The organism is Pseudomonas sp. CFBP 5748 (assembly GCF_053850495.1).
The window spans coordinates 285106-342776 of sequence record NZ_JBSPTN010000002.1; the positions used below are offsets into that span (position 1 = coordinate 285106).

Annotated in this window: 51 protein-coding genes (2 of these 51 only partly in view); 29 read left to right on the top strand and 22 right to left on the bottom strand. The window is 61.9% G+C overall.

Translation table 11 applies throughout. The features are described from left to right. The 3 genes in view from ACWNZ1_RS05875 to ACWNZ1_RS05885 are tightly spaced (each overlapping or abutting the next) and all read right to left on the bottom strand, a layout consistent with a single transcriptional unit that may run on beyond the window. Positions 1–838: the 5' portion of a rhomboid family intramembrane serine protease gene (locus tag ACWNZ1_RS05875; protein ID WP_135845075.1), read on the bottom strand. Its footprint begins 35 nt before the window's first position; only the first 838 of its 873 coding nucleotides appear in the window; its start codon is at positions 836–838; the stop codon falls past the left edge of the window. Beyond that, entirely contained in the window at positions 835–1809 is a 975-nt protein-coding gene (locus ACWNZ1_RS05880) for a metallophosphoesterase (protein ID WP_406550166.1), read from the bottom strand. The genes ACWNZ1_RS05875 and ACWNZ1_RS05880 overlap by 4 nt, the downstream gene beginning before the upstream one ends. Then, a complete protein-coding gene (locus ACWNZ1_RS05885) occupies positions 1806–2696 on the bottom strand; it encodes an NAD(+) kinase (RefSeq protein WP_003202709.1) in 891 nt (296 codons plus the stop codon). The genes ACWNZ1_RS05880 and ACWNZ1_RS05885 overlap by 4 nt, the downstream gene beginning before the upstream one ends. A gap of 105 nt (positions 2697–2801) precedes the next feature. Between ACWNZ1_RS05885 and ACWNZ1_RS05890 the strand changes: the two genes are divergently transcribed. Then, positions 2802–3767 (top strand): DUF1853 family protein, encoded by a 966-nt coding sequence (locus ACWNZ1_RS05890; protein ID WP_256452708.1) that lies wholly within the window; start codon positions 2802–2804, stop codon positions 3765–3767. A gap of 103 nt (positions 3768–3870) precedes the next feature. Here ACWNZ1_RS05890 and ACWNZ1_RS05895 read toward each other — a convergent pair whose 3' ends face one another. The 3 genes from ACWNZ1_RS05895 to ACWNZ1_RS05905 form a co-directional block, all read right to left on the bottom strand. Continuing rightward, complete coding sequence (locus tag ACWNZ1_RS05895) at positions 3871–5154, bottom strand: arsenic transporter (RefSeq protein WP_265073029.1); 1284 nt, start codon at positions 5152–5154, stop codon at positions 3871–3873. Positions 5155–5191: 37 nt separating this feature from the next. Next, positions 5192–5542 carry a metalloregulator ArsR/SmtB family transcription factor gene (locus ACWNZ1_RS05900; RefSeq protein ID WP_135845071.1) on the bottom strand — a complete coding sequence of 117 codons (351 nt, stop codon included), beginning with the start codon at positions 5540–5542 and terminating at the stop codon, positions 5192–5194. A gap of 213 nt (positions 5543–5755) precedes the next feature. After that, positions 5756–6316 carry an NADPH-dependent FMN reductase gene (locus ACWNZ1_RS05905; protein ID WP_265073028.1) on the bottom strand — a complete coding sequence of 187 codons (561 nt, stop codon included), beginning with the start codon at positions 6314–6316 and terminating at the stop codon, positions 5756–5758. Positions 6317–6501: 185 nt separating this feature from the next. On the opposite strand from ACWNZ1_RS05905, the gene ACWNZ1_RS05910 reads away from it, so the two are divergent. Beyond that, complete coding sequence (locus tag ACWNZ1_RS05910; protein WP_265073027.1) at positions 6502–6765, top strand: hypothetical protein; 264 nt, start codon at positions 6502–6504, stop codon at positions 6763–6765. 86 nt (positions 6766–6851) lie between these two features. Further along, entirely contained in the window at positions 6852–7745 is an 894-nt protein-coding gene (locus ACWNZ1_RS05915) for a LysR family transcriptional regulator (protein ID WP_135845068.1), read from the top strand. Here ACWNZ1_RS05915 and ACWNZ1_RS05920 read toward each other — a convergent pair. The 4 genes from ACWNZ1_RS05920 to ACWNZ1_RS05935 form a co-directional block, all read right to left on the bottom strand. Next, positions 7711–8325 (bottom strand): GNAT family N-acetyltransferase, encoded by a 615-nt coding sequence (locus tag ACWNZ1_RS05920; protein WP_135845067.1) that lies wholly within the window; start codon positions 8323–8325, stop codon positions 7711–7713. The genes ACWNZ1_RS05915 and ACWNZ1_RS05920 overlap by 35 nt on opposite strands. 197 nt (positions 8326–8522) lie before the next feature. Then, a complete protein-coding gene (gene dnaQ / locus ACWNZ1_RS05925) occupies positions 8523–9284 on the bottom strand; it encodes a DNA polymerase III subunit epsilon (RefSeq protein WP_135845066.1) in 762 nt (253 codons plus the stop codon). Positions 9285–9581: 297 nt separating this feature from the next. Then, the gene (rnhA, locus tag ACWNZ1_RS05930) at positions 9582–10034 is read right to left on the bottom strand and encodes a ribonuclease HI (RefSeq protein WP_047528325.1); all 453 of its coding nucleotides are present in this window, start codon (positions 10032–10034) and stop codon (positions 9582–9584) included. An 89-nt stretch (positions 10035–10123) separates the two neighbouring features. Further along, complete coding sequence (locus ACWNZ1_RS05935) at positions 10124–10882, bottom strand: methyltransferase domain-containing protein (protein ID WP_135845065.1); 759 nt, start codon at positions 10880–10882, stop codon at positions 10124–10126. A 65-nt stretch (positions 10883–10947) separates the two neighbouring features. On the opposite strand from ACWNZ1_RS05935, the gene gloB reads away from it, so the two are divergent. The 8 genes from gloB (at position 10948) to fabI (ending at position 21737) form a co-directional block, all read left to right on the top strand. After that, positions 10948–11715 carry a hydroxyacylglutathione hydrolase gene (gloB, locus tag ACWNZ1_RS05940; RefSeq protein WP_135845064.1) on the top strand — a complete coding sequence of 256 codons (768 nt, stop codon included), beginning with the start codon at positions 10948–10950 and terminating at the stop codon, positions 11713–11715. Between the two features lie 99 nt (positions 11716–11814). Beyond that, positions 11815–13263, top strand: a complete 1449-nt coding sequence (locus tag ACWNZ1_RS05945) for a transglycosylase SLT domain-containing protein (protein WP_135845063.1) — start codon at positions 11815–11817, stop codon at positions 13261–13263. Positions 13264–13526: 263 nt separating this feature from the next. Further along, positions 13527–15359: an extracellular solute-binding protein gene (locus tag ACWNZ1_RS05950; protein ID WP_135845062.1), complete on the top strand. Its 1833-nt coding sequence runs from the start codon at positions 13527–13529 to the stop codon at positions 15357–15359. Then, positions 15356–17212, top strand: coding sequence for an extracellular solute-binding protein (locus ACWNZ1_RS05955; protein ID WP_135845061.1), 1857 nt, complete (start codon positions 15356–15358; stop codon positions 17210–17212). The genes ACWNZ1_RS05950 and ACWNZ1_RS05955 overlap by 4 nt, the downstream gene beginning before the upstream one ends. A 4-nt stretch (positions 17213–17216) precedes the next feature. Continuing rightward, entirely contained in the window at positions 17217–18290 is a 1074-nt protein-coding gene (locus ACWNZ1_RS05960) for a microcin C ABC transporter permease YejB (RefSeq protein ID WP_135845060.1), read from the top strand. Between the two features lies 1 nt (position 18291). Then, a complete protein-coding gene (locus ACWNZ1_RS05965; RefSeq protein ID WP_135845059.1) occupies positions 18292–19311 on the top strand; it encodes an ABC transporter permease in 1020 nt (339 codons plus the stop codon). Position 19312: 1 nt separating this feature from the next. Further along, positions 19313–20923, top strand: a complete 1611-nt coding sequence (locus ACWNZ1_RS05970; protein WP_256452704.1) for an ABC transporter ATP-binding protein — start codon at positions 19313–19315, stop codon at positions 20921–20923. 19 nt (positions 20924–20942) lie between these two features. Further along, a complete protein-coding gene (gene fabI / locus ACWNZ1_RS05975; RefSeq protein WP_456027476.1) occupies positions 20943–21737 on the top strand; it encodes an enoyl-ACP reductase FabI in 795 nt (264 codons plus the stop codon). Positions 21738–21900: 163 nt separating this feature from the next. On the opposite strand, the gene ACWNZ1_RS05980 is transcribed toward fabI, so the two are convergent. After that, entirely contained in the window at positions 21901–22863 is a 963-nt protein-coding gene (locus ACWNZ1_RS05980) for a sensor domain-containing diguanylate cyclase (RefSeq protein ID WP_135845056.1), read from the bottom strand. Positions 22864–23000: 137 nt separating this feature from the next. On the opposite strand from ACWNZ1_RS05980, the gene ACWNZ1_RS05985 reads away from it, so the two are divergent. Continuing rightward, the gene (locus tag ACWNZ1_RS05985) at positions 23001–23825 is read left to right on the top strand and encodes a helix-turn-helix transcriptional regulator (RefSeq protein ID WP_135845055.1); all 825 of its coding nucleotides are present in this window, start codon (positions 23001–23003) and stop codon (positions 23823–23825) included. Between the two features lie 31 nt (positions 23826–23856). Here ACWNZ1_RS05985 and ACWNZ1_RS05990 read toward each other — a convergent pair whose 3' ends face one another. Beyond that, positions 23857–24444: a LysE family translocator gene (locus tag ACWNZ1_RS05990; protein WP_135845054.1), complete on the bottom strand. Its 588-nt coding sequence runs from the start codon at positions 24442–24444 to the stop codon at positions 23857–23859. A 197-nt stretch (positions 24445–24641) separates the two neighbouring features. Between ACWNZ1_RS05990 and ACWNZ1_RS05995 the strand changes: the two genes are divergently transcribed. Continuing rightward, positions 24642–26096: a TrkH family potassium uptake protein gene (locus tag ACWNZ1_RS05995; protein ID WP_135845053.1), complete on the top strand. Its 1455-nt coding sequence runs from the start codon at positions 24642–24644 to the stop codon at positions 26094–26096. Positions 26097–26173: 77 nt separating this feature from the next. On the opposite strand, the gene ACWNZ1_RS06000 is transcribed toward ACWNZ1_RS05995, so the two are convergent. After that, the gene (locus tag ACWNZ1_RS06000; protein ID WP_178084249.1) at positions 26174–26638 is read right to left on the bottom strand and encodes a hypothetical protein; all 465 of its coding nucleotides are present in this window, start codon (positions 26636–26638) and stop codon (positions 26174–26176) included. A 145-nt stretch (positions 26639–26783) separates the two neighbouring features. Here ACWNZ1_RS06000 and ACWNZ1_RS06005 point away from each other — a divergent pair, with 145 nt between their 5' ends. Together ACWNZ1_RS06005 and ACWNZ1_RS06010 are read left to right on the top strand one after the other, a co-directional pair. After that, a complete protein-coding gene (locus ACWNZ1_RS06005; protein WP_256452703.1) occupies positions 26784–27866 on the top strand; it encodes a bifunctional transcriptional activator/DNA repair enzyme AdaA in 1083 nt (360 codons plus the stop codon). Between the two features lie 22 nt (positions 27867–27888). Beyond that, positions 27889–28506 carry a DNA-3-methyladenine glycosylase family protein gene (locus tag ACWNZ1_RS06010; RefSeq protein ID WP_280944883.1) on the top strand — a complete coding sequence of 206 codons (618 nt, stop codon included), beginning with the start codon at positions 27889–27891 and terminating at the stop codon, positions 28504–28506. A 127-nt stretch (positions 28507–28633) separates the two neighbouring features. Here the strand turns inward: ACWNZ1_RS06010 and miaE are convergent, their stop codons facing one another. Continuing rightward, complete coding sequence (gene miaE, locus ACWNZ1_RS06015; RefSeq protein WP_135845049.1) at positions 28634–29239, bottom strand: tRNA-(ms[2]io[6]A)-hydroxylase; 606 nt, start codon at positions 29237–29239, stop codon at positions 28634–28636. Positions 29240–29399: 160 nt separating this feature from the next. Here miaE and ACWNZ1_RS06020 point away from each other — a divergent pair, with 160 nt between their 5' ends. Further along, positions 29400–30263, top strand: coding sequence for a universal stress protein (locus tag ACWNZ1_RS06020; protein ID WP_256452701.1), 864 nt, complete (start codon positions 29400–29402; stop codon positions 30261–30263). A 79-nt stretch (positions 30264–30342) separates the two neighbouring features. Here the strand turns inward: ACWNZ1_RS06020 and ACWNZ1_RS06025 are convergent, their stop codons facing one another. After that, positions 30343–30813 carry a DUF1289 domain-containing protein gene (locus ACWNZ1_RS06025; RefSeq protein ID WP_456027477.1) on the bottom strand — a complete coding sequence of 157 codons (471 nt, stop codon included), beginning with the start codon at positions 30811–30813 and terminating at the stop codon, positions 30343–30345. Between the two features lie 408 nt (positions 30814–31221). On the opposite strand from ACWNZ1_RS06025, the gene acnB reads away from it, so the two are divergent. Next, positions 31222–33822 (top strand): bifunctional aconitate hydratase 2/2-methylisocitrate dehydratase, encoded by a 2601-nt coding sequence (gene acnB / locus ACWNZ1_RS06030; RefSeq protein ID WP_256454393.1) that lies wholly within the window; start codon positions 31222–31224, stop codon positions 33820–33822. A gap of 123 nt (positions 33823–33945) precedes the next feature. Here acnB and ACWNZ1_RS06035 read toward each other — a convergent pair whose 3' ends face one another. Then, positions 33946–35226 carry a serine/threonine transporter gene (locus tag ACWNZ1_RS06035; protein WP_135845046.1) on the bottom strand — a complete coding sequence of 427 codons (1281 nt, stop codon included), beginning with the start codon at positions 35224–35226 and terminating at the stop codon, positions 33946–33948. A 382-nt stretch (positions 35227–35608) separates the two neighbouring features. Here ACWNZ1_RS06035 and ACWNZ1_RS06040 point away from each other — a divergent pair, with 382 nt between their 5' ends. Continuing rightward, positions 35609–36556 (top strand): 2-hydroxyacid dehydrogenase, encoded by a 948-nt coding sequence (locus tag ACWNZ1_RS06040; RefSeq protein ID WP_135845045.1) that lies wholly within the window; start codon positions 35609–35611, stop codon positions 36554–36556. A 2-nt stretch (positions 36557–36558) separates the two neighbouring features. Here ACWNZ1_RS06040 and tssA read toward each other — a convergent pair whose 3' ends face one another. From tssA to ACWNZ1_RS06065, 5 genes are read right to left on the bottom strand one after another with little or no spacing between them, the layout of a single operon-like run. After that, on the bottom strand, positions 36559–37641 hold the full coding sequence (gene tssA, locus ACWNZ1_RS06045; protein WP_135845044.1) for a type VI secretion system protein TssA: 1083 nt from the start codon (positions 37639–37641) through the stop codon (positions 36559–36561). Then, the gene (locus ACWNZ1_RS06050) at positions 37638–41462 is read right to left on the bottom strand and encodes a type VI secretion system protein (protein WP_456027478.1); all 3825 of its coding nucleotides are present in this window, start codon (positions 41460–41462) and stop codon (positions 37638–37640) included. The genes tssA and ACWNZ1_RS06050 overlap by 4 nt, the downstream gene beginning before the upstream one ends. Continuing rightward, positions 41459–42220: a DotU family type IV/VI secretion system protein gene (locus tag ACWNZ1_RS06055; protein ID WP_135845042.1), complete on the bottom strand. Its 762-nt coding sequence runs from the start codon at positions 42218–42220 to the stop codon at positions 41459–41461. The genes ACWNZ1_RS06050 and ACWNZ1_RS06055 overlap by 4 nt, the downstream gene beginning before the upstream one ends. 18 nt (positions 42221–42238) lie before the next feature. Continuing rightward, complete coding sequence (gene tssK, locus ACWNZ1_RS06060) at positions 42239–43570, bottom strand: type VI secretion system baseplate subunit TssK (protein WP_256452698.1); 1332 nt, start codon at positions 43568–43570, stop codon at positions 42239–42241. 51 nt (positions 43571–43621) lie between these two features. After that, on the bottom strand, positions 43622–44086 hold the full coding sequence (locus tag ACWNZ1_RS06065; protein ID WP_135845040.1) for a type VI secretion protein: 465 nt from the start codon (positions 44084–44086) through the stop codon (positions 43622–43624). A gap of 224 nt (positions 44087–44310) precedes the next feature. Here ACWNZ1_RS06065 and tssB point away from each other — a divergent pair, with 224 nt between their 5' ends. The 10 genes from tssB (at position 44311) to ACWNZ1_RS06115 (ending at position 56036) form a co-directional block, all read left to right on the top strand. Then, the gene (tssB, locus tag ACWNZ1_RS06070) at positions 44311–44871 is read left to right on the top strand and encodes a type VI secretion system contractile sheath small subunit (protein ID WP_135845038.1); all 561 of its coding nucleotides are present in this window, start codon (positions 44311–44313) and stop codon (positions 44869–44871) included. A 30-nt stretch (positions 44872–44901) separates the two neighbouring features. Then, the gene (gene tssC, locus ACWNZ1_RS06075) at positions 44902–46383 is read left to right on the top strand and encodes a type VI secretion system contractile sheath large subunit (protein ID WP_135845037.1); all 1482 of its coding nucleotides are present in this window, start codon (positions 44902–44904) and stop codon (positions 46381–46383) included. A gap of 165 nt (positions 46384–46548) precedes the next feature. Next, entirely contained in the window at positions 46549–47046 is a 498-nt protein-coding gene (locus tag ACWNZ1_RS06080; RefSeq protein ID WP_109756006.1) for an Hcp family type VI secretion system effector, read from the top strand. A 12-nt stretch (positions 47047–47058) separates the two neighbouring features. Further along, positions 47059–47502, top strand: a complete 444-nt coding sequence (gene tssE, locus ACWNZ1_RS06085) for a type VI secretion system baseplate subunit TssE (protein ID WP_135845036.1) — start codon at positions 47059–47061, stop codon at positions 47500–47502. Further along, complete coding sequence (gene tssF / locus ACWNZ1_RS06090) at positions 47486–49276, top strand: type VI secretion system baseplate subunit TssF (RefSeq protein WP_256452696.1); 1791 nt, start codon at positions 47486–47488, stop codon at positions 49274–49276. Before tssE ends, tssF begins: the two co-directional genes overlap by 17 nt. Further along, positions 49240–50265, top strand: a complete 1026-nt coding sequence (gene tssG / locus ACWNZ1_RS06095; RefSeq protein ID WP_256452695.1) for a type VI secretion system baseplate subunit TssG — start codon at positions 49240–49242, stop codon at positions 50263–50265. The genes tssF and tssG overlap by 37 nt, the downstream gene beginning before the upstream one ends. Continuing rightward, the gene (tssH, locus tag ACWNZ1_RS06100) at positions 50266–52809 is read left to right on the top strand and encodes a type VI secretion system ATPase TssH (RefSeq protein ID WP_256452694.1); all 2544 of its coding nucleotides are present in this window, start codon (positions 50266–50268) and stop codon (positions 52807–52809) included. A gap of 56 nt (positions 52810–52865) precedes the next feature. Then, complete coding sequence (locus ACWNZ1_RS06105; RefSeq protein WP_256452693.1) at positions 52866–53435, top strand: hypothetical protein; 570 nt, start codon at positions 52866–52868, stop codon at positions 53433–53435. Positions 53436–53470: 35 nt separating this feature from the next. Further along, positions 53471–55480, top strand: a complete 2010-nt coding sequence (gene tssI / locus ACWNZ1_RS06110; RefSeq protein ID WP_256452692.1) for a type VI secretion system tip protein TssI/VgrG — start codon at positions 53471–53473, stop codon at positions 55478–55480. A gap of 13 nt (positions 55481–55493) precedes the next feature. Next, positions 55494–56036, top strand: a complete 543-nt coding sequence (locus ACWNZ1_RS06115; RefSeq protein ID WP_456027479.1) for a toxin-antitoxin system YwqK family antitoxin — start codon at positions 55494–55496, stop codon at positions 56034–56036. A 143-nt stretch (positions 56037–56179) separates the two neighbouring features. Here ACWNZ1_RS06115 and ACWNZ1_RS06120 read toward each other — a convergent pair whose 3' ends face one another. Next, positions 56180–56575 carry a DUF4280 domain-containing protein gene (locus ACWNZ1_RS06120; RefSeq protein ID WP_109755997.1) on the bottom strand — a complete coding sequence of 132 codons (396 nt, stop codon included), beginning with the start codon at positions 56573–56575 and terminating at the stop codon, positions 56180–56182. Positions 56576–56761: 186 nt separating this feature from the next. Here ACWNZ1_RS06120 and ACWNZ1_RS06125 point away from each other — a divergent pair, with 186 nt between their 5' ends. Next, a protein-coding gene (locus tag ACWNZ1_RS06125; RefSeq protein ID WP_135845029.1) for a phosphotransferase family protein crosses the window boundary here: on the top strand, positions 56762–57671 show its 5' portion. It continues 158 nt past the right edge of the window; the window shows 910 of its 1068 coding nt (coding positions 1–910); its start codon is at positions 56762–56764; its stop codon lies off the right edge, out of view.

Consider the following 57671-nt stretch of genomic DNA (forward strand, 5'->3'; position numbering starts at 1 on the left):
CCAACAAACCCGTGAAGCAACCGACGAGCAGCCCGCCGACGTGGGCCGCGTTGGCGATTTCGCCGAAACCGATCAGCGAGACCAGCCCGGACAGACACAGCAGCAGCCACACCAGCATCATCACCAACACCCCACGGGGCAAGTGATAGGCCGGGTTCGGAGCGAGCAGTTGATAGATCCAGCAATGCCCCAGCAGGCCGTACAGCACGCCGGACAAACCGCCAAACAGGGTTGCACCGCTGAAGATGTACTGGGCGAAATTGGACACGAGGCTGAACAGCAGCGTAAGCCCCAGCAGGTTGATGCCACCCTGGCGCGCTTCGATTCGTCGTCCCAGCTCCCAGTACCACATGCCATTCATGGCGATGTGCAGGAAGCCGAAGTGGATCAGCATCGGTGTCACCAGGCGCCACCACTGCCCCGCCGCCATACTGTCAGCCAGCGGTGTGAACTGAATGTACTGGCCGACGACGCGAAACTCCAGGAAGGTCAGCCAACGCAGGACCTCCAGGTTTTCCCCCAGCAGAGTCACAGCGCTGACGATCAGGCTCAACAGCAACACCAGCGCGGTCATCGGACTACGGGTCAGTTGCTGGACAAAGCCAGGCCGTCGCGGCGTGCTGCCAGCGGCCGGCAGTTCCAATTGTTGCTCCGGGTCGCCGGCCGGGAAGCGCACGTACAAGGCGCGCACGTCCTCACTGAGTTCATCCGACACCCAGAGCACTTGCTCGCCCGCCTCCTCGCTGACCCGATGAGGCACCTGCATGCGCTGTAGCAACTTGACGAAGCCGCTCAAGTCCACCGCCAGGGGCAGGCGTAATACCGCGACGGCACTCATTGCATCACCTCCGGCCGCTCGACATCGACCCAGACGAACTTGTGCGGGTCCAGATGGGTTTCCTGGTCGAGTCGATAAGCCACCAGCTTGCCGTAGAGCACCGCGCTGTAGTCCAGGCACGCGAGGTTCTGGCGGATTGGCGCGGGCTTGCCGCTGCGCCAATAGTGACCGACGAACAGCAGCGGCTCATGCTCGCCATACCGCAGCAGGTTGTTCTTTTCATCCGGCGTCAGCGGCGTGCGCGCCACCGGTTCAGGCAAGGCGTCGGGTTGGAACACGATGTCGCCGTAGGTCTGCGGGTTGTCTTCCCAGAATTTGGTCCGGAAGAACGAGCGGGTCAGGCCATCGCCGCCGGTGAGGGTCAGGCCATGGGGCAGGCGCATGTCGGTGCCACGCAGCAAACGATCGAACACGGTGCAGGCAAAGCTGCCCGGCTGCGCCGAGGCCTGGAGGAAATGCTCGTCGATGCAACCGTCCGGAAACAGGCCGCGCAGCGGTTCGATCAGACCGGCGTCCCAGCAGGCATGCACCACCCGGAAACGGCCGGCGTCGACAAACAACGGCAGTTCATAGAACCACTTGAGAAAGTCCTGCCAGTCCGCGGGATGCTGCTCGAACTGGGTCAGGGTTTCGTTGAGCAGGCGGGCATGGCGCGGCGTGTGTTCGCGCACGTAGCGCTGGCCACTGCCCGGCAGTGCCGGCGTGCTCCAGCCCAAGGCATTGAACTCGTGGTTGCCCATGATGCACAGCGCCTGGCCGGCCACCACCATGTCGTGGACGATATGCAGCGCCTCGCGGATGCGCGGGCCCCGGTCGATGATGTCCCCCAGGAACACGGCCATGCGCGACGGATGCCGCCAGACTCCGCCCTGCTTGTGGTAACCGAGTCGGTCCAGCAGGTGTTCCAGGGTCAGGGCGCATCCGTGCACATCGCCGATCAGGTCGTAACTGCGCGCAGGATCGAGCATCAGTCGCCTCCACCCCCCAACCGGCTACCCCAGCCGAGCTTGGTCCGGCAGACTTCGTAGTAGTTGTGATCCAGCGGATGGATCAGGCGCAGCTTCTGCGCTTTCTTGCTGACGGTGATGGTGTCACCCGGCGCGCAGGTGAAATGGTTCTGACCGTCACAGGACACTTGCGGGTAGATCTGCATATCCTTGGACACGACGATTTTCAGCTCACTGTTGCCATCGACCACAATCGGTCGCCCAGACAAGGTATGGGGGTACATGGGCACAATCACAATAGCGTCGAGCTTGGGATGCATGATCGGACCACCCGCGGACAGCGCATAGGCCGTGGAGCCGGTCGGGGTGGCGACGATCAGGCCGTCAGCCTTCTGGCTGCAGACGAACTGGCCGTCGATGTACAGCTCGAATTCGATCATGCGCGTGGATTTGCCGGGGTGCAGCACCACGTCATTGAGGGCATCGCCCTGGCCGATGGCCTCGGCGTGACGGCGTACCTCGGCTTGCAGCAGGAAGCGGTTTTCCACCAGGTAGTGGCCGTCCAGCACCTCGGCGACTTTGGTTTCCAGCTCGTCAGGGCGGATATCGGTCAGGAAGCCCAGGCTGCCCCGATTGATCCCCAACACCGGAATATTGTGCCGCGCCAGGGCCCGGGCGGCCCCCAGCAGGCTGCCGTCGCCGCCGACCACGATCACCATGTCACAGACTTCGCCGAGCATCTTGCGCGACGAGGTCTGCAGGCCATGGCCCGGCAGCACTTCGGCGATGGTATCTTCGAGGATCACATGCAGGTGCCGCTCCAGGAGGAAACGTTTGAGACGGCGAACGGTGTCCAGCACCTGTGAACTGCCCAGGCGACCGATGATGCCGATATTGCGAAATTGCTCCATGAGGCTCCTGCGAAGGTCTGCGACGGGCGAAAAACACGATTATGGGCGAAAGCGCTCCATAGACAAAATTCTTTAAGCCTTCACCGCAGCGGCTATGCTCGCAACATGATCCTGTTTCCCGAATTGCTGGACCTGCCCCGCCGCCTGCGCCATCCCGAAGTGCGCGATCTGGCGTGGGCGCTGCTTGCCCCGCCGATGCTCATCGATCCGCCCTGGCCGCAGCGCCATCCCCTGACCGGCAGTGACTGGGTGCAGGATCCCCATCGACTGGAACACTGGCTGCGGCAACTGGACCGCGACAGCTACCCACTGCTGCATTGCCTGTCCCAAGGGCGCACGCGGCGCCTGGGCCTGTACTACGAAAGGCTCTGGCAATTCGCCGTGCAACAGGCGCCAGGCATCGAGCTGATTGCGGCGAACCTGCCGATCCGGCACGAAGGTCATACGCTGGGGGAATTGGACTTGCTGCTGCGCGATGGCGCCGGCATCCACCATCTGGAATTGGCGATCAAATTGTACCTCGGCCCCCAGAACGGTAATGGCCAGGACACCGCGCAGTGGCTCGGCCCGGGCTGCCATGACCGGCTCGACCGTAAACTGGCGCATTTGCGCGAGCATCAGCTACCGATTTCGGCACGCCCGGAAAGCCGCCAGGCCCTGGCGGCACTGGGCATCGAACCATCCGGTCTCGAGGTGTTTCGCTCCGAGCTCTGGCTCGGTGGGTATTTACTTTACCCCTGGCCGGGCCAGGCCGAACCGCCGACCGGTGCGCACCCCCGGCATCTACGGGGAAGCTGGCTGCATCAGCGAGATTGGTCCGCCTTCGTCGCCCAGCGACCGCCTGGGCGCTGGCAACCCCTGCCCCGCGCCGCCTGGCTGGCCCCGGCCCACTATCCGGCGGAGCAGACCTGGTGCGCCGAACAACTGGACGCCTGGCGAATGGCCCTCGACCCAATGGCACCGGCGCAGTTGATGGTGCGCCTGACTGAAAATGCCGACGGAGAATGGGAAGAAGCGGAGCGGCTATTCCTGGTGGCCGATCTTTGGCCGGATGTGCCGGGCAATGAGTGAGTTTTGTGGTGCCTGGACAACCGTCTTCGCGAGCAAGCCCGCCCCCACAGGAAAATGCATTCTCCTGTGGGAGCGGGCTTGCTCGCGAAGGGGCCACTACGGTTTAAAGTGACAACCGCAAAGCCAACGCCGCCAACGTCACCAGCAACACCGGCACGGTCAGCACGATCCCGACCTTGAAGTAATACCCCCAGCCGATCTGGATATTCTTGCGCGCCAGCACATGCAGCCACAGCAAAGTCGCCAGGCTGCCGATCGGGGTGATTTTCGGCCCCAGGTCGCTGCCGATGACGTTGGCGTAGATCATTGCCTCCTTCACCACCCCGGTGGCCTGGCTGGCATCGATGGACAAGGCGCCGATCAGCACTGTCGGCAGGTTGTTCATGATCGACGAAAGCAGCGCCGTCAACAGCCCGGTCCCCATCGCCGCACCCCATACGCCGTATTCGGCGAAACCATCGAGCCATTGGGCCAGGTAGCCAGTCAGCCCGGCATTGCGCAAGCCATAGACCACCAGATACATGCCCAGGGAGAAGATCACGATCTGCCACGGCGCTTCCTTCATCACCTTGCGGGTGGAGATCTTGTGGCCACGGGCCGCGACGGCCAGCAGCAACGCGGCACAGACCGCCGAAATCGCGCTGATGGGAATCCCCAGCGGCTCCAGGGCAAAACAGCCCAGCAGCAGGATCACCAACACTGCCCAGCCGGTGTAGAAGGTTGCCGTGTCATGGATCGCGCTCGCCGGATCGTCCAGTTGATCCGGGTCATAATCGCGCGGGATGTCGCGGCGAAAGAACCACAGCAGTATCCCCAGGCTGGCCGCCACGCTGACCAGGTTCACCGGCACCATGACCGCCGCGTAGCGGTTGAAACCGATGCCGAAGAAATCCGCCGAGACAATGTTCACCAGGTTCGACACCACCAGCGGCAGGCTCGCGCTGTCGGCGATGAAACCGGCGCCCATCACGAATGCCAGGGTCGCCGCCGGGGAAAAACGCAACGCCAGCAACATCGAAATCACGATAGGCGTCAGGATCAGCGCCGCCCCGTCATTGGCAAACAGTGCCGACACCAGCGCGCCCAGCAGCACCATGAAGGCAAACAGCTTGCGCCCGTTGCCCCGGCCCCAGCGGGCCACATGCAGGGCCGCCCAGGCGAAGAACCCAGCCTCGTCCAGCAGCAGGCTGATGATGATCAGCGCGACAAAGGTACCGGTGGCGTTCCAGATGATCTGCCACACCAGGGCAATATCACCGACCTGCACCACCCCGCTCAGCAAAGCCAGCAACGCACCGAACGTCGCGCTCCAGCCGACGCCGAGCCCCTTGGGCTGCCAGATCACCAGAGTAATGGTCAGCAGGAAAATCAACGACGCGATGAGCATGTGCTACAGCCTTGAAAGAGGAATTAAAAAGAAACAATCAGCCGCAACGCACCACCGGACGGTCGGTCATCGCGCTTAAACGCTGCACATCCGCCGTCAGCCAAACCGTGTTGGCCGCCAACGCCTGCGCAAGCAAGGTACTGACCCAGGACGGCAACTGCGGATGCAGGCGGTAGTAAACCCACTGGCCCTGGCGCCGGTCGCTGAGCAGGCCAGCGTTGCGCAGTTGGGCCAAGTGTCGGGAGATCTTCGGCTGGCTCAGGCCCAAGGCTGTGGTGAGTTCACAGACACATAACTCGCCTTCCCGAGCCACCAGCAACGCAATGCGCGTACGGGTGTCGTCGGCCAACGCCTTGAAGACTTCGACAGGATTGTGAGGATCGGACATGACAACGACGGGTCTGGATGAGCGGAGGGTGAATATATGGAAATTCGAATATTCAGTAAAGCGGGGATTTGATTTGGAACTGCAAATGCATCTGTGGCGAGGGAGCTTGCTCCCGCTCGGTTGCGAAGCGACCGCCCGAAGGGCCTGCTTCGCAGTCCAGCGGGAGCAAGCTCCCTCGCCACAAGTGCTTTGTTTGCTTGAAGTACCGGGCCATCAGGCCTTCTTGTGTTGCTCGACCCACTTGCCATAGGCGTCGATGAATTTCTGCAGGAACGGTCTTACGGACTCCGACAGATTACCCGCCTCGTCAAACGCCGTCCCGGCGCCGCTCAGGTAGGCTTCCGGCTGTTGCATGCAAGGCACATCGAGGAACACCAGGGACTGGCGCAAGTGATGGTTGGCACCAAAACCACCGATGGCGCCCGGCGAGGCACTGATTACCGCGCCCGGCCTGCCACTCAGGCAACTCTGGCCGTAAGGGCGCGAGCCGACGTCGATGGCATTCTTCAGCGGTGCCGGCACCGAACGGTTGTATTCGGGCGTGACGAACAACAATGCGTCGGCCGCACCCACCTGCTGACGGAAAGTGCTGTAGGCTGCCGGTGGTGGCGTCACGTCAATGTCTTCGTTGTAGAGCGGCAAGTCGCCGATTTCAACGATGTTCAATTTCAGATTGGCCGGTGCCAGTTCAGCCAGTGCCAGCGCCACCTTACGATTGATTGATGCCTTGCGCAGGCTGCCCACCAAAACGGCCACTGTGTAGACATTACTCATGAGAGGCTTCTCGTCTGTCGGCTTAAAGGAGCCTGTAGTTATAGATGATTGGCATCACAATTGGACCAGCGGAGCGACGAAAACCTGCCGTCTGGACTATTTTTTTCATGTAGGAAAACTTACCGCGCTTGACCGGGGTCTACAGAACCGCAAATCGAGTGATCTATTTCCAGAGGTTCTAAGCAATGGCAGCAGTACTTGTCGGACAATTTCATGCGCGGGACGCCGAAGGTCGCGTCTATTCAGTGCATGAGTTCCAGGAATCGACCCCGTCGCCCGACGGAAATGGCAAGGAGCCTGTCACGACCTATAAGCTGGCTATCGGTGATCGCGTCAACAAACTCGACGATGGCAAATTTGTGCTGGTGCAGTCCCAAGTCGAATTAACCCGCGAACCGGAAACGCCACCGCAAACTCAAACGCCCACTGAAACGCAAATAGCTTCATAACTGGTAGTTATGAGCAGAAGTCATGCCCGGACTTGGGTTAGGATTTGGCCACTCAATGGCTCACCCGCCGAACATGGACTTCTTGCATGCGTTTACGCCACATCGAAGTAATCCAGGCGCTGCTGCAAACCGGCCACCTCGGCACAGCGGCCGAATGGTTGCAACTGCCGATGGCAGAGGTCGAGGCGATCCTGCGCGATGCCGAGGCGCAACTGGGCTTCATGCTGTTTGCCAGTGTGCGCGGGCGCTTGCAGGCCACTCGAGAAACCCTGGAATTGCGCGATGGCATCACGCGGCTGTACGACACCCTCGAGCCGGTACAGCGACTGGCCAGCAGCCTGAAACACTATCAGGCGCCTCCCCTGCGAATCATCTGCACCCCGCCGCTGGCCCAACAACTGTTACCGCAGAGCATCGCCGCCCTGCGCCGACGTCATCCGGATGCACCTTGCACCCTGCTCAGCCAACCGACTCGCGACATCGTCCACAGCCTTCTCTTGCGGGAAAGTGACCTGGGGCTGAGCTTGCACGACCCAGAACACCCCGACATCCATTGCCAGGTCATTGCCCAGGGCAAATTGCAATTGCTCGCGCCCCACGGCTGGCTGCAACCACGGCAAAAATACATTTCACTTCAGGATCTGGCGGGCCAGTCGCTGGTGGGGCTCGATGGCCACGACCCGCTGAGCCCGGCGTTCGACCATAAGCTGGGAGCGCTGCGCCCGGCGCCAGTGATCCAGATACGCGTCCAGACGCATCAGATGATGCGCGCCATGGTCGAGGCCGGCGAAGGCCTTGCCATCGTCGACCCGTTCACCGCCTCAGGCGCCAAGGACGGAGGACTGGACGTTTGCCCGGTATCACCCGCCATCCCAATCAGTCTCTATGCCCTGAGCCTGAATGGCACGGCCCTCTCGCCGGCCATTCAATCGCTGCTGGAGCGGATCACGGAACAAGCCGAGGCGTTGCTGGGCCACTGATCGACATGCCCACCGGATCATCGAACAACCGGTACCAGAACAGCGCCACTTCGGCGGTGTGTCGGTCAATGCCGCGATAGCGCAGGTGATCGATACCACCGAGCACGTACCCGCAACGCTCATAGAGTCGGCAAGCCCCCAGGTTGTTGTTCTGGGTTTCCAGCATGATCCCCGGCAGTTTTTTCTTGCGGCTCCAGAAATGCGCGACGTCGAGCAGCGCCTTGGCCACCCCGTGGCGACGCGCCGGAGCATGCACCGCGAGTTCATCAATGTGGGCGAAACCATTCCAGTTGGTACTGACCACCAGATGCCCTACCGGCTGGTCGTCGAGATAGGCCATGAAGATTTCGCTGTCCGGGGCATTGCGAAAGCTGCTGAACTCTTCCGGATCGATGCCATAGCACTTGCGGTAGGGAACAATGGGCGTCACCGGCCATTGGCTCACCGGCCGGCCAACCTGCGCCGTACCGTAGTCGCTGACTTCGAAGCTGAAATCACTGCCCCAGATGTAGGCGGCAAAGCCATCATCGACGACGCGCACCGACAGACCAGGGTGTTTGGGATTCATGACCGGTTGCATACTGGGGAAAGTCCTCATTCCTTGAGACAACCAACGGCGCATCGCCATCCATTGCCCTTGCCTTTCAAATCTTCACACATCAAGCGGGATCCGTAGCCTGCCCGTTACCTCAGGTTAGAAGGTACTGGCGATTGTGGCGAGAAATGAGCGATGGATAACTCTGTGGGAGCAAGCTCGCTCCCACAAGGAAGGTTTCATCAGTTCGTGGCGGCCTGCGCCTCGACCAACTGCGTCCACAGTGCCGGAGCACCGGCGGACTTGGCGATGGCTTCCAGACGCGCGGCATGTTCGGCCAGGTCGCTTTCGCTGGCGCGGATGATCCGCGATGGCCTGCGATCAGCGGGCAAACGCCGGATTTCCGTGGCCTGGTTGCCCGAGCCTTCGCCGGTACCGTTGCCATCCGAGGCGTTACCGGCCAGGGACAGACTGGTCTGGCCACCGGTCATGGTCAGGTAGACGTCGGCCAGAATCTCGGAGTCAAGCAAGGCGCCGTGCAGTTCACGGCCGGAGTTATCGACGCCGTAGCGCTTGCACAACGCATCGAGGCTGTTGCGCTGCCCCGGGTGACGTTCCCGGGCCATCATCAGGGTATCGAGGATGGTGCAATGCTGGGTGATGTCGGCCCGGTCGTGCTGGCCCATCAAGGCGAACTCGTTGTTGATGAACCCCACGTCGAACGCCGCGTTGTGGATGATCAACTGCGCGCCCTGGATGAATTCGAAGAACTCATCGGCCACTTCGGCGAAACGCGGCTTGCCCACCAGGAACTCGTTGGTGATGCCGTGGACGCCGATGGCGCCCTCGTCACTTTCGCGGTCCGGTTGCAGGTAGACGTGGAAGTGGCGACCGGTCAGGCGCCGGCCCATCAGCTCGACACAGCCGATTTCGATAATCCGGTGACCATCGGTCACCGGCATGCCGGTGGTTTCGGTATCCAGTACAACAGATCTGTTGGCCATCAGTGTTCAGCTCTCAACGGGCAGGCTTGCAAAAGCGCGGATGTTAACACGCTCCTGTGGCCAGGGGATTGACCCCAGGCTTATGGAGGAAAAGTGGATTGTGCGGGAGCAAATTCTGGGGGAACACAGCTTGCTCTCGCTGGATTCTGGTTCCGTAGGAGCTGTCGAGTGCAACGAGGCTGCGATCTTTCCCCAGACACTTGAATCTCAAGCGAAAGATCAAAAGATCGCAGGCTTCGCCAGCGCCTACAGGACCCGGCGGGAGTTCCCTCGCCACAGGGGTCACATCCAGCTGAATCAAGCCTGCTTGAAACCCCGCACCTCATCCACCCCACGGTTGGCCAACTGGTCGGCCCGTTCGTTGCCGTGGTGGCCGATGTGGCCGCGCACCCATTTCCAGGTGACGTTATGGCGATTGACCTGCTCATCCAGCATTTTCCAGAGGTCGGCGTTTTTCACTGGCTCCTTGGCGGCGGTCTTCCAGCCGCGCTTCTTCCAGTTGGCCATCCACTCGTTGATGCCTTTCATCACGTACTGCGAGTCAGTCACCAGCAGCACATCGCAGGGCCGCTTGAGCTCTTCCAGGCCGCGGATCGCGCCCATCAGCTCCATGCGATTGTTGGTGGTATTGGTTTCGCCGCCCCAGAGCTCTTTTTCCACGCCCTTGCACACCAGCAACGCGCCCCAGCCGCCCGGGCCGGGATTGCCCTTGCAGGCGCCATCGGTGAAGAGTTCTACGCTATCGCTCATGCCAATCTATCCAGAAAAAATGCAAAGGCCTGCCGGTCGGGACAATAACGCCCGCCGCCGATATACCGGCCAGACCATCAGAAAAAGGGTTACGGCTCGATGTGGCGACGGTTGACCTTGGCCATCGGCAAGGGAATCAGCTTGCCCATCGGCTCGCGTCGCGCCTGACGCACCGGGCGCAGCCCGACCGCGATCTTGCGCGCCACCAACAGATAGAAACCACCGCCGGACAGTTGCCAGTCACCGGCCTTGCGTTCCCAGCCGGCCAGACGGGCCTGCCACTTGGGCGACGCAAGCGGCGGACGATAGCACCCGAAGCGGCGTTTCTCCAGCGCGAAGCCCAGCAGGTTGAGCCAGTCGCCGACCCGCGAGGCCGAGATGCAGCGAGCCTGGCGCAAGGCGTCGTGGGCGAACACGTGACGCAACCCCCAACTGCTCCAGGGATTGATGCCGATGATCAACAGATGGCCACCGGGGCGCACGCTGCTGGCGGCTTCACGCAGCAAACCGTGGGGAGACAGGCAGAAATCCAGGCCGTGCTGCAGCACCACCACATCGGCGGCATGCTCACTCAAAGGCCAGGCCTGCTCCTCGCAGACGATCTCGACCCCAGGCAATGGCGCCCCCAGGCGGACATTGCGCTGCACCTGCGGCGCCGACGGCGGCGTCTGCGCCGAAGGCCCGTAATGCACCAGGTAGCCGCCAAAGAACCGGCCCAGCTCGTCTTCGAGCATGCGCCGCTCCTCTTCCAACAAAAATTGCCCGACAGGGCCGGACAACCATTCGCGGGCCGCGCTGATCAACGCCAGCCAGTCAGGATCAGCCTGAGCGAACGCTTTATCGGTCATTGCATTCTCCAACGCGTCAGGAAGTTCTAAGATGCGCCTTTGTTTTCCGCTTGGCGAATTTCGCGATGATACAGATCAGTGCCCTGCCCGCGTTCACCGATAACTACATCTGGTTGTTACAGGACCACGCGACCCAGCGCTGCGCCGTGGTCGACCCGGGAGACGCCGCGCCGGTACAAGCCTGGCTCGACGCCCACCCCGGCTGGGTCTTGAGCGACATACTGGTCACCCACCATCACCATGACCATGTCGGCGGCGTCGAGGCACTGAAAAACGCAACGCACGCCACCGTCTACGGCCCGGCCAGCGAAAACATCCCGGCGCGGGACATGGCGCTCAATGACAACGACACGCTCAGCGTGCTCGGCCTGGACTTCGATGTCTACGCCGTGCCTGGCCATACATTGGGACACATCGCCTACTACCACCATGGCCTGCTGTTCTGTGGTGACACCCTGTTTGCCGCCGGATGCGGCCGGCTCTTCGAAGGGACGCCGGCGCAAATGCACCACTCGCTCAGCCGCCTCGCCGCCCTGCCCGAAGATACGCTGGTCTACTGCACCCATGAATACACCCTCAGCAACCTGAAGTTTGCCGCCGCGGTGGAGCCGGGCAATCCGGACATCGCCGCCCGTCTGGAAAAAGTCAGCCGGCTACGCAGCGAAGGCGTCATTTCCCTGCCCTCGACCCTGGCCCTGGAAAAGCTGACCAATCCGTTCCTGCGCACCACTGAAACATTCGTTAAACAAAAAGCAGACGAACGGAATGGCCAGCGTAACGAGACGCCAAGCGAGGTTTTTGCGGCCTTGAGGGCTTGGAAAGATAAGTTCTAAGGTAGCTATCGATTGATATAAAAATTCTGAATGGTTGACCTGTTGGGGTGCGCTTCCTAGAATCGGCCGACATTTTTGCCCGGAACTTACTTCCAGCCAATGTCGTCATCTATACGCAGGTCCGCCCAGTCAGACACATTGACCCGCTTGGCTCAAGCCATTGCGGTGGCTGTGTCCGCGACACTGGCGGGCTGCCAGAGCACGAGCCAGGTGCCGCAGACCGACGCGGCCCACACGCCGAATATCGCCGCTCGCGCCAAACAGAAGCCTGTCTGGCTCACTGAAAAACCCAGCCCCCAAGTGCCCCAGGATGTCTGGGAACGCATGCGCCAGGGCTTCCAGCTCCAGGAAACCGCCGGCGTCAATCCACGCATCGAGCAACAGCGCCTGTGGTTCGCCAGCAACCCGTCTTTCCTGGAAAACGCCGGTGAGCGCGGCAGCCTGTACATCCATTACATCGTCGAACGCCTCGAAGAACGCAACATGCCGCTGGAGCTGGCGCTGCTGCCAGTGATCGAAAGCGCCTACAACCCCATGGCCTATTCCCGGGCCAACGCCGTAGGGCTGTGGCAATTCATCCCGTCCACGGGACGTTACTTCAACCTGCGCCAGACCCGCTTCTATGACGGGCGCCGCGACATCACCGCCTCCACCACGGCCGCCATGGATTACCTGACGCGCCTGCACGACATGTTCAACGGCGACTGGTTGCTGGCGCTGGCCGCGTACAACGCCGGTGAAGGCACGGTCAGCCGCGCCATCGAGCGCAACGAAAAGCTCGGCCTGCCCACCGACTACTGGAACCTGCCACTGCCCAGCGAAACCCAGGCCTATGTGCCGAAGTTGCTGGCGTTGTCCCAGGTCGTGCTCTCGCCCGATGCTTATGGCGTGAACCTCAACCCGATCGCCAACGAACCCTATTTCCAAGTCGTCGAAATCAACCAGCGCATGGACCTGTCCAAGGTTGCGGCGGTGGCCAACATCGACGAAGACGAATTGTTCCAGCTCAATCCGGCCTTCAAGCAACGCACCACCATCGACGGCCCGCAGCACCTGCTGGTGCCCACCTCCAAGGCCCAGTTGCTGACCGCCAGCCTGTCGACCATGCGCCCGGAAGAGCTGATCAGCCAGCGCTCGCTCAAACCGGTCTTTGAAAACGTCGACGACAGTGAAGTGGAAGGCGCAAGGCGCACCTACCGCGTCAAGCGCGGCGAGAACCTGGCCCAGATCGCCAAGGCCAACAACGTCCAGACCAAGGACCTGCAACGCTGGAACAAGCTTAGCGGCAGCAAGCTCAAGGTCGGCCAGACCCTGGTGATGCGCGACACCAAGCCCACCAAGGCTACCGGCAAGCGCATCAGCACCGTGGTGGCCGCCAACAGCAAGGACCAGAAAAAACAGACCCAGTACAAGGTCAAGCAGGGCGATTCGTTGTATGTGGTCGCCAAGCGCTTCAACGTGGAAATGCAACACCTCAAGCGCTGGAATCCACGGATGGGCAAGGCGCTCAAACCTGGGCAGATGCTGACGGTGTACTCCCCGCATTAAGCCCCACCTTGATCGAGGGGCTTGTTGTGGCGAGGGAGCTTGCTCCCGCTGGGCTGCGCAGCAGCCCCAATAAAACCAACGACACTCATCCGAAATACCGCAGTGGCTGATTTCAGGGTCGCTTCGCAACCCAGCGGGAGCAAGCTCCCTCGCCACAGTTCCGGGTAATCCCTGCAGCTTTGAGCCCCCGCCTTTTTCCTGCCGATACAAGCTGTTACTGTACAGGCCATAAAAGCCCAAGCCGCCTGGATCGGATCTCAGACTTGATACGTCCCCTCCTCTTGCTCCTGATCAGCCTGGCCTTGAGCTCCCCCGCCAGCGCAACCATCAGCGAAAGCCATGGCTATGCGCAGTTCGGCACGCTCAAGTACCCGGCCAGATTTACCCACTTCGACTGGGTCAACCCGCAAGCGCCCAAGGGCGGTACCTTGCGGGTCATGGCATTTGGCACCTTCGATACGCTCAACCCCTATACATTCAAGGGCAGCAGCCCGGTTTCCACGCCAAATTTCCTGCAATACGGCATCAACGAGCTGAACGAACCGCTGATGGTCGGCACCGGCCAATACGCGCCCTCCGGCGATGAGCCAACGTCGAGCTACGGCCTGATCGCCCAGTCGGTGGAGTACAGCGAAGACCGCAGCTGGGTGGTGTTCAACCTGCGGCCCGAAGCGCGGTTTCACGATGGCGTGCCGATCACCGCCTATGACGTGGCGTTCTCCTACAAAACGCTGCTCAAGGACGGCCACCCGCAATACCGCACCAACCTGCAGGAAGTGCTGCGGGTCGATATCCTCAACCCGCTGAAGATCCGCTTTGTCTTCAAACGCGCGGGCAACCCGCTGCTGATCCTGCGCCTGGGGGAGTTGCCAGTGTTGCCCCAGCATTATTGGAAAGACCGCGACTTCAAGGCCACCACCTTCGAACCGCCCCTGGGCAGTGGGCCTTATCGCATCACCAAAGTGCAGCCCGGTCGCCAACTGGTATTCGAAAGGGTCAAGGATTACTGGGGCAAGGACCTGCCGGTCAATCGCGGCAAATACAACTACAACCGCATGGACGTGGAGTTCTATCGTGACAGCGAAGTGGCCTTCGAGGCCTTCAAGGCCGGTGAATTCGATATCTATATCGAACATCAGGCCAAGAACTGGGCCAACGGCTATGACTTCCCGGCGATCAAACGCGGCGATGTGATCAAGGCGCAGATCCCCCACCAGATCCCGACCCAGACCCAGGGCCTGTTCATGAACACCCGGCGCGGCACTTTTGCCGAGGCCAAGGTTCGCGAAGCCCTGGGGCTGATGTTCGACTTCGAGTGGACCAATCGCACACTGTTCAGCGGCGCCTACAAGCGCACCCTCAGTTATTACCCCAACAGCGAATTCTCCGCCAGCGGCCTGCCGGTGGGCCATGAATGGCTGTTGCTCAAGCCATACCGCGAACAATTGCCAGCCCGATTGCTCACCGAACCCTTCAGCTTGCCGAAAACCGACGGTCGCGGCATTCCCCGGGAAACCCTGCGCAAGGCCTTGGGGTTATTGAAAGAGGCTGGCTGGACTCTCAACGGCCAGCGCCTGGTGAATGCCGACAGCCAGCCCCTGCGCTTCGAGATCCTGTTGGTGAACCCGAACCTGGAGCGCATCCTGCAACCCTACGTTGAAAACCTCGCCAGCATCGGTATCCAGGCCCGGCTGCGCACGGTGGACCGCGCCCAGTACAAACAGCGCCTGGATCAGTTCGACTTCGACATGATCCTGCTTACCCTGGGCCAGACCCTCAGCCCGGGCCTGGAGCAATGGCAGTACTTTCACTCCAGCCAGGCCGGGGTCAAGGGCAGCAAGAACTACGCCGGGATTACCAACCCGGTGGTCGATCACCTGCTGGAAAAGCTGCTGGCCGCCCAGACCCGCGACGAACAGGTCGCCGCCGGCAAAGCCCTGGACCGCGTGCTGCTATGGCAGCACTACTGCATCCCCAACTGGTATCTCAACTATCATCGCCTGGCGTACCGCAACCGGTTCGCCTTCGTCACCACGCCGCCCTACACCCTGGGCCTGAGCGCCTGGTGGCTGAAATCTTCGGAGAAAGATCAATGAAGCCTTTTCGCGCCCTGCTCCTGCAGGCCAGCAGCCTGTTATTCGCCGGGCTGGCCTGTGCCGCGCCGCAGCACGCCTTGACCTTGTACAACGAACCGCCGAAATACCCGGCCAATTTCAAGCATTTCGACTACGTGAACCCCGACGCCCCCAAGGGCGGGATATTCCGCCAGGGCGGGTTTGGCAGCTTCGACAGCCTCAACCCGTTTATCAGCAAAGGCGTACCGGCCGATGACATCGGCCTGATCTACGACACCCTGGCCAAACAAGGCCTGGACGAACCCTTCACCGAATATGGCCTGATCGCCGAAAAAATCGAGAAGGCCCCGGACAACGGCTGGGTGCGTTTCTACCTGCGCCCCGAAGCCCGGTTCAACGACGGCCATCCGGTGCGCGCCGAAGACGTTGTCTTCAGCTTCCAGACCCTGACCAAAGACGGCGCACCGATGTTCCGCGGCTATTATAACGACGTTGCCGATGTCATCGCCGAAGAACCGCTCAAAGTGCTGTTCAAGTTCAAGCACACCAACAACCGCGAACTGCCGTTGATCCTCGGCCAGTTACCGGTATTGCCCAAGCACTGGTGGGCCGAGCGCGACTTCAGCAAGGGCAACCTGGAGATCCCCCTGGGCAGTGGTCCTTACAGGGTCGCCGAAGTGAAGGCCGGGCGCTCGATTCGCTATGAGCGCGTAAAGGACTACTGGGGCAAGGACCTGCCGGTCAACCGCGGCTTCTACAATTTCGACGTACTGACCACCGACTACTTCCGCGACAACACCGTCGCAGTCGAAGCGCTCAAGGCCGGGCAGTTCGATTTCTGGCTGGAAATGGCCGCCAAGAACTGGGCCAATGCCTACAACATCCCCGCCGTGGCCGAAGGCCGGCTGATCAAGGAACAGATCCCCAACGGCAACCCCACCGGCATGCAGGGGTTCGTCTACAACCTGCGCCGCCCGATCTTCCAGGATGTGCGGGTGCGCAAGGCCCTGAGCCTGCTGCTGGATTTCGAGTGGACCAACAAACAACTGTTCCACGGCGCTTACGCCCGTACCCGCAGTTATTTCGAAAACTCGGAAATGGCCGCCACCGGCCTGCCCGGCGAAGACGAACTGAAAATCCTCGAGCCCCTGCGCGGCAAAATCCCCGAACAGGTCTTTACCGAAGCCTTCCATCCTTCGATGTGCGACGGCAGTGGCATGATCCGCGACCAGCAGCGCAAGGCTTACCAACTGCTGCAAGAGGCCGGCTGGCGCATCGTCGACGACAAGATGGTCGATGCCCAGGGCAAACCGGTGGTGCTGGAGTTCCTGCTGGCCCAGACCGAGTTCGAACGAGTTCTGCTGCCATTCAAGCGCAACCTGAGCGACCTGGGCATCGAACTGGTCATCCGCCGCGTGGACGTGTCCCAGTACATCAACCGCGTGCGCTCCCGGGATTTCGACCTGGTGGTGGGCAGTTTCCCGCAATCCAGCTCGCCGGGTAACGAGCAACGCGAATTCTGGATGTCGGCCGCCGCTGACAAGCCCGGCAGCCGCAACACCATGGGCCTGAAGGACCCGGCCGTCGACCAACTGGTGGAGCAACTGATCAACGCCGACTCACGCAAAAGCCTGGTGGCCCATGCCCGGGCGCTGGACCGGGTGTTGCAATGGGGTTACTACGTGATTCCCAACTGGCACATCAAGACCTGGCGCGTGGCCTACTGGAACCACATCGGCCATCCAACCGTCACGCCGACCTATGACATCGGCACCACGACCTGGTGGGTCAAGCCGGACACCAAACCTGCCATCGAGGTAGAAAAACAAGTCATGGAACAACAGATCAACGCCGCCCCGGCGAGCGTGGAGTAACCCGATGCTGGCTTATATATTCCGGCGGCTGCTGCTGATCATCCCGACCCTGTTCGGCATCCTGTTGATCAACTTCCTCATCATCCAAGCCGCGCCCGGCGGGCCGGTGGAGCAGATGATCGCCAAGCTCGAAGGTTTTGAAGGCGCCACCAGCCGCATTGCCGGCGGCGGTGCCGAGGTGTCGGTGGCCGGTTCCTCATACCGCGGCGCCCAGGGCCTGGACCCGGCGCTGGTCAAGGAAATCGAGCGCATGTACGGCTTCGACAAGTCGGCCCCCGAACGTCTGTGGATCATGATCAAGAATTACGCCCGCCTGGACTTTGGAGACAGCTTCTTCCGCGACGCCAAGGTCATCGACCTGATCAAGGAAAAGATGCCGGTGTCCATCTCCCTTGGGCTGTGGAGCACGCTGATCATGTACCTGGTGTCGATCCCGCTGGGGATCGCCAAGGCCACCCGGCACGGCAGCCACTTTGACGTGTGGACCAGCTCGGCGATCATTGTCGGTTATGCGATCCCGTCGTTTCTGTTCGCCATCCTGCTGATCGTAGTGTTTGCCGGCGGCAGTTATTTCGACTGGTTCCCGTTGCGCGGGCTGACGTCGAACAACTTCGACGAACTGAGCATGGGCGGCAAGATCCTCGACTACTTCTGGCACCTGGCCTTGCCCGTGACCGCCCTGGTAATCGGCAACTTCGCCACCATGACTTTGCTGACCAAGAACAGCTTCCTCGACGAAATCAACAAGCAATACGTGGTCACGGCCAAGGCCAAGGGCCTGACCCGCCACCGGGTGCTCTATGGCCATGTGTTCCGCAACGCCATGTTGCTGGTGATCGCCGGGTTCCCTTCGGCGTTCATCGGCATCTTCTTCACCGGCTCCTTGCTGGTGGAAGTGATTTTCTCCCTCGACGGTCTCGGGCTGATGAGCTTCGAAGCGGCCATCAACCGCGACTACCCGGTGGTATTCGGCACGCTGTTCATCTTCACCCTGCTGGGGCTGGTGGTAAAACTGATCGGAGACCTGACCTACACCTTTGTCGATCCACGCATCGACTTCGAAAGCCGGGAGCATTGAGATGAACCTGTCCCCTCTCAATCGCCGCCGCTTCGAACTGTTCAAGGCCAACAAGCGTGGCTGGTGGTCGCTATGGCTGTTCCTGGTGCTGTTCGTCCTGAGCCTGGGCGCCGAACTGATCGCCAACGACAAGCCGCTGGTGGTGCATTACGACGATGGCTGGTACTTCCCGGCCCTCAAGCGCTACCCGGAAACCACGTTCGGCGGCGAATTCCCGCTGGAAGCCAACTACAAGAGCCCGTACATCCGTGAGCTACTGGCCGCCAAGGACGCCTGGGTGCTGTGGGCACCGATCCCGTTCAGCTACCAGAGCATCAATTACGACCTGAAAGTCCCGGCGCCGGCACCGCCCTCGGCCATGAACTGGCTGGGCACTGACGATCAGGGCCGCGATGTATTGGCGCGAGTGATCTACGGCTTCCGCATCTCGGTGCTGTTCGCCCTGACCCTGACGCTACTCAGCTCGATCATCGGCGTGATCGCCGGCGCCCTGCAGGGCTTCTATGGCGGCTGGGTCGACCTGGCCGGCCAGCGTTTCCTGGAGATCTGGTCCGGGCTGCCGGTTCTTTATCTGCTGATCATCCTCGCCAGTTTCGTCCAGCCAAACTTCTGGTGGCTGCTGGGCATCATGCTGTTGTTCTCGTGGATGAGCCTGGTGGACGTGGTCCGCGCCGAGTTCCTGCGTGGGCGCAACCTGGAGTACGTGCGCGCCGCGCGGGCGCTGGGCATGCAGAACGGCGCGATCATGTTCCGCCACATCCTGCCCAATGCCATGGTCTCGACCATGACCTTCATGCCGTTCATCCTGACCGGCGCCATCGGCACCCTCACTGCGTTGGACTTCCTCGGTTTCGGCCTACCGCCTGGCGCGCCGTCCCTGGGCGAGCTGGTGGCCCAGGGCAAATCCAACCTGCAGGCGCCGTGGCTGGGCATCAGCGCGTTCGCGGTGCTGGCCTTGATGCTGAGCCTGTTGGTGTTCATCGGCGAGTCCGCTCGCGATGCCTTCGATCCGAGGAAGTGAAATGAACCAGGACAATCTGATCGAAGTACGTGACCTGGCGGTAGAGTTCATTGTCGGCGAACGCCGCCAGCGGGTGGTCGAAGGCGTCAGCTTCGATATCAAGCGCGGCGAAACCCTGGCCCTGGTGGGCGAAAGCGGCTCGGGCAAGTCGGTGACCGCCCACTCGATCCTGCGCTTGCTGCCCTACCCGCTGGCCCACCACCCGACCGGCACCATCCAATACGCCGGGCAGGATTTGCTGAGCCTGAAAGAAAAGACCATTCGCCATATCCGGGGTAACCGGATCGCGATGATCTTCCAGGAGCCGATGACCTCCCTCAACCCGCTGCACTCGATTGAAAAACAGATCAATGAAGTGCTTGGCATTCACAAAGGCCTCACCGGCAAGGTCGCGACCCGCCGGACCCTCGAGTTGCTGGAGCTGGTCGGCATCCCTGAACCCCACAAGCGCCTCAAGGCCTTGCCCCATGAGCTGTCCGGCGGCCAGCGCCAGCGGGTAATGATCGCCATGGCCCTGGCCAACGAGCCAGAACTGCTGATTGCCGACGAACCGACCACAGCCCTGGACGTCACCGTCCAGCTGAAAATCCTCGAATTGCTCAAGGAACTGCAGGCGCGGCTGGGCATGTCGCTGCTGCTGATCAGCCACGACTTGAACCTGGTGCGAAGAATTGCCCATCGCGTATGTGTCATGCAGCGCGGTTGCATCGTCGAACAGGCACCGTGCGAGGAGCTGTTTCGCGCGCCACAGCATCCGTACACTCGGGAACTGCTGGCCGCCGAACCCAGCGGCACCCCGGCGACCAACGTGGTCGGCCCGCCGCTGTTGCAGGTCGAGGACCTGAAAGTCTGGTTCCCGATCAAGAAAGGCCTGTTCAAACGCACGGTGGATTACATTAAGGCCGTGGACGGTATCTGCTTCAACCTGCCCCAGGGCCAGACCCTGGGCATCGTTGGCGAAAGCGGTTCCGGCAAATCCACCCTGGGGCTGGCGATCTTGCGGTTGATCGGCAGCCAGGGCGGGATCCGCTTCGAAGGCAAACAGCTCGACAGCCTGACGCAGCAACAGGTCCGGCCACTGCGCCGGGAGATGCAAGTGGTGTTTCAGGACCCGTTCGGCAGCCTGAGCCCACGGATGTGTGTGAGCCAGATCGTCGGCGAAGGCCTGCGGATCCACAAGATCGGCACCGCAGCCGAGCAGGAACAAGCGATAATCGCGGCATTGAAGGAGGTAGGCCTGGATCCGGAGACCCGGAACCGCTACCCCCATGAATTTTCCGGAGGGCAACGTCAGCGTATCGCCATTGCCCGGGCCCTGGTGCTCAAGCCGGCGTTGATTCTGCTGGATGAACCAACGTCAGCCCTGGACCGTACCGTGCAACGCCAGGTGGTGGAGCTGTTACGGTCGCTGCAAACCAAGTACAACCTGACGTACCTGTTTATCAGCCATGACCTGGCTGTCGTCAAAGCGCTGAGCCACCAATTGATGGTGGTCAAGCACGGCCAAGTGGTCGAACAAGGTGATGCCCGCAGCGTATTCGCCGCGCCGCAACACCCCTACACACAGCAGTTGCTGGAGGCCGCCTTCCTGGCCCCAACCACTGCCGAATAACCTGAAAGAGGAGCAACACATGGGTTTTCTCGCCGGTAAGCGCGTATTGATCGTCGGTGTCGCCAGCAAGCTGTCCATCGCATCCGGCATCGCCGCCGCCATGCATCGCGAGGGCGCTGAGCTTGCCTTCACTTATCAGAACGACAAACTCAAGGGTCGTGTCGAAGAGTTCGCACAAGGCTGGGGCTCGAGCCCTGAGCTGTGCTTCCCGTGCGACGTGGCCAGCGATGAAGAAATCGCCAAGGTCTTCGAAGAACTGAGCAAGAAGTGGGACGGCCTGGATTGCATCGTGCACTCCGTGGGCTTTGCCCCGGGCGACCAGCTCGTTGGCGACTTCACCGAAGCCACCACCCGCGAAGGTTTCCGCATCGCCCACGACATCAGCGCCTACAGCTTCGTGGCCCTGGCCAAGGCCGGCCGCGAAATGATGAAAGGCCGCAATGGCAGCCTGCTGACCCTGTCGTACCTGGGTGCCGAGCGCACCATGCCGAACTACAACGTCATGGGCATGGCCAAGGCGTCCCTGGAAGCCGGCGTGCGTTACCTGGCCGGTTCCCTGGGCCCGGAAGGCACCCGCGTCAACGCTGTATCGGCCGGCCCGATCCGCACCCTCGCCGCCTCCGGCATCAAGAACTTCCGCAAGATGCTGGCCGCCAACGAAGCGCAAACCCCGCTGCGCCGCAACGTCACCATCGACGAAGTCGGCAACGCCGGCGCGTTCCTGTGCTCGGACCTGGCGTCGGGCATCAGCGGTGAAATCATGTACGTGGACGGCGGTTTCAACACCACGGCCATGGGCAATATCGAAGAGTAATCTTCACCCGCACCCACGCGTAAAAAACGCCGTTTGTCCTGGAAAGGGCAAGCGGCGTCTTTTTTTGGCCGATGGTCTGATTACACCGCAACACCCTGTGGGAGCGGGCTTGCTCGCGATAGCGGTAGGTCAGTCTGCATTGATGTTGGTCAGGCCCACTTTACTAGCGGCGTAGCGTCTGTTTCTGTGCATACATGGCCGCATCCGCTTCGGCCAGCAGGCCGTCGATCGACTGATGACGCTGCGGGTCGTATTCGATCTGGCCGACACTGAAGTGGATGTCATAGCCGCGCCGCAGCATCGCATTGCGCTCATCGAGGATTTCCCTGAGCCGCGCCATGATCGCCGAGGTCTCGACATGGGACGAGCCGGTGAGCAACGCGACGAACTCATCACCGCCCAAACGACCGATCACATCGCTTTCGCGAAAGGCGATGCGCAGCACGTCGGCGAAGGTCTTCAGCGCGGTGTCCCCCTCGGCGTGCCCGAAGCGGTCATTGATGGACTTGAAGTCATTGAGATCGAAAAACAGCAGCGTCGCCGGACGCGACAGGCGCTCGCACACGCTCAATGCGTGCTGGGCCAGCATCTTGAAGCCGCGCCGGTTGGACAACAGCGTCAGTTCGTCCATGCTCGCCATCTGCACGGCAATCATTTCCTGCTCGGCCATGCGCGCCAGGTCACGCAGCAGATCGCGCTCCTCGTCATTGAGCTTGCGTGGCCGGGTGTCGAGCAGGCACAACGTGCCCAGCATGCTGCCATCCTCCAACCCCAGCGGATGCCCGGCATAAAAACGAATACCAGGCTTATCCGTGACAAGCGGGTTATCGTGAAACCGCTCGTCCTGTTCCGCGTCGCAGATTTCCAGGATCTGATCCTGCAAAATCGCATGCCCACAGAAAGAAATCTCCCGCGAGGTTTCGCTGGCGTCCATGCCGGCATTGGATTTGAACCACTGTCGGTTGGCATCCACCAGAGACACCAACGCAATGGGCACATCAAACAGCCGCCGGGCAAGACGGGTCAGGCGATCAAAACGCTCCTCGGGCGCGGTGTCGAGCAATTTGAGCGACCGCAGATTCTTGAGGCGAACGGCTTCGTTGTCCGGTTTACCTGGCTCGATCATCGGGAGCTCCATTGGCGGCACTTCCTGAAGTCTAGCCCAGGCCCACTCCCCTTCAAACCCAACGGCTAAATCAAACGGGCATTTGCTGGCGAGGGCTAATACACTGCTTCACAGATTCAAGACGAGGACGCTGACCGATGAAGCTCGCCACCCATGACGCCGCCCCACGCTTCTGGCGCGATGCGGCCTTGCCCTTCATCGAAGCCCGGGCCATCGCCGATGGGCGCAAGGTCTGCTATTCACGTCACTCCCACGACCATTTTTCCATCGGGGCGATCACCGCCGGGCGCAGCACCTACATTCACGAGCGCTCGAATTTCCAGGTGCAGAGCGGCACGGTGGTGCTGATGAACCCCGGCGATGTCCATGCGTGCAACCCGGTCAATGATGAGCCATGGTCTTACTTGATGCTGTACGTCGACACCCAGTGGCTAAGAGATTTGCAGCGCCGTATCGGCTTCGACGAGAGCCTGGATTTCCAGGGCTTCGCGACCACCCATAGCCGCGACATCGAGCTGTTCACCGCACTGCAAGGGCTGTATGAGCAACTGGTGGACGAGCAGATCGATACCCATCACAAGCACGCCGCCGCCGAGGCGTTCTTCACCGACCTGCAGCAGCGGCTCAACCCCGCCGGCCGCCCGGACCGGGGCAGCCATCCGGGGCTGATGCGAGCGGCGCAGTTCATCCATGACCATTGCACCGACGCGCTGAAGCTCGAAGACATCTGCGCCGCCGCGCAACTCTCGCCGTCATACCTGAGCCGGGCCTTCAAGCACCATTACGGGATGACGCCCCATGCCTTCCTGGTCAACCGTCGGATCCAGTTCGCCCGCCGACAATTGCGCGAAGGCAAGCTGATTGCCGATGTGGCGCTGGACAGCGGATTTGCCGACCAGGCGCATTTCCAGCGGGCCTTCAAGCAACACCTGGCGGCTACGCCGGGTCAGTATCGCGGTTGATACCCGCCCTTTTGTGGCGAAGGGACTCGACTCAAGGCAACAACAAATACACCGCACTGGCCACCAGCAACACGGCCATCACCCGGTTGAACAGGCGCATGGTCGCCGGGTTGCCCAACCAGGAGCGCAGGAAACTGCCGGCATAGGCCCAGCAGCCCACCGAGACGTAGCAGATCACCAGGTAGATTGCCGCAAACTGCCACACCAGCCGCGCCTCGCCGTCAGCCACGAATGCGCCCATGCCCGCCACACAGGCCAGCCAGGCCTTGGGGTTGAGCCATTGCATCAGCGCTCCGTAGAACATCGAGGGCGCCCGCCCCTCATCTGCGTCGCCCAGGTGCCCGTTGTCCATCGCCAGCTTCCAGGCCATGAACAACAGAAACCCCACACCGCCCAGTTGCACGACCCGTGTGAGCCCAGGCCAGCGCTGCAGCACTTCATGCAACCCAAGCCCCATCAGCACCAGCAACAAGACAAAGCCCAGGGTCGCGCCACCGACATGGCGCAAGGTGGCACGAAAGCCGTACCGGGCCCCGGAGCTGAGGGCTATGATATTGACCGGGCCCGGCGTAATAGAGGCGACTAACGCAAACGCCGCCATGGAAAGAATCAGACTCATCGCATACCTTCTTCATGAACTGTGAGGTGGCGATCAGGGTAGGTTTTCATCTGCCGCAGGTATTGAACAAAACTGCCCAATGAGCGCAGCAACCCCTCGCGGGAACAGCGTCGCTGCGCGTATTTTTTACGAAAACTTTACGCTGAGTCCGTCCAACGAAAACAATACTGTGCGGCTCATTCACTCAGGCGTGCTCTATGTCCATTGCGGTAGTGCGGTTTATCGGTTTCATCCTCGGCATTTTCCTGATCACCCTCGCCGCCAGCATGGCCATCCCGCTTCTGACGCTGGTGATGTACGATCGCAACGATGACCTGTCGGCATTTTTGTGGTCGAGCCTGATCACCTTTGTCTGCGGCGTCGCGCTGGTGGCTCGCGGTCGGCCAGCGCACATCCAGATGCGCCCCCGGGACATGTACCTGCTGACCACTGCCAGTTGGGTCATCGTCTGTACCTTCGCCGCCCTGCCCATGGTGTTCATCCAGGACATCAGCTATACCGATGCCTTTTTCGAGACCATGTCCGGCATCACTACCACCGGTTCGACGATCCTGACCGGGCTGGACACCGCGTCCCCGGGCTTGTTGATCTGGCGCTCGATGTTGCACTGGCTCGGCGGGATCGGCTTCATCGGCATGGCGGTGGCGATCCTGCCGTTGCTGCGGGTCGGCGGCATGCGGCTGTTCCAGACCGAGTCGTCGGACTGGTCGGAGAAAGTCACACCGCGCTCCCATGTCGCGGCGAACTACATCCTGTGGATCTATGTCGGATTGACCGCCCTCGCCACCCTGGCCTTGTGGTTGGCCGGCATGACGCCCTTCGACGCGATCAACCATGCGATGTCCTTGATTTCCACTGGTGGCTTTTCCACTTCCGATGCCTCCCTGGGGCACTGGCCCCAACCGGCCATCCACTGGGTGTCAGTGGTCATCATGATGGCCGGTGCACTGCCGTTCACCTTGTATGTCGCCACCTTGCGCGGCAACACGCGCGCGCTGCTCAAGGACCAACAAGTCAGGGGCTTCGTCGGTTTCCTGGTCGTTACCTGGCTCGCGGTGGGAACCTGGCTGAGCCTGCACAGCGATCACACCTGGTGGGACGCGGTGCGCATCGTGGCCGTCAACGTGACATCGGTGGTGACCACCACAGGCGTGGCGCTGGGGGATTACACGCTATGGGGCAGCTTTGCCCTGTTGCTGTTCTTCTATTTGACATTTATCGGTGGCTGCTCGGGCTCGACCTCCGGCGGATTGAAAATTTTCCGCTTCCAGGTAGCCGGCGCATTGCTGATGGGCAGCCTGAAACAACTGATCCATCCCCGGGCGGTGATCCAGAAAAAATACAACAACCACCCCATCGACGAAGAGATCGTCCGCTCGCTGCTGACGTTTTCATTTTTCTTCACCATCACCATCGGCGCCATCGCCCTGGGGCTGGCGCTGATTGGCCTGGACTGGACGACAGCCTTGACCGGCGCGGCCACCGCCGTGTGCAACGTCGGGCCCGGACTGGGCACGATCATCGGACCGGCCGGTAACTTCTCGACGTTGCCCGATGCGGCCAAATGGCTGCTGACCATTGGCATGCTGCTGGGCCGGCTGGAGATTCTGACCGTGCTGGTGTTGTTCACGCCGGTGTTCTGGAAGTATTGAACACTTCGGGTAATGCGAAGCAGACAAACAAAAAAGCCGCGATGCCATGAACAGGCATCGCGGCTTTTTTCAAGCAATCAGCGGTCGTTCTTGATCGAAGAACTGGTCGCCTTGGTCAACCCCTTGGTGTTGTGGGTGCCCGGTGTGGCCGTGGAAATCGCGGAAGCCTTGGTCAAGCCACGAGTATCGCGATCCTTGGCGATGCTCGACGTGAGCGAAGCCTTGCTGGCTCGATCGGTGCGGGTGGCGCCGGTATGCTTGCCGCTGAGACCATGATCGCGCGTGCGGGTGCCGCTGTGGTCGCTGGTCAATCCTTTACCAAGGCCGCTGGAATCGCTGGACTTGCCGCTGCCCTGCCCACCGCCGATGCCGCCCCCTCGGCCACCGCCGTTTCCGCCGCCGTTTCCGCCACCACCCCCATTGCCACCGCCGGCGGCGTAGCTCGCACCGATAGGCGACAGGTCGGCGGGCAGCAAGGCTGAGGCACCCAGCATCAAGGCACAGACAGCGGCGGCGATCAGGGATTTCTTATGTTTGGACATGATGTCTCCGAAAGACAAAAACAACGGTTGAACCTTTAAGACTCAAGGGTTCAACTTTTGTTCGTGACCATCCGACCAAGTGAAGGGAAATTCACTGTCGATTTTTCGGTGGAGTCGTTCCCGGCACGGTTCTATGCTCAGCCCCATGAACCGACAAGACTCGCTGCTCCCGCCCCACGCCGAGATGGTCCGCGCCATGCTCGAACGAGACACTGCCTACGAGGGGGTGTTCTTCACTGCGGTCAAGACCACCGGCATTTTCTGTCGCCCCAGTTGCACGGCGCGCAAACCGAAACCGGAGAACGTCGAGTTCTTCGCCCATGCCGACGAAGCCATGTCAGCCGGCTACCGGGCCTGCCTGCGCTGCAAGCCGCTGGATGCCGCGGCCATCGCGCCGGACTGGATCCAGGCCCTGCTCAAAGCCGTGGACGCTGAACCCGACCTGCGCTGGACCGACGCCCTGCTGCTGGAACAAGGTATCGAACCGCTGAAACTGCGACGCTGGTTCAAGCAACATTTCGGCATGACCTTCCATGCGTATCTGCGGACCCGACGCTTGGGTATCGCCCTGGGAGGTATCAAGGAAGGTGCATCCATCGACAATGCAGCGCTCGATTGCGGCTATGAGTCCCTGAGTGGGTTTCGTGATGCATTCGTAAAATCCTTTCACATCACGCCAGGTCGCGCCGCCCTCAGCGAACCCCTGCTGTTCACCCGCCTGACCACGCCATTGGGCCCCATGCTGGCCATGGCCGAACGGCGCGGCCTGGTACTGCTGGAGTTCCTTGATCGCCCGGCCCTGACCCGGGAAATCGAAGAGTTGCAGCAGCGCTATGGCTACACCGTCGCGCCGGGACACAACCATCATTTGCAGCAGATCGAAACCGAACTGGCCGACTACTTCACCGGCAAGCTCACTGCGTTCAATGTCCCCTTGCACATGCCCGGCAGCGCCTTCGCCGTCCGGGTCTGGGCCGAGTTGCAAAAAATCCCCTACGGCGAGACCCGCAGCTACGGTGGCATCGCCTCCACACTCGGCAGCCCCGGCGCCAGCCGTGCCGTGGGCCTGGCCAACGGGCAGAATCGCCTGGCCATCGTCATCCCTTGCCATCGAGTGATCGGTGCGGACGGATCGCTGACCGGCTACGGTGGCGGACAGCCGCGCAAGGCGTTTCTGCTACGTCTGGAAAAAGCCGCGGTGCAGGTTTCGCTGCCGCTGGCATTTTGATCCCCTGGAGAATGAACCGCTGATGCCTGTGCCCTATCAAGCGGCGAGCACCTTTCTGGCCAGCCTGGATGAGGACTGGCGACGCCATGTCGAGGCGATCGGTCCTTGTCTGTTGCAACCCAAACCGGCCCGTGATCCCTATGAAGCCCTGGTGCGGGCGATTGCCTATCAGCAACTGCACGCCAAGGCAGGCGATGCGATCCTCGGTCGACTGTTGGCGCTGTTCCCGGCATCGACCTTCCCCAGGCCTGAACAGCTCCTGGCGACGGACTTTGCGCAAATGCGCAGTTGTGGGTTCTCCGCCAGCAAAATCGCAACCATCCACGGCATCGCCCAGGCGGCGCTGGATGGGGTGGTGCCGGATTACGCCACGGCACTGGCCATGGAGGATGAAGTGTTGATCGAGCGTTTGATCAGCTTGCGCGGCGTCGGGCGCTGGACCGTGGAGATGCTGCTGATCTACAGCCTGGAGCGACCGGACATCCTGCCGGGAGATGACTTTGGAGTGCGCGAGGGGTATCGGCGGCTCAAGGGCTTGGACGTCCAACCGACGCGCAAGCAGATGGTTGGGATCGGACAGGCGTTGAGCCCTTATCGGACAGTGGCGGCATGGTATTTGTGGCGGGTGCCCAGTCGCTAGACCGTGTCATCATTCATCGCGAGCAAGCCCGCTCCCACATTTGATCTTCAGTGTTCACAAATAATGTGTACACAGAAAATCCCCTGTGGGAGCGAGCTTGCTCGCGATGGCGTCAGGACAAACAGCTCTATGCCGCAGGCACACCACTGTGGAACCGAAACTCCACATCCGGCGACTCGATCAGCTCGCGTTCAGCGTCGCGGACCTTATCGATCACCTGGGCAATGTCCTTGGCATCGCCATACTGGTAGGCCAGCTTCAAGTAACCCTGGAAATGCCGGGCCTCGCTTTTCAGCAGGCCAAAATAGAACTTGCCCAATTCTTCGTCCAGGTGCGGCACCAGCGCCTCGAAACGCTCGCAGCTGCGGGCTTCGATAAAGGCACCGACCACCAGGGTATCCACCAGTTTCACCGGCTCGTGGCTGCGGACCACCTTGCGCAGCCCCGAGGCATAACGCCCGGCAGAGAGCTGGCGCAGGCCGATCTTGCGCTTTTTCATCAGCCGCATGACCTGCTCGTGATGCACCAGTTCTTCCCGGGCCAGGCGCGACATCAAGTTGATCAGGTCGACGTGGGAGTGGTACTTGGCAATCAGGCTCAGGGCGGTGCTCGCGGCCTTGAACTCGCAGTTCTTGTGGTCGATCAGCAACGTTTCCTGATCGGCCAGCGCGGCCTGGACCCAGGCATCAGGGGTGCGACAGCCAAGGAATTCGTGGATTTCGGGAAGGATCATGGGGCTCACGGGAAAAAGGTAGTCGAGCGAAGGGCGCCGATTATACCGGCCTGCCCCCAGACCACCAGCCACCGTCGTTGATATGCATCAAGTCGACGACTCAGCCATAGCAACTATAGTTGAGCAATGCCGTGCCTTTTCATTGCTGGAGACACCGATCATGCAAGCCATTCGCAGCATCCTGGTGGTCATCGACCCCGAACATTCGGAAAGCCTGGCGCTCAAGCGCGCCAAACTGATCGCCGGCGTGACCCAGGCCCACCTGCACCTGCTGGTATGCGACAGAAAGCACGACCACGCCGGCATGCTCAGCGTCCTGAAGGCCGCGCTGCTGGCGGACGGCTACAGCGTGACGACCGAACAGGCCTGGAATGAAAGCCTGTATGAAACCATCATCGATGTGCAGCAGGCCGAAGGTTGCGGCCTGGTGATCAAGCAGCACTTCCCCGACAGCCCGCTGAAAAAAGCCCTGCTCACCCCGGCGGACTGGAAACTGCTGCGCCATTGCCCAACCCCGGTGCTGCTGGTGAAAACCGCCGGTTCCTGGAAAGACAAGGTGATTCTGGCCGCCATCGACGTCGGCAATACTGACGACGAGCACCGTCACCTGCACAACACGATCATCGATCACGGCTACGACATTGCCATCCTGGCCAAGGCCCACCTGCACGTGATCAGCGCCCACCCCACGCCGATGCTGTCGTCCGCCGATCCGACGTTCCAGCTCAAGGAAACCATCGAGGCGCGTTATCGCGAGCAATGCCAGGCGTTCCAGGCGGAGTTCGACATCGACGACCAGCACCTGCACATCGAAGAGGGCCCGGCGGACGTATTGATCCCGTTCATGGCGCGCAAGCTGCAGGCCGCAGTGACGGTGATCGGCACCGTGGCGCGTTCCGGGTTGTCAGGGGTCTTGATCGGCAATACCGCTGAAGCGGTGCTCGATACGCTGGAAAGCGACGTGCTGGTGCTCAAGCCCCAAGAGGTTGAGGATCATCTGGTGGAGTTGGCGGTCAAGGGCTGAAGATCAAGCGATCGCAGGCTTCGCCAGCTCCTACGGTATGGCGCGATCCTTGTAGGAGCTGCCGAAGGCTGCGATCTTTTCAGCCGCCAATCGCATCCTTCAGGAACCCCGGCGCGATGTAGCGCTGGTAATGGGCTTCGGACAGGAGGAAAAATTCCCGATCAATGGCGTCCCGCAGGTCTGGCAGTTCCCAGTCGCGAAATTCCGGCATCAACACCATGCCGTAGGCTTCGAGGTTGTTGATGACCCGCGCCCCCCGGGCAATCAACTGATAGGCCCAGCAGTACTCCGATTGGTTCGGGAGGAAGCGGATCTTGCGGGCTTCCAGTTGCTGGCGGAGCAAACCGGGGTCGAAAACCTCCAGCTTGGCCACCATCACCTGCTCCAACAGCTGCTCCAACCGCATCCACACCGCGCGCTTCTGCTCCTCGTTGTAGCCGTTCCAGTGAATCACTTCATGGTGGAACCGCTTGCAGCCACGGCACACCAAATCACCGTAGACAGTGGAGCAGAGGCCGACGCAGGGGGTCTTGATGAGGTGGTTGGGCATAAGGAAAAGCACACGCTAAAGCAGGACAGGCCGGCATGTTAGCCCTTTGTCTAAGATTGATCACCCCTTCAAACTTCGTAGCCCAACTTACCTTTAATTTTTTTTTGCCGTAGAATCAGCCAGCCTTTTAAGGCGCCAATGTCCGTTAGAAGCTGTTTTCAAAGCGTCACGAGCACAGTCGTTCCTTCAGAGCGGTGTTGGCGGAGGGTCTTTCCAGCGGGGAAAGCCCAACGCCAACCCTCATCAGCTCCCCGTTCTGCAGGCGTAAAACTTTGAAAGCAGCTTCTGTGAGGAACCCCGGAAACTCTGGCGTAGTGGCTCAAAAAGCCTGCGACGCGCATGAGTACCGTGGGTTTCTGGATGAGCGTCCCGGACACCCATTTGGGACCACTGATGAGGGTAATAACTGTGCTTGAAGCCTACCGCAAACATATCGAAGAGCGTGCAGCACTGGGTATCGTTCCCCAGCCGCTTAACGCCGAACAAACCGCAGGTCTGATCGAGCTGCTGAAAAATCCTCCGGCTGGCGAAGAAGCTTTCCTCGTTGACCTGATCACCAATCGCGTTCCGCCTGGAGTCGACGAAGCCGCCTACGTCAAGGCCGGTTTCCTGTCCGCCCTGGCCAAGGGTCAAGCCCAATCCCCTCTGCTGGACAAGAAACGTGCCGTTGAACTGCTCGGCACCATGCAGGGTGGCTACAACATCGTGACCCTGGTCGAGCTGCTGGACGACGCCGAGCTGGCGCCGGTCTCGGCCAAGGAACTCAAGCACACCCTGCTGATGTTCGATGCCTTCCACGACGTGGCTGAAAAAGCCAAGAACGGCAACGTTCACGCCAAAGCCGTGCTGCAATCCTGGGCCGACGGCGAGTGGTTCAAGAACCGCCCTGTGCTGGCCGACAAGATCAGCCTGCGGGTGTTCAAGGTCACCGGCGAAACCAACACCGACGACCTGTCCCCTGCCCCTGATGCCTGGTCCCGCCCGGACATCCCGCTGCACGCCCTGGCCATGCTGAAAATGGCCCGCGACGGCATCGTGCCTGATGAACAAGGCAAGACCGGCCCGATGAAGCAGATCGAAGAGATGCGTGGCCAAGGCTTCCCGATCGCCTACGTCGGTGACGTGGTCGGTACCGGTTCGTCGCGTAAATCGGCGACCAACTCGGTACTGTGGTTCTTCGGCGACGACGTGCCTTTCGTTCCGAACAAGCGCGCTGGTGGTTTCTGCTTCGGCAGCAAGATCGCCCCGATTTTCTACAACACCATGGAAGACGCCGGCGCCCTGCCGATCGAATTCGATGTGTCCAACATGCACATGGGCGACGTGATCGACCTGTACCCGCATGCTGGCAAAGTCTGCAAGCACGGTACCGATGAAGTCCTGACCACCTTCGAAATGAAGACCCCGGTCCTGTTGGACGAAGTCCGTGCCGGCGGCCGTATCCCGCTGATCATCGGCCGTGGCCTGACCGAGAAGGCTCGCGCCGAACTGGGCCTGCCAGCGTTCGACCTGTTCAAGAAACCGGATGCCCCGATCGAAAGCACCAAGGGCTTCACCCTGGCGCAGAAAATGGTCGGCAAGGCCTGCGGCGTCGCCGGTGTGCGTCCTGGCACCTACTGCGAACCGAAGATGACCACCGTCGGCTCCCAGGACACCACTGGCCCGATGACCCGTGATGAACTGAAAGACCTGGCGTGCCTGGGCTTCTCGGCCGATCTGGTCATGCAGTCGTTCTGCCACACCGCGGCTTATCCAAAGCCGATCGACGTGACCACTCACCACACCCTGCCTGATTTCATCATGACCCGCGGCGGCGTGTCCCTGCGTCCGGGCGACGGCATCATCCACAGCTGGCTGAACCGCATGCTGCTGCCGGACACCGTCGGCACCGGTGGTGACTCCCATACCCGTTTCCCAATGGGCATTTCGTTCCCGGCCGGTTCCGGTCTGGTCGCGTTCGCCGCAGCCACTGGCGTCATGCCGCTGGACATGCCGGAATCGATCCTGGTGCGCTTCAAAGGCAAGATGCAACCGGGTGTCACCCTGCGTGACCTGGTTCACGCCATTCCTTACTTCGCGATTCAGGCTGGTCTGCTGACTGTCGAGAAGAAAGGCAAGAAGAACGCCTTCTCCGGCCGCATTCTGGAAATCGAAGGCCTGGACAACCTGAGCATCGAACAGGCTTTCGAGCTGTCCGACGCCTCTGCCGAACGTTCGGCCGCCGGTTGCACCATCAAGCTGTCGAAAGAATCGATTACCGAATACCTGCAATCGAACATCACCCTGCTGCGCTGGATGATCGGTGAAGGCTACGGCGATGTGCGTACCCTGGAACGTCGTGCCCAAGCGATGGAAGCCTGGATCGCCAACCCTGAGTTGATGGAAGCCGATGCTGACGCCGAATACGCTGAAGTCATCGAAATCGACCTGGCCGACATCAAGGAGCCAGTGCTCTGCGCGCCGAACGACCCGGACGACGCCCGTCTGCTCTCCAGCGTGGCTGGCGAGAAGATCGACGAAGTGTTCATCGGTTCGTGCATGACCAACATCGGTCACTTCCGCGCTGCCGGCAAGTTGCTGGATCAGGTCAAGGGTCAGCTGCCAACCCGTCTGTGGCTGTCGCCGCCGACCAAGATGGACGCTCACCAACTGACCGAAGAAGGCTACTACGGCATCTACGGCAAGGCCGGTGCACGGATGGAAATGCCAGGCTGCTCGCTGTGCATGGGTAACCAGGCACGCGTTGAGCCGAACTCCACCGTGGTCTCGACGTCGACCCGTAACTTCCCGAACCGTCTGGGCGACGGCGCGAACGTCTACCTGGCTTCGGCCGAACTGGCGTCCGTGGCCTCGATCCTGGGTCGCCTGCCGACCGTCGAGGAGTACATGGAATACGCCGGTAAGATCGACAGCATGGCAGCGGACGTGTACCGCTACCTGAGCTTCGACCAGATCGCCGAGTTCCGTGAAGCCGCTGCAAACGCCAACATCCCGGTCGTTCAAGCCTAACGCTACAACGCCCGACTAAAAACGCCGCCCTTCTTGCGAGGGGCGGCGTTTTTTTATGCCTGCTGTTTCGATGCAAACCAAGCAACCGCTATCACGAGCAAGCTCGCTCCCACAAGGTGACGGTCACGCCATAAGGGAGTAGATCAACGCTGTGATCGCCACCAGGCCCACCAATGTCACGAACACATTGGAGGCCTGCCCGCGATAACGGGCCATGGCCGGGACTTTGCGGATGGCGTACATCGGCATCAGGAACAGGATTGCCGCGATGACCGGACCGCCCAGGGTTTCGATCATGCCCAGAATGCTTGGGTTGAGCGTAGCGACGATCCAGCACACCACCAGCATGAACGCCGCAGTCAGGCGGTCCAGGGTCTTGGGCGCCGGACGGCGACCGCTCTTGACGACCAGGCCCTTGAGGCCCTCACTGGCGCCGATGTAATGCCCCAGGAAGGACTTGGAGATCGCCACGAACGCAATCAACGGTGCGGCAAAAGCGATGGTCGGGTTGCTGAAATGGTTGGCCAGGTACGACAGGATCGACAGATTCTGCGCCTTGGCTTCGGCCAGTTGTGCCGGCGACAAGGTCAACACGCAACTGAACACAAAGAACAGCACCATCACCACCATCAGTACATGGGCGCGCGACAGGATCTGCGAACTGCGCTCCTCGGCATTGGCGCCATAACGACGCTTCTGATCCACCGCAAACGCCGAGATGATCGGCGAGTGGTTGAACGAGAACACCATCACCGGAATCGCCAGCCACAGGGTATGCAGCAGCGCCGCAGGTGCAGGCGGCGTAGACGCGGTGGTCAGGATGCCGCCGTTCCAGTGCGGGATCAGAAACACCGCCAGGAACAGCAACGCGACGATAAACGGATAGACCATCAGACTCATGGCCTTGACGATCGCCTGCTCGCCACAACGCACCACCGCCAGCAGGCCCAGGATCAGCACCAGGGACAACACGACCCGAGGCGGCGGCTGGATATGCAGTTGATGCTCCAGGAAGCTGCCCACCGTGTTGGTCAGCGCCACGCTGTAGATCAGCAGGATCGGGAAAATCGCAAAGAAGTACAGCAAGGTGATCAGCGCACCGGCCTTGAGGCCGAAATGCTCTTCCACCACCTCGGTGATGTCCGCGCCGTCACGACCGGACAAGACGAAGCGGGTCAGGCCCCGGTGGGCATAGAACGTCATGGGGAACGCCAGCAACGCCAGGATCAGCAGCGGCCAAAAACCGCCCAGGCCCGCATTGATCGGTAAAAACAGCGTGCCTGCACCGATGGCGGTGCCAAACAGACCCAGCATCCAGGTGGTGTCATGGCGACTCCATTGGCTGAGGGTGGCTGGGACAGTCGTTTCAAAGCGCTCTTCGACGCTATTGGCCTGATCATTCATCCGGTCGGATCTCCGTTTTCCGGTCACATGCACCCGGCCGGGACGAGTCGGAAAAACCCGACAGGCAGCGCCCTGGCCGAAACAGGGGCGCGATTGTCCGGGATTAGCGAGCAGAAGCAAAGACTTAGCTGAGGAGCGGTTGTGCGGATCAGATCACGCCAATAGAAACCGTCGCCACATTCCCTGTGGGAGCGGGCTTGCTCGCGAAAGCGGTGTGTCATTCAGCCGATGCGTTACTGATACACCACCTTCGCGAGCAAGCCCGCTCCCACAAGGACGACGCTAGACACGAAATGCACATAAAAAGCCGGAGCCCCCTGCCCTCGGCTCCTACAATCAGGTTGAATACTTGAAATCGCCCCAGCGCCCACAGGAGCCCAGCATGACCGCAACCGTTCTGGTACTGGTTGAAACCGTCAATGAATACCTACCGATTCTCGAGCGGCAGGGCTACCACCTGGAATTGGCGCCAACGCCTGCCGAACGCAAGACGGCGATTTTCGAACACGGTGAACGGTTCGGCGCGGTGCTGACCCGCGGCCCCCTGGGTTTGACGGCCAAAGAGATCGCCGCCCTGCCCAACCTGCAGATCATCTGCGTGATCGGTGCCGGCTACGAGCAGGTGGACCTGCAGGCTGCGCGCAAGCGCAACATCGTGGTGACTAACGGTGCCGGGGTCAACGCTTCCTCGGTGGCTGACCATGCCATGGCGTTGTTGCTGGCGCTGGTACGCGACATTCCCCGGTCGGATGCGGCCTTGCGTCGGGGTGAATGGCCGAGGACCTCGCGCCCTTCCCTGGCCGGCAAGCGCCTGGGTGTGCTGGGCCTTGGCGCGGTGGGCATGGCGATTGCCAAACGGGCCGCCCTGGGCTTTGACATGAGCGTCAACTACCACAATCGCCGGGTGCGCAGCGACGTGCCCTACACCTTCTGCGCCACGCCCACGGAACTGGCCCGGGTCTCGGACTTCCTCATCGTCGCCACGCCAGGCGGTCTCGATACCCGGCAGCTGATCAACAAACAGGCCCTTGATGCCCTGGGGCCCAACGGTTTTTTGGTGAACATTGCCCGGGCCAGCGTGGTCGCCACCGCCGACCTGATCAATGCCCTGGAGCACCGGAGAATCGCCGGCGCGGCGCTGGATGTGTTCGATCACGAACCTGAAGTGCCCGACGCGTTGAAACGCCTGCCCAATGTGATCCTGACCCCACACGTGGCGGGCCTGTCCCCGGAAGCGACCCGAAGCACCGTGGAGCTGGTGGGCCAGAACCTGAACGCGTTTTTTTCCGGCAAGCCGGTGCTGACGCCGGTACCGTTACCCGATGTGTAACCTTAAAGAACCCCCAGCAATGTCCACAACCGCCGGGATTCGGCATCGGCACTGATCAGTTCGCCCAGCAACTCGCTCAGCGGCTTGTTGCCCCACTCAACGCCGCGCCGGATCAGGTAGGGCACCGGGCTGTGGGGTTCGGTGCGTGCCAGGTAACCGGCGATGACCAGGAGCTGTCGATAGGCCTCTTCACGGCTGGCCGGTTCTTGAAAGACCTGGGCAGGTGCCGCCTGCGACACAGAAGTCGGCGGCGTAACCGCTGGGGAAATTGGCACCGGCGCGACGGTGGGTTGCTGCGGATTCATTGCGATGAACTCCTCTACCAGAGTCAGCAAGGCCTGCATCACATCCTGCAGGGCTTTGTAGCCCGGGGCCAGATTGCCCAGGTAAGCGTCGCTCCAGGCTTCGAGCCGTTGCAAATGCTGCAGGCCCAGCATCAGGCTGCCTTGGCGATGTAGCCAGAACGACAACGGTGTGGTGCGAATCAATTCCGTGAGTTTCTTTTGATCGCTGCGCGCGGCTTCGGCCGATGCCTTGGCGTTTTTGCTGTCGTTGCCCAACACTTGCTGGCGCTGCAGACGTTGCCAGTCATCCAGGCTGAAACCGGCGAAAGACGGGTCCCGGCCATCGAACAACGGCACCCGCGTCAGCAGCACTTCGCTGTAGCGCCGGGCCAGCCACTCCAGCGGAATCACCCGCCACGCCTGGTCGCCCTCATCGGCCTGGGGGTGCAACTGCTCGGGATAGCGCTCACACAGACCCGCCACCAGCGCCAGGCTGCCCGGCAACCCCTCCACTCCCGCCAGATGCAGCCAGGCCTCCCCCAACCAGGCGCTGATCATCAGGTCCTTGCTGCGCTCGAGCAACAAGGTGGTGGCGAGTCTTTCCAGTTCCGGCCATTGGGCGCGCTTGATCGAGGCCTGCCAGACACCGGTGGGCAGGCTGGTGTCGTCTTCACGGCGCAACTCACGCAACTGGTCGAATTCCGGGTCGTAGCGCAGGTCCTGCCCGCAGGGCGATTCGGCGCTGATCGGCTCGAGCAACTGGGTGACCAGCTCGGGCAAAGGGGATATCGGCAAGCTCACAGGCCCTCCTCACGGGTCGCGATGGCGGGGCTCGATGAGGTCGCCATGAAAGGTGAACGGGGTGCCCGGGTCGGTAGCGGCGGGATCGACAACGGCAGCTTCGAGCCCTGGCTCATCAACGACAGGCGCACGAACATCAACGTTTGCTGCGCCGTGCTGGCCTGGGTCTGGGCCGTCACCGGCAGTTGCAGGGTCAGCGGAAAATCGGTGTAGTCGACATTCGGCTGGCGCTGGACAGACCCCAACGAGCGCATCAGGCGCAGCAACGACCAGGGGCCCTGGTATTCCCAGCCAGCTTCCAGATTGCGCACCACCAGGTTCGGTTGCAAAGGGTCGTTGGCCGGACGCTGGTAACCGTTGCGGGCCCAGCGCAAGGTCAGGCGCACCGGCTGCCCGACCATCCAGCGCAGGTTCTGCTGGGCGCCACCGGGGTAGTTGATCTGCTGGTTGCCGGCGTTCAGGCCCCAGGCGATCACCTGGTCGGCGCCGCGTTCTTCCTCGCGATCGGTGCGCCAGCGCACGTCCATTTCCACGCCGAGAATGCCGCTCTTGTCCCGTACGAACAGCGGCCCGAGCCAGGTACTGGCCTGTTTCAAGCGATTGAGGAAATCTTCGGCCGCCAGCCGATCCGGCGTCTGGCTCAATGTCAGCCCTGCCTGGGCCAGGGGCAAGCGCGTGTCGATCAACTCCAGCAGGCGCTGGACCCGCGCCGGGTCGGCATCGCTGGCCCGCACATCCTGGGAAAACGGGAAGCGCCCGGCCAGGTATTGATTGAAATAGTTGGCCAGGTCATTCCAGGCGGTCGCTGCCTGGTTCTGTTGCAGGTACAGGCAACGCTGCAGGGCGCTCTGCTGCAGCGCGACAGTACGCTGGGCCAGGTCACCGCGCCCGGCGGACAGACTGGCGGTTTGCAGGATCTGCGCGCAGGAGGTGGTGTCCATCTCGATGAAATCCCGGCTCACCAACTGCTCCAGTTGGGCCGCCGAGCTGGCCGGGTTCTGGTTCTTGTACTTGAGCAATTCATCGTTGATGGCCATGAACCGCGCCACCTGATCGTGCTCCAGGGCCGACAGGTTGTCCTGCTGGACGATCAGCCATTCCAGCGCCGGCATCCGTTGCTCGGCGATCTGCAACATGGCGCCGAACTGCTGGTTCAAGTTCAGCTTCAGATCCTGTGTATCGGTAGCGCCATAGAGCTGCAAACCGAAGTTCTTCGAACCGTTCCAACGCTGGACATCGGCCCGTTGGCTGAACAGCGGCTGGGCATCGATTTCGTTCAGGCCGCTCTTGATCTGCGCCAAGGCCCGACGATTGAGCAGGCGCTGGAAACGTATCGCCAAATCGCCCCGATGTACGTCCATGAAAGCCTTTTGCAGTGCAACAGCCTGGGACGTCTGCACATTGAAGCCCATGCCCGGCAACTGCTCGTCGCTCTCATTGAGGCTCAACCACATGGCCTGCGCCGCCGCCCCTTCAGCGGCCTGCATCAGCGCGTCACGGTAATCCGGCGGGATGCGCGGCAGCTCTTCGTTGGCGTAGCTCTTGTAGCTGGCGAAGTAGTTCAGGGCGACGCTGAAATCATCGCTGCCGTCGCCCTGGCTCATCGAACCGGCGTTGCTGTCCGACGGATCCTTCTGCAACGCCAACGCCACGAAATCACGCTTGAAGAGGGCTTGCACCGCGCCGTCCAGCGCCGTGACATGGTCTTGCAGCACCAGCAGGCCACTGCCCTGCTGCACCAGCAGATTGTCCCGGGAACCGGTCTGGACGATCCACTGGTCCCTGAAGCTCTGCTGCAGCTTCGCTGCCTGGCTCTCCAGATCCTGTTCGATATCCGGCCCAAGCAAGGTACTGTGGCTGACCTGGTCCATCAGTTGCGTGTAACCGGGCACCAGGTCCTGGCCCTTGCCTCGTCCCCAGGCCGAATTGGTCAGGCTGACCAGCGTCTGCAAGTCGTCGATCAGCGCCATCAGGTCTTCGAGTTCGCTCAAGGAGTTTCCACTGCCCGCTTCCAGCCGTTGCAGATGCAGCTTGAGGTAGCCGGCCTGGCGCACGAAGTTGTCCGCCAGAAAATAATGATCGAGCCAGCGCTGCATCAGGCCCGTGAAGTTATCGGAGATCCCCGGGCGCGCAGCGTTCAGGTCCAGCCCTTTCAGATCGGTATTTTGCGAATCGAACAGCACCCGGTTGTAGAACCGCGCCCGGCTCAAGGTGCCGGTGTTGAGGTTCAGCGACAAGGCGTTGTTACTCAGTTGCACCAGCTCATCCAGCGGCGCCTTGGGGTTGTTTATCGCCTGACTGAACAACTGGTTGTGCTGCTCCAGGCGCACCGCGCGCTCCACCAGGTCCCTGGCCTTCACATAACTCTGCCACTGCGCCGGGTCTTCGCTTTCCACGTTGCCGCGCCGCTCGGTGTTGCGGATGGCCTTGAGCTGTTCCAGGTCCGAATTCAACAGGTCACGCAGCGGCATGACCCAATGGTGCCGGGCGGTCAGACGCAAGCCGTCCTGCAGTTGCGTGTCCACCGAGGAGAACCACGACGTGGGGAACACCACCGAGACGAAACGCCAGCTCGGCGCTTTTTCCAGCACGTTCCAGTAGTTCTGCACGTTGTGCCGGGTCGGCTCCAGTTGCGGTTCGTCAGGGTCGACCACCAGATGGTTCTTATGGGCACTGAGGATCAACCGCGATAGCTCCTCGGCTTGCTCCACCGAGTCGCGCCAGACCCACAACATACTCCCCAGCCAGACCAGGCCGACCACCAGCGCGACCGCACCGGCCAGGCGATGCCAGCGCTGACGCAAGCGCAACAGGCGTGGCACGGGTTGGGCCAAGCCATGCTCAGCCACCAACCGCCGCGACCACAGTTGCCGGGCGAATACCGTCTGCCGCAGGACGCTGTCGGTGGCGGTCAGTCCATCCCCGCGAACGGCCGGCGCCTGGCTCGCGGTGAAATATACGCCACGAAAACGCGGTGCCTCGCCTTGGGCGTTACCCTGGAAGACCGGTTCCAGCAGGATCTGCATGGCCCGTCGCAAGCCTTCGAAACGCTCTGGCAAACCATAAAGGTCTGTACTCAATTGCCCCGACAGCGCGCCGATTTCGATGATCGACTGCGACAGCGCGGCGTTGACCTGATCCAGCGCCTGATCACTCCACTGCGATTGCCAGGCTGCATCGGGCAAGTAGGGTGACGACCAACCCAGCATCGATTCCCGAGCCTCGGCGGGCAATGCGCTGACCAGTTCCTGGAACCCCGGTAACTCCTCCATCCCGGTAATCACCACGTACACCGGCAAGCTGAGGCCAAAGCGTTGCAGGAGATCGATAAAGCAGCGCCGGACCTTGAGGCTCAACTCGGTGGTGTGTTCGATGTCGTCGAGTTTGCCGAACGGAACGGTCCAGATCACCGCATCCAAAGGCCGTCTGCTGCGCAACCGCAGGATCAACCCCAACAAACGCCACCAGTTGCCCCGTTGCCGGTTCATGCCTTCATCGGGCAGGAACAACGCCTGCGGTACCACCAGCACCGCACCTTCGGCATCCGACCACCAGCGCCCGAACCATGCGGCCTTGTCCGTCGGTTGCAAGCGCCACTGGGCGCACAGTTGGGCACCGTCGGCTTCGTTGCCGAGCATCATCAGCCAGGGCATCTGGTAGCGGTCCCGGGTGCCCTGTTCCTGTTCCATACGGCGCACCGCCCCGTAGAAACTACGGATCGCCGCGCCGCCCTGGGTGCGCAGCCACCAGATCACGGCCGCGATCAACAGCACCACGACGATGGCGAACAACACCAGAGCGACGATGCTCAAGGGGCTCATGAGTCCTGCTCCTGGACCGCCGACTCGTTCAGTTGCAGCACTGGTTCGAGCTCGGTACTAATGTCACGCCAGAACACCTGCCCCAGCCCGGTCAGCAACACCACCATCGCCAGGATCGCCAGCCCCAGGCGGACCCCGTCCGGCAGTGACTGCTGCCCCGGCATACGGACCGGCGCCGCGGCCGAAGACATCGCCAGGCGCTGACTGACATCGACATAATCGGGATCGTGCTGCCAGGCAAATGTGAACAACGCCAGGCGCCATTTTTCATGCTGGACCTGACCGGGCTCGCCGCGCAGCCGGCCCTGGAACCCGAGGATCAGGCATTGCAGGTAGACATTCGCCAGGTCCCGGGTGCCGGGCATCTGCTCATCCAGCAGTTTCTTGATGGCCGCGGGCAGCCGCTCGCCGGCCTGGCGGCTGGAATACATGCGTGACTCGAGGGGATGCTGCTGCCAGGCGAGCTGCCCGGGCCAGGGGGTGAATAGCAAGGTTTCGTCCACCAGCGCCACAAACGCATAGACCAGCGCCTTGACCTGCTCGGTGGCGGCATCGCCGACGGTGGCGAAGGCCACGCGCCACAAGCGTTGGGCGCTGCGACCGGAAAACTCCACCACCCGGCTGGCCAATACCGCAGGGTCGCTGTCCTTGGGCAAGTCCTGCCATTCCTGGGACCACTTCAGCCAAGCCTGACGAAAAGCGCTGCTCAGCGGCGCCTCATGCAGACCCCGAACCGCCCCGCCACTTCCGTCAGGCATACGACTCCCCTTTTGCAATCAGGCACTTTCACCGGCTTGCGCCACAAACAACACCACTTGCCACGGGCTACTGGCCTGGGTCGACGCCGGCGCCACGATGTGCAGTGGCAACTGCCCGTCGAACCACTGCCCGCTGGCGCTCACCACAAACAATCGAGTGTCGTCGCCCACGCTGTAGGCCACCTGTTCGTTGCGGCTCATGGCCTGATGGGGCAAACCGCTCATGCGTTGCCGACTCAAGAGCACGACATGCGGCGCAGACGCAATGATTGCCCCACGCAACCACTCGGCTGCGGCCTGCTCGCTGGCGCCGTTGGGCATGCGCAGGCCAATCACCAGGCGTTGGTTCGGCTGATCGTCGGGCAACTGGATCGAGAAGACCTGATCATTGCGCTCGAAGGCCAGGCTGCGATAGCCGGCACGAACCAGTTCCAGGGTATCTTCCAGCCAGTCGAGCAGCGGCTCGTAGCCGCGCTGCAACTCCAGAAAGTCCAGGGGCGCGAAGGCCGGCACGCCGGCCAGTGAGTCGAGGGCCGACCAGGCACCGGCCAGCCCCAGCAGCAAACCGTAGAGCGCCTGGGGTGTCGCGACCCGGGTGTTCAGCGCGCCTTCAACCTCCGGCAAGCGTGACCACAATGCGGTCAGTTGCCGGCGGATCTCCATGGCATCGTCCTGGTTGCCCGCCGCCTGGGCCTGGCGCAACCGACCGGCGAGGAACAGGCATTTTTCCCGGGCCCGGGCACACAGCCCGGCGACGCGCCGACCGAGCGGCGACTCCGGCAGCAGGACGGGCGTGGGCGGCGTGTAGGGTACCCGCAAAAAGCCACCGCCCTCCTTGCGAATGCGCAACAGCGGCAGGCAGATCGAATCGGCCTTGCTCAACTGCGTGCAAAGCCTCGGGTTCGGTCGCCAGACGGTGATCGACTCGGGAAATTCGCCACTGGTGAGGTCCGGCAACGCCTCGCCGACCACCGATTGCAAGCGCCCCTTGAGTGGCAGCAATTGCCCGGCGCGCCAGAGCGGGCTGATGGCCAGGTACACGGTCACGGTGGCATCGTCGGTCTTGTTGACCGCCTCGCTGATGTCCAGCTCCAGGGTCGGCCCGACACCGGCCTGCAGGTTGACCGGCAAGCCATCGGGCAAGGTGCCTTGCAGCTGCAACAGCCGCACCTGGCCGGCGCTCAGGGCCGAAGGGTCGACTTCCAACTGGCTGACACCCCAGAACCAGGGATTGCAGGCCCCGGCAAAATGCGCGGCCAGGGCCTCGGCGCGCAACCCTTGCAATTGGAAATGTTGGGGCAGCAACTGCATGCCCTCATGCCAGCACACCGCGTCAGGTAACAGACTCATACGACTCCCTTCGACATCCCAATGTCGCCGCAGTTGGCGGCCCGCGGTCACTCATGGCTGACGGTCATTGAGCTGACCATCGCTGACGAGGGTCATCTCACGACTGTCGAACTTGAGCCAGGCCTCGCGCTGATCGTCCAGCCGAAGCCGGTGGGCTCCGGGAGTGTTATAGCTGGCGAAGACCAAAAGTCCAGCGGCGCGCCGACCCTCCAGTGGGAAGGGTTGGCGGTCGATGAATTGCCCTGGAACCAGCTCCAGCCCCCACACCGACATGAGTTGACGATAGTCGCGCTGGAACTGTTCGCGCTCGGAAAACCACTGGCTGGCGGTGATACCCGACAGCTGCTTGAGCAGGTCCGGGTCGTTCACGGCGATGAAATCCACCGCGATCGGCGTGTCGTCATTGGCCCGCGGTGCGACGTCCAGGGTCAGGCTGTCCAGGTCGACACTGGGTGCAAAAAGCGAGCAACCGGTAAGTACCAGGCTCAAAAAAGATCCGCAAAAAAAGACACGCAAAATGAATTTTCCTTTTCTCAGCGGTCATAAATTGTTTTCCCTTGCATTTTTATAGACCTGTTCTAGCGTCTTGGATAGTTCGACCAGCACGGTCGAATGCACCAGGTTCGTCAAGGGAATGACAGGTTTTCTGCCGTCCATTTGCAACCTGCGGATCAGCAAGGGAATGCGATGAGCGGGACTCCCGATGCATTGCTTCCACACATGCATCGGAGTCGGCCGCCATGGCAGAAAGTACCCAGCACAAGCTCGACAGAGTCCGTCCTCCCCGCGTCCAGATCACCTATGACGTGGAAATCGGCAACGCCATCGAGAAAAAAGAATTGCCACTGGTGGTCGGCATTCTGGCCGACCTTTCGGGCAAGCCACTGGACCCGCTGCCCAAGCTCAATGAGCGGCGCTTCACGGAAATCGATCGGGATAATTTCAACGAGGTGCTCGCCTCCATCTCCCCCCGCGCCACGCTCCAGGTGAACAACACCCTCAGCGGCGACGACAGCAAGCTCAACATCGAACTCAACTTCCGGCACATCGACGACTTCGATCCGGTCAAGGTCGTTGAGCAGGTCACGCCGCTGCGGCGCCTGTTCGAAGCGCGCCAGCGCCTGCGGGACCTGTTGACCAAGCTCGATGGCAACGACGACCTGGACAAGCTGCTGCGCGACGTGATCGCCAACACCGAAGGCCTGCAAGAGATCAAGTCGGCCCGCCCTCAGGACGCAACGACCGAGCTGCCCACCGTGGCCGCCAACGATGACCCGGCCCCGACCGAACCACAGGCCTGATCGCGCTCATCACTCAAGGGAGATAAAGCCATGCCTGCTTCATCCAGCGCTCAAACCAGCGAGAGCACGACCCAGACCCTGTCCCTGCTGGACAAGATCATCGCCGAAGGCCGCATGGCCCACGACGACAGCCAGCAGGACTACGCCCGCGACATGCTTGCCGAATTTGCCACCCAGGTCCTCGACGAAGGCATGGCCATCGACAAGGACACCGTGGCGATGATCAATGACCGCATCAGCCAGATCGACCAGTTGATCAGCGCCCAGCTCAACGAAGTGCTGCACCACCCCGACCTGCAGAAACTCGAAGCCTCCTGGCGCGGCCTGCACCTGCTGGTGCAGAACACCGAGACCAGCACCCGGCTCAAATTGCGCCTGCTTAACGTGACCCAGAAAGAACTGCAGAACGATCTGGAAAAAGCCGTCGAATTCGACCAGAGCGCACTCTTCAAGAAAATCTACGAAGAAGAATACGGCACCTTCGGCGGGCACCCGTTCAGCCTGCTGGTGGGTGACTACACCTTCGGCCGGCATCCGCAAGACATCGGTCTGCTGGAAAAACTCTCGAACGTCGCCGCCGCCGCGCACGCGCCGTTCATTGCCGCCGCCAGCCCACGGTTGTTCGACATGACCAGCTTCACTGAACTGGCGGTGCCGAGGGACCTGTCGAAAATTTTCGAAAGCCAGGAACTGATCAAGTGGCGCTCGTTCCGTGAAAGCGAAGACTCGCGCTACGTGTCCCTGGTGCTGCCGCACTTCCTGCTGCGCCTGCCTTACGGCCCGGACACCCTGCCGGTGGAAGGCATCAATTACGTCGAAGACGTCAACGGCACCGACCACAGCAAATACCTGTGGGGCAACGCCGCCTGGGCGCTGTCGCAACGTATCACCGAAGCCTTCGCCAAATATGGCTGGTGCGCCGCGATTCGCGGTGCCGAAGGTGGTGGCGCGGTGGAAGGCCTGCCGGCCCATACCTTCCGTACCAGCTCCGGGGACCTGTCGCTCAAATGCCCGACCGAAGTGGCGATCACCGACCGTCGCGAGAAAGAACTCAACGACCTGGGATTCATTGCCCTGTGCCACAAGAAAAACAGCGACGTGGCGGTGTTCTTCGGCGGCCAGACCACCAACAAGGCCAAGCTCTACAACACCAACGAGGCCAACGCCAACGCGCGGATCTCGGCGATGTTGCCGTACGTGCTCGCGGCCTCGCGTTTCGCCCATTACCTGAAGGTGATCATGCGCGACAAGGTCGGCAGTTTCATGACCCGCGACAACGTGCAGACCTACCTCAACAACTGGATCGCCGACTACGTGCTGATCAACGACAACGCGCCGCAAGAGATCAAGGCGCAATACCCGTTGCGCGAAGCACGGGTGGACGTGACGGAGGTGGCCGGCAAGCCGGGGGCCTACAAGGCCACGGTGTTCCTGCGGCCGCACTTCCAGCTCGAGGAGCTGACCGCCTCGATCCGCCTGGTGGCGACCCTGCCGCCACCGGTAGCTGCCTGATCACTTGCTCCCGCTGACTTGCCGTAGGAGCTGACGAGTGCAACGAGGCTGCGATCTTTCCAAGGACGCTTGAGTCCCAAGTGAAAGATCAAAAGATCGCAGCCTTCGGCAGCTCCTACAGGCATCGGGCATTACCTCATCTGTGTTCTTCAGGAGTTCCACACAATGGATGCAATCATTCTCGACCTCGGCGGCGACATCAAGGGCGACAGCCTGCTCGAGGGTTTCACGGACAAGATCGAGGTCATGTCCTACAGCCACAACGTGGCGATGCAGGTCACCAACGACGTGAGCAACTCGGAACGCACCTCCGGCCGGCCCCACATCGGTGAATTCACCCTGACCAAATTCATCGACAGCTCCACCCCCTCCCTCAACGAGTATTGCTGCGCCGGCAAACCGATCCCGCAAGCGGTCATCACCATCGGCCGCAACGCCGCCGAAGGCAGCGGCAAGCTCATGCCGTTCATCATCTACACCCTCACCAACGTGGTGCTGTCCAACGTCAGCGTCAGCGGCGGTACCGGCGGCAAACCGGTGGAAACCCTGTCGCTGAATTTCACCAAGATCAAATGGGAACTCACCGCCCAGAAAGACGACGGCACCAAGGAAGGCACGGCGGGCACGACCTGGGACCTGGCGGCCAACAAAATGACCAAGTGACGGAGCGCGCCCATGGCTGGCTTCGGGCTTCGCCCACCGCTGTTCGATCGTCTGGCCAACCCGGCGGACGATGTTGGGCGGGTGTTCGATCGACAGGCGTTGCAGGACTCGGTCCACGCCGAACTGCAACGTCTGTTCAACACCCGACGCGGCCCGCAAGCACTGACCGAACCGCCAAGCATCCTGGACTACGGCATCGCTGACTGGACCGCCTTGCAACAGCAGCGCAGCGATGACCGTCGGCAACTGACCCGTGAAATCCGCCAGGCCATCACCCACTTTGAACCTCGCTTGCGACTGGGCGAGGTGCAGGTCACCCCGGTGCCGGGCCATCCGCAGCAACTGTGCATACGGCTGCTGGGCGAGCTACGCGGCGACTCGCACGCATGGCCGGTGGCATTTGTCATCGAGCATGCCGGCGACGGCCTTGAGGTACGCCATGAGCGACTCGATTGACCCGCAACTGCTGGACTATTACCAGCGCGAACTGACCTGGCTGCGACATGCCGGGAGCCTGTTCGCCGAACGTTACCCCAAGGTCGCCCGGCGCCTGGAACTGTCCCCTGGCGAATGCCCCGACCCCCACGTCGAGCGTCTTCTGGAGGGCTTCGCGCTGCTGGCCGCGCGTTTGCAACGCCGGCTCGATGACGACTACGCCGAGTTCAGCGATGCCCTGCTCGAACAACTTTACCCGTTGGCGATGCGCCCCCTGCCGTCCTGCGCCATCGTGCAATTCGAACCCGACCCGAGCAAAGGCAACCTGAACGAGGGCTATCCGCTGCCCCGGGATACGCCGCTGTTCGTCACCACGGACAAGGGCCAGAGCATTCATTTTCGCACCACCGCCGCCGTGCACCTGTGGCCGCTGGAAGTCAGCGAAGCGTTGCTGCTGGGCAGCGATGAGGCCCAGGCGCTGACCGGGGTGGTCCAGGCCCGCTCGGCCTTGCGCCTGAACCTGCGTTGCCTGGGGGAAAGCCAATGGGCGACCTTGGGGATCGATCAACTGCGGGTGCACCTGGCGGCGTCACCGATGATCAATGCCTGGCTCTACGACTTGCTCGGCGCCCATGCCGTCAAGGTTTTGGCCGGCCCGCCAGGCAGCGTGCCGGAGCCACTGGCAGGCTTGCCGCAGATCGTCGGTTTCGCCAGTGACCAAGTCTTGCTGCCGGATGAAGACGGCGTGCATCCCGGCATGCGCCTGCTGGCCGAGTACTTCGCCTTCCCTGACAAGTTCGGCTTTTTCGACCTGCCGTTGACCGGGGCCACCAGCGATAGCCCCTCCTTGTACCTGTACATCGTTTTCGACCGCGCCCCCGCCAGCCGCCTGCCACTCCAGGCCAGCGACATCGCCCTGGGCTGCGCGCCAGTGATCAACCTGTTCCCCAGGACTTCCGAGCCACTGCGCCCGGATGGCACCCGCAGCGAATACCGTCTGGTGGCCGACAGTCATCGGGAAAACAGCGTCGAGATCCACAGCATCCGCGGCATGCGTGCCACCTCCAGCCAGGGCGTGCGCAAGGTGCCGGCCTATTACGGCAGCCAGCACGGCAGCGACCAGACATGCTATTGGCATGCACGGCGGGTCAGCGGCATGAGCCCGAACCGGCTGGGCACCGATTTGATGGTCAGCCTGGTGGACACCCAGTTCGACCCGCTGGCCGATACCCGCGACTACAGCCTCACCGCCGAACTGCTGTGCACCAACCGGCACCTGGCCCAAAGCCTGCCGGCCGGTACGGCGCTGGGTTTCGAGCGCCCGGGGCCGGTGGCCTGGGCCCGCCTGCGCAACCCGCCCAGCCCCCAGAGCCTGCCGCGCCTGGACGGTGAATCGCGCTGGCGATTGGTGTCGCAATTGACCCTCAACCATTTGTCCCTGGTGGAAGGCCCCCAGGCACTGGACGCGCTGCGCGAGATTCTTGAGTTGCACAACCTGCGGGACGAGGCCAGCGCCCGGCGCCAGATCGAAGGGGTGTTGGGGCTGGGCTGCGAGCGGGTCATCGCTCATGTCGGCGAGGACGCCTGGCGTGGCTGGCGCAACGGACTGGAGGTGCGCCTGCAACTGGATCCGCAACACTTCGTCGGCAGCAGCGCGGTGCTGTTCTCGGGGGTGCTGGCGCAGTTCTTTTCCCTGTACGCCACTGCCAATCGCTTCGTGCGCACCGTGCTGGTCCAGGCCGATAAGGAGGTGAAAACATGGCAACCCCAAGCAGGCAAACCCCTGACGCTCTGAACCTGAGCCAACGACTGCGCGATGATCCACAACGCTTCGAATGGCTCCAGGCCTTGCTGCTGCTGGAACGTGAACATCCTCAGGCCGAAACCCTGGGCAGCGGCACCGCGCCGCACGCCGAAGCCTTGCGCTTGCGCGGGCCGTTGACGCCGCTGTTCGCCGCCAGTGAAATCGAAAGCCTGAGCCAGGAAGCGGGCTCGCCGCCAACCCTGACCACACCCATCTTCGGCCTCGGTGGTCCCGACGGCCCCCTGCCCTACGCTTATCAGGAATGGCTGCAACAACGGGCGCGCGCACGCGATCACGCCCCGGCGCAATTTCTCGACCTGTTCCAGCATCGCCTGCTCAGCCTGCTCTACAAGGTCATGCGCAAACATCGCATCGCCCTGGGCTTCACCGCCCCAGGGGCGTCCGCCGTACAAGCGCAGTTACGGGCGCTGACCGGTCTGTTGCCCAAAGCCCTGCAAGAACGCCAGGCCGCACCCGACTCCGCCGTACTGGCTTGCACCGCGCTGTACGCCGATGGCCGTCGTTCCCTGGCTGGGTTCGCGGCGATTGTCCGTGAACAGTTTGCGCTGCCTGTGGAGCTGACCGCGTACGCAGGTGGCTGGCGCGAAATCCCCCCGGCCAGCCGTAGCCGCTTGCAACCGGGCGGGCGCAATTTGCGCCTGGGCCGCAGCGCGGTGGCCGGCACCCGGGTCTGGGACGAACACGCCGGGGTGCGCCTGACCCTCGGCCCGCTGACTGTCGCCCAGGCCGCTGGACTGCTGCCCAATGGCGAAACCCATCCGCTGCTCGCCAGCCTGTATGCCTTGTATTTCGGCCCTGACCTGGATTGCACGCTGGTGCTGCTGATCCGTGGCGCCGGCCCACTGCAACTGGGTCGCCAGGCACCGCCACGCTTGAACTGGAACGGTGGCCTGCAACGTCAGCCGAACCTGGCCGTGCAACGGATCGAAACCCGCCTTCGTCAACCGGAGATCGCCTGAATGGAACTGGCCAGCCTGATCGGACGCCTCAACCCGGACAACCGCCGTGCCCTGGAACGGGCCGCGCAACGTTGCATGCAGCGCAGCCATCACTACGTGGAAATCGAACACTTGCTGCTGGAATTGCTGGACATCGAAGGCGGCGACTTTGCCTGTCTATTGCCGCGTTTTGGCCTGGAGCGTGACGCGGTCGCGGCAGAAATCAACAAGGCCCTGGAACTGTTCAAATCCGGCAGCACCCGTACGCCTGCGCTCTCAGCGCAAACCATCGGCCTTTTGGAAGACGCCGTGGTTGAGGCCAGCGTATTGGGCCTGGACAGCATCCGCTCCGGTCTGTTGCTGCTGGCCCTGCTCGACCGTGACGAACGCCGCAGCTTGCTGCTCAACAGTGCCTCGTCGCTGCTGCGTATTCCACGGGAGGCCTTGCGCACGCACCTGCTGGACTGGACCGAAAGCTCCCGCGAGCACGTCGGGGGCGTGCGCCCGGCCAAGCCCGGCGATGCTCAGCAGAAACAAGACCCGGTCCTCGACCAGTACACCCAGGACCTGACCGCAGACGCCCGGGCCGGACGCATCGACCCCATCGTCGGTCGCGACGGGGAGATTCGCCAGTGCATCGATATCCTGCTCCGGCGCCGGCAGAACAACCCGATCCTGGTGGGCGCTCCGGGGGTCGGTAAGACCGCCGTGGTGGAAGGCCTGGCCCTGCGCATTGCCGCCGGGGATGTGCCACCGTCGTTGCAGGAAGTCACCCTGCGCGTACTGGATCTGGGCCTGTTGCAGGCCGGCGCGGGGGTCAAAGGCGAGTTCGAACAGCGCCTCAAAGGCGTGATCGACGCGGTCCGCAGCGCCGAAAAACCGATCATCCTGTTCATCGACGAAGCCCACACCCTGATCGGCGCAGGCGGCGCAGAGGGCGGCAGTGACGCCGCCAATCTGCTCAAACCGGCCCTGGCCCGGGGCGAGCTGCGCACCCTGGCCGCCACCACCTGGCTTGAATACAAAAAATATTTCGAGAAAGACCCGGCCCTGGCGCGCCGTTTCCAACTGGTGCAGGTCGAAGAGCCGGACGAACTCACCGCCGTGGAAATGCTTCGTGGAGTAGCGACAAAACTGGAACAACACCACGGCGTGCAGGTGCTGGACGCGGCCATCCACGAAGCCGTGAAGTTGTCTCACCGCTACATCTCCGGGCGCCAGTTGCCGGACAAAGCCATCAGTGTGCTCGACACCGCCTGCGCGCGGGTCGCCCTCGGCCAACATGACGTGCCACCGCCCCTGGAAAGCCTGCGCCACCGGCAGAACAGCCTCAAGGACGAAGTCGAACGCTTGCGCCGGGAACAGGCCACCGGGCTGGACCACCGCGAACGCATCACCCTGCTCGAAGGCGAATCGACCAGCAACGTGCAGGCCATCCGCGAGCTGGAAACCCGCTGGGGCGAAGAACGCGAAGCGGTGCGCGAACTGCTCGACACCCGGCGCGAACTGCTGGCCCTGAGCGAGCGCGCCGACAGCGAAAAACCCGACACCGAGATCGATAACCGCATCGACCACCTGGCCGCCGAACTGCTGCGCCTGGAAGCCGGCCTCGATGCCATTCGCCAGGACGACCCCCTGGTGCCGGAACAGGTCGACAGCAAGACCGTCGCTGCGGTGATCGCCGGCTGGACCGGCATCCCGGTCGGCAAGATGCTCGCCGACGAAGCCCACGCCGTGCGCACCCTCGGCCAGCGCATGGGCCAGCGGGTCATGGGCCAGAGCACGGCGCTGAACACCATCGCCCAGCGCCTGCAAGCCTACCGCGCCGGCCTCACCGACCCGCAGAAACCGGTCGGGGTGTTCCTGCTGGTCGGCCCCACGGGCGTGGGCAAGACCGAAACCGCCTATGCCCTGGCCGATGCCCTGTACGGCGGCGAGCGCAACCTGATCAGCATCAACCTCTCGGAGTATCAGGAGGCCCACACCGTCAGCCAACTCAAAGGCGCCCCGCCCGGCTACGTCGGCTATGGCAGCGGCGGCGTGCTCACCGAAGCGGTGCGGCGCAAACCCTATTCGGTGGTGCTGCTGGATGAAATCGAAAAGGCCCACCCGGATGTGCTCGAGGCGTTCTACAACGTCTTCGACAAAGGCCTGATGGAGGACGGCACCGGCCTGGTGGTGGATTTCAAGAACACCGTGATGCTCGCCACCAGCAACGTCGGCGCCGAACTGCTGTTGGATACGCCCGTCGCGCAACTGGGCAGCGACGCCTTCAACGAAGCCTTGCACAAAGTGCTGCTACAAGCGTTTCGCCCGGCGTTTTTGGCGCGCATGACAGTGGTGGCCTATCGGCCACTGGATGAGGCGACGCTGGAGGGGATAGTGTTGGCGAAACTGGAGAAATTGCGCGGGCGCTACAAGGCCGCGACCGGCAAGCAATTCGAGTTTGATGCGGGGATTGTCAAGGCGGTGTTGGCCAAGTGCAGCGCGGCGGGTGCGCGGGATGTCGAAAATGTGTTGATGACGCAGGTGACCGGGAAGTTGGCGGAGTGGGTGTTGGAGTAATACTGCTAAACCAGCCGACTTTTACAACAGCTTCTTACTCAGCGGAGACAGGCATCATGACGGAAGAAGAATTTTTAAACGTTGTCTTGCAGGCGGCTGGCGTCCATCCGCAAGACTTCTCCGGCACACCCAGCCAGTTCAATAAAAGCTGGACTTCGAACGGCCCGTGGGAAAGCGCCGCCCAAGTTGAGATTTCCTACCACCTCCAACGTGGCTACGGGATCACTGCCAAGGTCAGGGAGATCAGTTACCCCTGGCCTTACAGCGCAGAGAAGGTGGATTTCTATTTCGTTCTTCTGGGAAAGAGTTATGCAGTGGAAATCAAGGTAGAGAGCACAAACGGAGATTTCGGCGGTGCGAGCCTTCAGGAATCCATCACCCGGGATGTCAACAAGCTCCACGGGTTCAAGGCTGATAATCGCTGGGTCGTTGTCGTCGCTACAAGCCAGAAAAATCGTGAGTTGCTGGACAAGACATTGAACCGTGGTGATTCATGGGTCTTCGACGCCGAGGGGTCCTTTACCGCTTATCTCTGCAACATAGACACGTACCCTCATGGCCTTCCTATCAGTCGATCGAACGAATTAAGCGCGCCGTACAACTTCATCACCACTCATTACAGCTGACGCCTGTTTTTTTCTTGAAGTCGTGAGGCCTTTCAATGCCCCGCTCCACCGACAGCAACACCACGCTATCGCTCACCGCCACTACACTGTCGGCGCTGTACCCTGATTCGCTGTCCGGCGAAGAACGCCTCAATGCATTGGGCTCGCACCTCCTCAACGGCATCAACGACGGCGCTTCGTTGACCCTCACCACGGCCGTCGCCAGCCACGTCACCACGACGCTGCACAAGGATGCCCTACTGCGCCCCATGGACTTTCTGGTGGCCGAAATCCGCCAGCTCCCTGCCGATGCCACCGCCGAGCGCTATCAACTCTTGTTACGGCCCTGGCTGTGGTGGCTGAGCCTTGCCAGCAACAACCGCGTGTTCCAAAACCTCGCCACGTCGGACATCGTCACGACGATTTTCAAGGCCCATGGCTTCACCGATTTCCAGCTCAAACTCACCGGCAGCTACACGCCACGCGAATACTGCGTGCAGTACGGCGAAACCGATCTGGCCTTCGTCTCGCGCCTGCTGGAAGAGGACGGGATCTTCTGGTTCTTCACCCATGAGGACGGCACGCACACCCTGGTACTGGCCGACAGCAATGACGCCTTCGCGCCCATTCCCAATGGACCGACGGTGAACTATCTCGGGCAGAAGCTGGGTGAGCGGGAACTGCACGGCATCCGCAGCGGGCACGTGTGCCTGCAAGCGGTGGCTGGGGTTTATCAGGCAACCGACTACGAATTCACCACGCCGACGACATCGCTCTACAGCCAGGCCGAAGCCGTGGCCGGGCCAAGCTCGATGTATGAACATCCGGGCGGCTATACCGCCAAAGCCCAGGGCGATGGGTTGACCAAACAGCGGGTGGATGGCCTGCGCAGCCAGGAGAAGCGTTTTGTCGGCGAAAGCGACTGCCGTTGGCTGGTGCCGGGGTATTGGTTCACTCTCGCCGGCCATGAAGACACGACGCTGAATATCGATTGGGTGGTGACCTCGGTCAGCCATGAAGCCTGCCATGACAGCTACCGCAACCGCTTCGAAGCGATCCCCAAGGCCACCCCTTATCGACCGGCGCGCACCACGCCAAAACCGCGCATGCACACCCAGACGGCGCTGGTGGTGGGCAAGGCCGGTGAAGAGATCTGGACCGATGAGTATGGGCGGATCAAATTGCAGTTCCCCTGGGACCGCACCGGCAAGAACGACGAAACCTCGTCCTGCTGGGTGCGCGTTGTGTTGCCCTGGAGCGGCAAGGGTTTTGGCATGCAGTTCGTGCCGCGCATCGGCCAGGAAGTCATCGTCACGTTCATCGATGGCGACCCGGACCGGCCGCTGGTGACCGGTTGCGTCTACAACGGCGACAACGCCCTGCCCTACGCGTTGCCGGCGAACCAGACCCAGTCCGGGATCAAGACCAACTCGTCCAAGGGTGGCGGCGGTTTCAACGAGTTGCGTTTCGAAGACAAGAAGGACGCCGAGGAAGTGTTTCTCCAGGCCCAGAAAGACTTCAACATCAACGTGCTCAACGACACCACCGCGACGGTCGGTCACGATGAAACCCTCACGGTGCAGAACGCTCGCACCCGCACGGTCAAGGACGGCGACGAGACCATCACCCTGGAGAAAGGCAAGCGTAGCGTGACCCTCCAGACCGGCAGCGACAGCCTCGATGTGAAAGACACCCGCACCGTGACCGTGGGCTCGGACCAGAACCACAGCACCGGCGGCAACTACGCGCACAAGGTCACCGGTAACTATGACCTGACGGTGGACGGCAACCTGACCATCAAGGTCAGTGGCACCCTGACCCTGCAAAGCGGCGGCAGTTTCGCGATCAAGAGCGGCGCGGACCTGGCGGCCCAGGCCAGCACTTCCATCAGCCAGAAGGCCGGCACGGCGCTGAGCAACCAGGCCGGTACGTCGTTGGAAAACAAGGCCGGCACCACGCTGACCAACGACGCCGGCATCAGCCTGGTGAACAAGGCCGCCGCCGAACAGACCGTGGACGGCGGCGGCATGCTGACGATCAAGGGCGGCCTGGTGAAGGTCAACTGACAGGAGCGTGCCGATGGCCTCGAAAAAACTCGACGTGGAGCGTGGCGACAGCCAACTGAGCGGGCAACTGGTCGATGGTCGGCTCGACGGTCCACTGCAGATTGAAGAGGCGCAGCGCCCGCAGGCAAAACTCAACTACAGCCAGGGTGAACTGCAAGGCACCAGCACCTTGTATCACCCCAATGGAAGGGTCTCGGCAGTGATGCCGTTCGTCAAAGGCAAGTTGCAGGGCGTGGCGAGTTTCTATGCCGCCGAAGGTGGGTTGCAGCGCCAGGCCACGTATCGCAATGGCTTGCTGCACGGTGAGACCAACAACTACTTCCCTGACGGGCAACTGGCCGAGGCCGAGTTCTATCGCGACGGCGTGCGCGACGGCCGTTATCGCCGCCTGCATCCCAACGGCAACCCGGCGGTCGAAGCCCGCTACCTCAACGGCCAACTGCTGGAGCCGGCCCACGCCTACGCCGAAGACGGCCGGCCGCTGGACGCCGAGGGTAAACCGATCTCCCGGGTGCGCTGGTGGTTCAGGCGCTGGAATGATCCAGCACAGGCCTGACCACCCCGTCCATCCTGTGGGAGCGAGCTTGCTCGCGATGACGGTTTCACAGTCAACATCACCGCCAACTGACCCTCCGCTATCGCGAGCGCTCCCACAGGGGATTTGAGGTGGACAGCAAATCCCGGGCCACCTCACAACCATCAAGGGATAAGCATCTGCACCTGCCCCGGCACGACGATCTTGATCACTCCGGCCCAGGTACACATCAAGGTGCTATTGGCGTCGATAGCCGGCATGTTGCCCAGTAACAGGGTCGGTGCGCCGCCGGGGATCCAGGGGGTGGCGGTGGCGGGAATACACGGCATGGGGGTCAACACACCCAGTGCCGCAGCGGTCGCGGCGGCCACGGTCGGGTTGGCCAGGCTCTGGCACATGCCGAACGTGGTGATGTTCACCAGCGGAATGTGATCCATGATGTTCGCCGCCGGCATCCCACCGGTCAGCAGGCGATTGACCGGCAGCACATTGAGTACCGCCGGAGCCACGCCGAAGCTGCATTGCAGGGTGGCGGTGCCACAGACTTGCGGACATCCCATCGCGGTTACCTCCTTGAAAGCGACTGCCCCCCAAACCATAGCTCGCCCGCAACCACCGCGCATCAGGCCCGATGATTATCCTGCAACACGCTAACCTATAAGACCCTGGCGTGCTTGTGACGCCGCCCACGCGCCATTAGATTAGCCAATGATCGATGGCCTCCAAAATAAGCAGAAGGGATAAGCATGGCGTTTACTGATCAGTCCACCCGCGTGCGCGACGGTGAAGAACTCGATGCCAGTCTGATCGACCCATACCTCAAGGCCCACATTCCGGGCCTGACCGGCATGCCGCAGATCAGCCAGTTTCCCGGTGGCGCGTCGAACCTGACATACCTGCTGGAATACCCCGAACAGGAATTCGTCCTGCGCCGTCCGCCATTCGGCCACAAGGCCAAATCGGCCCACGACATGGGCCGGGAGTTTCGCATCCTCAATCAATTGCGTGACGGTTTCCCGTACTGCCCAAAGGCTTACGTGCACTGCACCGACGAATCGGTGATGGGCGCCGAGTTCTACGTGATGGAACGGGTCAAGGGCATCATCCTGCGCTCCGAGTTGCCGCCGGAACTGGGTTTCGACGCCGCCCGTACCGAAACACTGTGCAAGAGCTTCATCGACCGGCTCGTCGAACTGCACCGGGTTGACTACCAGGCCTGTGGCCTGGCCGACCTGGGCAAGCCCGAAGGCTACGTGGCCCGGCAGATCCGTGGCTGGAGCGACCGTTACGAAAAAGCCCTGACTCCCGACGCGCCGAAGTGGGAAGCGGTCAAGGCCTGGCTCAACGACAAGATGCCCGCCGACCACCCGACTTCGAGCATCGTGCACAACGACTACCGGTTCGACAACGTCATTCTCGACCCGGACAACCCGATGCAGATCATCGGCGTGCTGGACTGGGAACTGACCACCATCGGCGACCCGTTGATGGACCTGGGCAACAGCCTCGCCTACTGGATCGAGGCCAACGACCCGGCGCCGGTGCAGTTGATGCGCCGCCAGCCAAGCCACGCGCCCGGCATGCTGACCCGCCGCGAGTTCGTCGATTACTACGCCGAGCGCGCCGGGATCCGCATCGACAACTTCGATTTCTATT

Bases quoted from the DNA above. Each gene is read 5' to 3' on its own strand.
- ACWNZ1_RS05965 (WP_135845059.1), top strand. From the start codon at position 18,292: ATGAACCTGTCCCCTCTCAATCGCCGCCGCTTCGAACTGTTCAAGGCC.
- ACWNZ1_RS06040 (WP_135845045.1), top strand. From the start codon at position 35,609: ATGACCGCAACCGTTCTGGTACTGGTTGAAACCGTCAATGAATACCTA.
- tssF (WP_256452696.1), top strand. From the start codon at position 47,486: ATGAGCGACTCGATTGACCCGCAACTGCTGGACTATTACCAGCGCGAA.
- ACWNZ1_RS06020 (WP_256452701.1), top strand. From the start codon at position 29,400: ATGCAAGCCATTCGCAGCATCCTGGTGGTCATCGACCCCGAACATTCG.
- ACWNZ1_RS06105 (WP_256452693.1), top strand. From the start codon at position 52,866: ATGACGGAAGAAGAATTTTTAAACGTTGTCTTGCAGGCGGCTGGCGTC.
- ACWNZ1_RS05980 (WP_135845056.1), bottom strand. From the start codon at position 22,863: ATGATCGAGCCAGGTAAACCGGACAACGAAGCCGTTCGCCTCAAGAAT.
- tssB (WP_135845038.1), top strand. From the start codon at position 44,311: ATGGCAGAAAGTACCCAGCACAAGCTCGACAGAGTCCGTCCTCCCCGC.
- tssH (WP_256452694.1), top strand. From the start codon at position 50,266: ATGGAACTGGCCAGCCTGATCGGACGCCTCAACCCGGACAACCGCCGT.
- ACWNZ1_RS06055 (WP_135845042.1), bottom strand. From the start codon at position 42,220: ATGCCTGACGGAAGTGGCGGGGCGGTTCGGGGTCTGCATGAGGCGCCG.
- ACWNZ1_RS05885 (WP_003202709.1), bottom strand. From the start codon at position 2,696: ATGGAGCAATTTCGCAATATCGGCATCATCGGTCGCCTGGGCAGTTCA.
- ACWNZ1_RS05985 (WP_135845055.1), top strand. From the start codon at position 23,001: ATGAAGCTCGCCACCCATGACGCCGCCCCACGCTTCTGGCGCGATGCG.
- ACWNZ1_RS06115 (WP_456027479.1), top strand. From the start codon at position 55,494: ATGGCCTCGAAAAAACTCGACGTGGAGCGTGGCGACAGCCAACTGAGC.
- ACWNZ1_RS06080 (WP_109756006.1), top strand. From the start codon at position 46,549: ATGGATGCAATCATTCTCGACCTCGGCGGCGACATCAAGGGCGACAGC.
- ACWNZ1_RS05905 (WP_265073028.1), bottom strand. From the start codon at position 6,316: ATGAGTAATGTCTACACAGTGGCCGTTTTGGTGGGCAGCCTGCGCAAG.
- ACWNZ1_RS06000 (WP_178084249.1), bottom strand. From the start codon at position 26,638: ATGTCCAAACATAAGAAATCCCTGATCGCCGCCGCTGTCTGTGCCTTG.
- ACWNZ1_RS05990 (WP_135845054.1), bottom strand. From the start codon at position 24,444: ATGAGTCTGATTCTTTCCATGGCGGCGTTTGCGTTAGTCGCCTCTATT.
- ACWNZ1_RS05920 (WP_135845067.1), bottom strand. From the start codon at position 8,325: ATGCAACCGGTCATGAATCCCAAACACCCTGGTCTGTCGGTGCGCGTC.
- ACWNZ1_RS05910 (WP_265073027.1), top strand. From the start codon at position 6,502: ATGGCAGCAGTACTTGTCGGACAATTTCATGCGCGGGACGCCGAAGGT.
- ACWNZ1_RS05945 (WP_135845063.1), top strand. From the start codon at position 11,815: ATGTCGTCATCTATACGCAGGTCCGCCCAGTCAGACACATTGACCCGC.
- ACWNZ1_RS06050 (WP_456027478.1), bottom strand. From the start codon at position 41,462: ATGAGCCCCTTGAGCATCGTCGCTCTGGTGTTGTTCGCCATCGTCGTG.
- ACWNZ1_RS05955 (WP_135845061.1), top strand. From the start codon at position 15,356: ATGAAGCCTTTTCGCGCCCTGCTCCTGCAGGCCAGCAGCCTGTTATTC.
- ACWNZ1_RS06120 (WP_109755997.1), bottom strand. From the start codon at position 56,575: ATGGGATGTCCGCAAGTCTGTGGCACCGCCACCCTGCAATGCAGCTTC.
- fabI (WP_456027476.1), top strand. From the start codon at position 20,943: ATGGGTTTTCTCGCCGGTAAGCGCGTATTGATCGTCGGTGTCGCCAGC.
- ACWNZ1_RS05970 (WP_256452704.1), top strand. From the start codon at position 19,313: ATGAACCAGGACAATCTGATCGAAGTACGTGACCTGGCGGTAGAGTTC.
- tssE (WP_135845036.1), top strand. From the start codon at position 47,059: ATGGCTGGCTTCGGGCTTCGCCCACCGCTGTTCGATCGTCTGGCCAAC.
- tssC (WP_135845037.1), top strand. From the start codon at position 44,902: ATGCCTGCTTCATCCAGCGCTCAAACCAGCGAGAGCACGACCCAGACC.
- ACWNZ1_RS06010 (WP_280944883.1), top strand. From the start codon at position 27,889: ATGCCTGTGCCCTATCAAGCGGCGAGCACCTTTCTGGCCAGCCTGGAT.
- ACWNZ1_RS05890 (WP_256452708.1), top strand. From the start codon at position 2,802: ATGATCCTGTTTCCCGAATTGCTGGACCTGCCCCGCCGCCTGCGCCAT.
- tssK (WP_256452698.1), bottom strand. From the start codon at position 43,570: ATGAGTCTGTTACCTGACGCGGTGTGCTGGCATGAGGGCATGCAGTTG.
- ACWNZ1_RS05960 (WP_135845060.1), top strand. From the start codon at position 17,217: ATGCTGGCTTATATATTCCGGCGGCTGCTGCTGATCATCCCGACCCTG.
- ACWNZ1_RS06025 (WP_456027477.1), bottom strand. From the start codon at position 30,813: ATGCCCAACCACCTCATCAAGACCCCCTGCGTCGGCCTCTGCTCCACT.
- gloB (WP_135845064.1), top strand. From the start codon at position 10,948: ATGATACAGATCAGTGCCCTGCCCGCGTTCACCGATAACTACATCTGG.
- ACWNZ1_RS05995 (WP_135845053.1), top strand. From the start codon at position 24,642: ATGTCCATTGCGGTAGTGCGGTTTATCGGTTTCATCCTCGGCATTTTC.
- tssG (WP_256452695.1), top strand. From the start codon at position 49,240: ATGGCAACCCCAAGCAGGCAAACCCCTGACGCTCTGAACCTGAGCCAA.
- ACWNZ1_RS05935 (WP_135845065.1), bottom strand. From the start codon at position 10,882: ATGACCGATAAAGCGTTCGCTCAGGCTGATCCTGACTGGCTGGCGTTG.
- ACWNZ1_RS05915 (WP_135845068.1), top strand. From the start codon at position 6,852: ATGCGTTTACGCCACATCGAAGTAATCCAGGCGCTGCTGCAAACCGGC.
- dnaQ (WP_135845066.1), bottom strand. From the start codon at position 9,284: ATGGCCAACAGATCTGTTGTACTGGATACCGAAACCACCGGCATGCCG.
- ACWNZ1_RS05900 (WP_135845071.1), bottom strand. From the start codon at position 5,542: ATGTCCGATCCTCACAATCCTGTCGAAGTCTTCAAGGCGTTGGCCGAC.
- ACWNZ1_RS06035 (WP_135845046.1), bottom strand. From the start codon at position 35,226: ATGAATGATCAGGCCAATAGCGTCGAAGAGCGCTTTGAAACGACTGTC.
- rnhA (WP_047528325.1), bottom strand. From the start codon at position 10,034: ATGAGCGATAGCGTAGAACTCTTCACCGATGGCGCCTGCAAGGGCAAT.
- miaE (WP_135845049.1), bottom strand. From the start codon at position 29,239: ATGATCCTTCCCGAAATCCACGAATTCCTTGGCTGTCGCACCCCTGAT.
- ACWNZ1_RS05895 (WP_265073029.1), bottom strand. From the start codon at position 5,154: ATGCTCATCGCGTCGTTGATTTTCCTGCTGACCATTACTCTGGTGATC.
- tssI (WP_256452692.1), top strand. From the start codon at position 53,471: ATGCCCCGCTCCACCGACAGCAACACCACGCTATCGCTCACCGCCACT.
- ACWNZ1_RS06005 (WP_256452703.1), top strand. From the start codon at position 26,784: ATGAACCGACAAGACTCGCTGCTCCCGCCCCACGCCGAGATGGTCCGC.